The sequence below is a fragment of the uncultured Campylobacter sp. genome (assembly GCF_947255105.1).
Lineage (GTDB): Bacteria > Campylobacterota > Campylobacteria > Campylobacterales > Campylobacteraceae > Campylobacter_B.
Genome location: NZ_CAMYFP010000003.1, coordinates 115,343 through 161,290, shown reverse-complemented (window position 1 = coordinate 161,290; position 45,948 = coordinate 115,343). Strand labels below are relative to the sequence as shown.

At 36.3% G+C, this 45,948-nt stretch carries 45 protein-coding genes and 1 tRNA gene (1 of these 46 running past the window's edge); 27 read left to right on the top strand and 19 right to left on the bottom strand.

Annotated features, from left to right (window positions below; all coding sequences use genetic code 11):
• Window positions 1-577: 577 nt before the first annotated feature.
• On the top strand, window positions 578-1,276 hold the full coding sequence (locus tag Q0X52_RS03195; protein ID WP_297574778.1) for a hypothetical protein: 699 nt from the start codon (window positions 578-580) through the stop codon (window positions 1,274-1,276).
• 3 nt (window positions 1,277-1,279) lie between these two features.
• Here Q0X52_RS03195 and Q0X52_RS03190 read toward each other — a convergent pair whose 3' ends face one another.
• From Q0X52_RS03190 to rpsL, 6 genes are all read right to left on the bottom strand, one after another.
• A complete protein-coding gene (locus Q0X52_RS03190) occupies window positions 1,280-1,450 on the bottom strand; it encodes a hypothetical protein (RefSeq protein ID WP_297574776.1) in 171 nt (56 codons plus the stop codon).
• A 122-nt stretch (window positions 1,451-1,572) separates the two neighbouring features.
• Window positions 1,573-1,649, bottom strand: a tRNA-Arg gene (locus tag Q0X52_RS03185).
• Window positions 1,650-1,653: 4 nt separating this feature from the next.
• Window positions 1,654-2,088, bottom strand: coding sequence for an effector binding domain-containing protein (locus Q0X52_RS03180; RefSeq protein ID WP_297574775.1), 435 nt, complete (start codon window positions 2,086-2,088; stop codon window positions 1,654-1,656).
• A 49-nt stretch (window positions 2,089-2,137) separates the two neighbouring features.
• Complete coding sequence (gene fusA / locus Q0X52_RS03175) at window positions 2,138-4,213, bottom strand: elongation factor G (RefSeq protein ID WP_297574773.1); 2,076 nt, start codon at window positions 4,211-4,213, stop codon at window positions 2,138-2,140.
• 12 nt (window positions 4,214-4,225) lie between these two features.
• Window positions 4,226-4,693, bottom strand: coding sequence for a 30S ribosomal protein S7 (gene rpsG / locus Q0X52_RS03170; protein WP_297574771.1), 468 nt, complete (start codon window positions 4,691-4,693; stop codon window positions 4,226-4,228).
• A 70-nt stretch (window positions 4,694-4,763) separates the two neighbouring features.
• On the bottom strand, window positions 4,764-5,138 hold the full coding sequence (gene rpsL / locus Q0X52_RS03165; RefSeq protein ID WP_297574769.1) for a 30S ribosomal protein S12: 375 nt from the start codon (window positions 5,136-5,138) through the stop codon (window positions 4,764-4,766).
• A gap of 160 nt (window positions 5,139-5,298) precedes the next feature.
• Here rpsL and Q0X52_RS03160 point away from each other — a divergent pair, with 160 nt between their 5' ends.
• Entirely contained in the window at window positions 5,299-5,685 is a 387-nt protein-coding gene (locus Q0X52_RS03160; RefSeq protein ID WP_297574767.1) for a DoxX family protein, read from the top strand.
• A 30-nt stretch (window positions 5,686-5,715) separates the two neighbouring features.
• Here the strand turns inward: Q0X52_RS03160 and uvrB are convergent, their stop codons facing one another.
• Entirely contained in the window at window positions 5,716-7,692 is a 1,977-nt protein-coding gene (gene uvrB / locus Q0X52_RS03155; protein ID WP_297574765.1) for an excinuclease ABC subunit UvrB, read from the bottom strand.
• Between the two features lie 82 nt (window positions 7,693-7,774).
• Here uvrB and Q0X52_RS03150 point away from each other — a divergent pair, with 82 nt between their 5' ends.
• Window positions 7,775-8,011 carry a hypothetical protein gene (locus tag Q0X52_RS03150; RefSeq protein ID WP_297574763.1) on the top strand — a complete coding sequence of 79 codons (237 nt, stop codon included), beginning with the start codon at window positions 7,775-7,777 and terminating at the stop codon, window positions 8,009-8,011.
• Window positions 8,008-8,247 (top strand): hypothetical protein, encoded by a 240-nt coding sequence (locus tag Q0X52_RS03145; protein ID WP_297574761.1) that lies wholly within the window; start codon window positions 8,008-8,010, stop codon window positions 8,245-8,247. The genes Q0X52_RS03150 and Q0X52_RS03145 overlap by 4 nt, the downstream gene beginning before the upstream one ends.
• Here Q0X52_RS03145 and Q0X52_RS03140 read toward each other — a convergent pair.
• From Q0X52_RS03140 to Q0X52_RS03125, 4 genes are read right to left on the bottom strand one after another with little or no spacing between them, the layout of a single operon-like run.
• The gene (locus Q0X52_RS03140; RefSeq protein WP_297574759.1) at window positions 8,244-8,726 is read right to left on the bottom strand and encodes a phosphatidylglycerophosphatase A; all 483 of its coding nucleotides are present in this window, start codon (window positions 8,724-8,726) and stop codon (window positions 8,244-8,246) included. The genes Q0X52_RS03145 and Q0X52_RS03140 overlap by 4 nt on opposite strands.
• A gap of 8 nt (window positions 8,727-8,734) precedes the next feature.
• Window positions 8,735-9,874, bottom strand: a complete 1,140-nt coding sequence (locus Q0X52_RS03135; RefSeq protein WP_297574757.1) for a sulfate adenylyltransferase — start codon at window positions 9,872-9,874, stop codon at window positions 8,735-8,737.
• Window positions 9,852-10,745, bottom strand: a complete 894-nt coding sequence (locus Q0X52_RS03130; protein WP_297574755.1) for a response regulator — start codon at window positions 10,743-10,745, stop codon at window positions 9,852-9,854. The genes Q0X52_RS03135 and Q0X52_RS03130 overlap by 23 nt, the downstream gene beginning before the upstream one ends.
• Window positions 10,742-11,872: a bifunctional 2-C-methyl-D-erythritol 4-phosphate cytidylyltransferase/2-C-methyl-D-erythritol 2,4-cyclodiphosphate synthase gene (locus tag Q0X52_RS03125; protein ID WP_297574753.1), complete on the bottom strand. Its 1,131-nt coding sequence runs from the start codon at window positions 11,870-11,872 to the stop codon at window positions 10,742-10,744. The genes Q0X52_RS03130 and Q0X52_RS03125 overlap by 4 nt, the downstream gene beginning before the upstream one ends.
• A gap of 142 nt (window positions 11,873-12,014) precedes the next feature.
• On the opposite strand from Q0X52_RS03125, the gene Q0X52_RS03120 reads away from it, so the two are divergent.
• The 4 genes from Q0X52_RS03120 to Q0X52_RS03105 all read left to right on the top strand — a co-directional run bounded on the left by Q0X52_RS03120 (window position 12,015) and on the right by Q0X52_RS03105 (window position 18,194).
• Window positions 12,015-13,088, top strand: a complete 1,074-nt coding sequence (locus Q0X52_RS03120; RefSeq protein ID WP_297574751.1) for an Mrp/NBP35 family ATP-binding protein — start codon at window positions 12,015-12,017, stop codon at window positions 13,086-13,088.
• Window positions 13,089-13,105: 17 nt separating this feature from the next.
• Window positions 13,106-13,861, top strand: coding sequence for an NYN domain-containing protein (locus tag Q0X52_RS03115; RefSeq protein ID WP_297574749.1), 756 nt, complete (start codon window positions 13,106-13,108; stop codon window positions 13,859-13,861).
• A 9-nt stretch (window positions 13,862-13,870) separates the two neighbouring features.
• A complete protein-coding gene (locus Q0X52_RS03110) occupies window positions 13,871-15,463 on the top strand; it encodes an ABC-F family ATP-binding cassette domain-containing protein (RefSeq protein WP_297574747.1) in 1,593 nt (530 codons plus the stop codon).
• Window positions 15,464-15,572: 109 nt separating this feature from the next.
• Window positions 15,573-18,194: an autotransporter domain-containing protein gene (locus tag Q0X52_RS03105; protein WP_297574745.1), complete on the top strand. Its 2,622-nt coding sequence runs from the start codon at window positions 15,573-15,575 to the stop codon at window positions 18,192-18,194.
• A 99-nt stretch (window positions 18,195-18,293) separates the two neighbouring features.
• On the opposite strand, the gene Q0X52_RS03100 is transcribed toward Q0X52_RS03105, so the two are convergent.
• From Q0X52_RS03100 to Q0X52_RS03085, 4 genes are all read right to left on the bottom strand, one after another.
• On the bottom strand, window positions 18,294-19,286 hold the full coding sequence (locus Q0X52_RS03100; RefSeq protein WP_297574743.1) for an isocitrate/isopropylmalate dehydrogenase family protein: 993 nt from the start codon (window positions 19,284-19,286) through the stop codon (window positions 18,294-18,296).
• Complete coding sequence (locus Q0X52_RS03095; RefSeq protein ID WP_297574741.1) at window positions 19,279-20,595, bottom strand: citrate synthase; 1,317 nt, start codon at window positions 20,593-20,595, stop codon at window positions 19,279-19,281. The genes Q0X52_RS03100 and Q0X52_RS03095 overlap by 8 nt, the downstream gene beginning before the upstream one ends.
• A 9-nt stretch (window positions 20,596-20,604) precedes the next feature.
• Entirely contained in the window at window positions 20,605-22,470 is a 1,866-nt protein-coding gene (locus Q0X52_RS03090; protein WP_297574739.1) for an aconitate hydratase, read from the bottom strand.
• Window positions 22,471-22,669: 199 nt separating this feature from the next.
• Window positions 22,670-23,932, bottom strand: coding sequence for a saccharopine dehydrogenase family protein (locus Q0X52_RS03085; protein WP_269490925.1), 1,263 nt, complete (start codon window positions 23,930-23,932; stop codon window positions 22,670-22,672).
• 151 nt (window positions 23,933-24,083) lie between these two features.
• Between Q0X52_RS03085 and Q0X52_RS03080 the strand changes: the two genes are divergently transcribed.
• The 19 genes from Q0X52_RS03080 to Q0X52_RS02990 all read left to right on the top strand — a co-directional run bounded on the left by Q0X52_RS03080 (window position 24,084) and on the right by Q0X52_RS02990 (window position 40,556).
• Window positions 24,084-26,234 (top strand): cation-translocating P-type ATPase, encoded by a 2,151-nt coding sequence (locus Q0X52_RS03080; protein WP_297574726.1) that lies wholly within the window; start codon window positions 24,084-24,086, stop codon window positions 26,232-26,234.
• A 66-nt stretch (window positions 26,235-26,300) separates the two neighbouring features.
• The gene (locus tag Q0X52_RS03075) at window positions 26,301-26,618 is read left to right on the top strand and encodes an HMA2 domain-containing protein (protein WP_297574725.1); all 318 of its coding nucleotides are present in this window, start codon (window positions 26,301-26,303) and stop codon (window positions 26,616-26,618) included.
• A complete protein-coding gene (locus Q0X52_RS03070) occupies window positions 26,608-27,243 on the top strand; it encodes a hypothetical protein (protein WP_297574723.1) in 636 nt (211 codons plus the stop codon). The genes Q0X52_RS03075 and Q0X52_RS03070 overlap by 11 nt, the downstream gene beginning before the upstream one ends.
• Window positions 27,244-27,246: 3 nt before the next feature.
• A complete protein-coding gene (locus Q0X52_RS03065; RefSeq protein ID WP_297574721.1) occupies window positions 27,247-27,498 on the top strand; it encodes a hypothetical protein in 252 nt (83 codons plus the stop codon).
• Between the two features lie 8 nt (window positions 27,499-27,506).
• A complete protein-coding gene (locus Q0X52_RS03060) occupies window positions 27,507-27,848 on the top strand; it encodes a Cys/Met metabolism pyridoxal-phosphate-dependent enzyme (protein ID WP_297574719.1) in 342 nt (113 codons plus the stop codon).
• Window position 27,849: 1 nt separating this feature from the next.
• A complete protein-coding gene (locus Q0X52_RS03055; RefSeq protein ID WP_297574717.1) occupies window positions 27,850-28,194 on the top strand; it encodes a YtxH domain-containing protein in 345 nt (114 codons plus the stop codon).
• Window positions 28,181-30,250, top strand: a complete 2,070-nt coding sequence (locus Q0X52_RS03050) for a heavy metal translocating P-type ATPase (protein ID WP_297574715.1) — start codon at window positions 28,181-28,183, stop codon at window positions 30,248-30,250. The genes Q0X52_RS03055 and Q0X52_RS03050 overlap by 14 nt, the downstream gene beginning before the upstream one ends.
• Window positions 30,237-30,527: a helicase gene (locus Q0X52_RS03045; RefSeq protein ID WP_297574714.1), complete on the top strand. Its 291-nt coding sequence runs from the start codon at window positions 30,237-30,239 to the stop codon at window positions 30,525-30,527. The genes Q0X52_RS03050 and Q0X52_RS03045 overlap by 14 nt, the downstream gene beginning before the upstream one ends.
• Window positions 30,524-31,018 carry a GNAT family N-acetyltransferase gene (locus tag Q0X52_RS03040; protein ID WP_297574711.1) on the top strand — a complete coding sequence of 165 codons (495 nt, stop codon included), beginning with the start codon at window positions 30,524-30,526 and terminating at the stop codon, window positions 31,016-31,018. The genes Q0X52_RS03045 and Q0X52_RS03040 overlap by 4 nt, the downstream gene beginning before the upstream one ends.
• The gene (locus Q0X52_RS03035) at window positions 31,011-31,661 is read left to right on the top strand and encodes a uroporphyrinogen-III synthase (RefSeq protein WP_297574709.1); all 651 of its coding nucleotides are present in this window, start codon (window positions 31,011-31,013) and stop codon (window positions 31,659-31,661) included. Before Q0X52_RS03040 ends, Q0X52_RS03035 begins: the two co-directional genes overlap by 8 nt.
• Before the next feature lie 257 nt (window positions 31,662-31,918).
• On the top strand, window positions 31,919-33,175 hold the full coding sequence (gene purD / locus Q0X52_RS03030; RefSeq protein ID WP_297574707.1) for a phosphoribosylamine--glycine ligase: 1,257 nt from the start codon (window positions 31,919-31,921) through the stop codon (window positions 33,173-33,175).
• Complete coding sequence (locus Q0X52_RS03025; RefSeq protein WP_297574705.1) at window positions 33,168-33,596, top strand: RDD family protein; 429 nt, start codon at window positions 33,168-33,170, stop codon at window positions 33,594-33,596. The genes purD and Q0X52_RS03025 overlap by 8 nt, the downstream gene beginning before the upstream one ends.
• Window positions 33,586-35,811 (top strand): LPS-assembly protein LptD, encoded by a 2,226-nt coding sequence (locus Q0X52_RS03020; RefSeq protein WP_297574703.1) that lies wholly within the window; start codon window positions 33,586-33,588, stop codon window positions 35,809-35,811. The genes Q0X52_RS03025 and Q0X52_RS03020 overlap by 11 nt, the downstream gene beginning before the upstream one ends.
• Window positions 35,811-36,512: a phosphoribosyltransferase family protein gene (locus tag Q0X52_RS03015; RefSeq protein ID WP_297574701.1), complete on the top strand. Its 702-nt coding sequence runs from the start codon at window positions 35,811-35,813 to the stop codon at window positions 36,510-36,512. The genes Q0X52_RS03020 and Q0X52_RS03015 overlap by 1 nt, the downstream gene beginning before the upstream one ends.
• Window positions 36,502-38,697: a polyribonucleotide nucleotidyltransferase gene (locus tag Q0X52_RS03010; protein WP_297574698.1), complete on the top strand. Its 2,196-nt coding sequence runs from the start codon at window positions 36,502-36,504 to the stop codon at window positions 38,695-38,697. The genes Q0X52_RS03015 and Q0X52_RS03010 overlap by 11 nt, the downstream gene beginning before the upstream one ends.
• Window positions 38,698-38,756: 59 nt before the next feature.
• On the top strand, window positions 38,757-39,611 hold the full coding sequence (locus Q0X52_RS03005; protein ID WP_297574696.1) for a universal stress protein: 855 nt from the start codon (window positions 38,757-38,759) through the stop codon (window positions 39,609-39,611).
• Between the two features lie 383 nt (window positions 39,612-39,994).
• The gene (locus tag Q0X52_RS03000) at window positions 39,995-40,231 is read left to right on the top strand and encodes an ATP-binding cassette domain-containing protein (protein WP_297574694.1); all 237 of its coding nucleotides are present in this window, start codon (window positions 39,995-39,997) and stop codon (window positions 40,229-40,231) included.
• Between the two features lie 8 nt (window positions 40,232-40,239).
• Complete coding sequence (locus tag Q0X52_RS02995) at window positions 40,240-40,413, top strand: hypothetical protein (protein WP_297574692.1); 174 nt, start codon at window positions 40,240-40,242, stop codon at window positions 40,411-40,413.
• The gene (locus Q0X52_RS02990) at window positions 40,410-40,556 is read left to right on the top strand and encodes a hypothetical protein (protein WP_297574690.1); all 147 of its coding nucleotides are present in this window, start codon (window positions 40,410-40,412) and stop codon (window positions 40,554-40,556) included. The genes Q0X52_RS02995 and Q0X52_RS02990 overlap by 4 nt, the downstream gene beginning before the upstream one ends.
• 61 nt (window positions 40,557-40,617) lie before the next feature.
• Here the strand turns inward: Q0X52_RS02990 and argH are convergent, their stop codons facing one another.
• The 4 genes from argH to Q0X52_RS02970 form a co-directional block, all read right to left on the bottom strand.
• A complete protein-coding gene (gene argH, locus Q0X52_RS02985) occupies window positions 40,618-42,009 on the bottom strand; it encodes an argininosuccinate lyase (RefSeq protein WP_297574688.1) in 1,392 nt (463 codons plus the stop codon).
• Window positions 42,010-42,018: 9 nt separating this feature from the next.
• Window positions 42,019-43,374, bottom strand: coding sequence for a CAP domain-containing protein (locus Q0X52_RS02980; RefSeq protein WP_297574686.1), 1,356 nt, complete (start codon window positions 43,372-43,374; stop codon window positions 42,019-42,021).
• The gene (pckA, locus tag Q0X52_RS02975; protein ID WP_297574684.1) at window positions 43,349-44,926 is read right to left on the bottom strand and encodes a phosphoenolpyruvate carboxykinase (ATP); all 1,578 of its coding nucleotides are present in this window, start codon (window positions 44,924-44,926) and stop codon (window positions 43,349-43,351) included. The genes Q0X52_RS02980 and pckA overlap by 26 nt, the downstream gene beginning before the upstream one ends.
• Before the next feature lie 68 nt (window positions 44,927-44,994).
• Window positions 44,995-45,948: the 3' portion of a biotin/lipoyl-containing protein gene (locus tag Q0X52_RS02970; RefSeq protein ID WP_297574682.1), read on the bottom strand. Its footprint extends 879 nt past the window's final position; only the last 954 of its 1,833 coding nucleotides appear in the window; its start codon lies off the right edge, out of view — the gene reads right to left on this strand; the stop codon is at window positions 44,995-44,997.

The window sequence follows — 45,948 nt, the reverse complement described above, 5'->3', positions numbered from 1 at the left end:
CGTATTTTATATCTTCTTGTCCGCAAAATGGGCAAACTAAAAATTCTTTTTCATTGTTTTCATTGTTGCTCATAAAATTTTCCTTCTAAAATATTTTGGACATTTTACCCCTCTTCGCTTAAATTTTTTTGAATTTGTGTTATTTTAATTTTTCACTGAATTCAAAAATTCTTTTCAAAATTAGCTTTACTTTTAAATTTGTTTTGTAAAATCTCAGAAGAGTTTAAAAAATAAATTTTTGTGATAAAATTAAAATCTTCAATAAAAGTAACAAAATTTTACAAAATTAAAAATACAATAGTGTTTTTTATGCTAAAACGGCGAAGTGTTTAAAATTTCATATGCGATTTTTACTCTGTAAATTTTACTGAAATCCGTTTTTATCATAAGTAAGCACGATTTTTGCGATGTCTACTTAGAAGAGATTGGATATTGTAAATAAAATTGATGAGTTTGTTGTGAAATAGTTAGATTTGGAAGTAAAATTTCGCTTTGGTTTTTTGGGCTAATGTATTGATTTAGAAAATTTATAATAGAATAGTTTTGTAAATTTAGCTCATAGTAAAAGGAGTTTAAGATGAGAGTGGCAGCTGTTTTGCTTCTATTAAATAGCTCTATTTTGTTGGCAAACAATAGCTATATTGAACCAATTAGTAAAAATCCACCTAAAAATTTAAGCTATCTTATATCTTGGATAAAAAATATGGATATCAAAACTGATGATGTTTATAGCTCTGAGATAGCGCCATCTTTGCGCTCTTACGCAAGTTTTGAAAATCTGTTAGAAGGCAAAAAAGTCTACCTGGACAATAACAAAACTTGGCAAAGAAAAAAGAGAGCACTTGGCATAGAGTTTGACTATTTTTGCGATAAATTTTATGATGATTTGCTAAATTTAGAAAATATTTTAGTTCATAAACCGGTTGTTAGCCATACTTCATACGACAATGAAATATTTCAAAAATATATGGGTAATTGCCTTTCAATGCTTCATTATGCACAACAAAATCAATTAATTGAAGATAGCCCCGATTCATATAGTTTATATGACAATATAAATATTGGATATGGCAGTCAAATCTTTATAATTGAGCATAAAAATAGCGATACTGTCGTTACCTACGAAAAAGATTATTGTGATAATTTTAAAGACAAAGCTAATTTATACTATGTTCCAACTAGATATAATGATGAATACTATGCTAACACTGATAATAGCTTGCAAAATTTATATTTTGGGATTATAAAGTATAAAAATGAGGACTATATTTTATAAATATCAAAGCCTGATATTGCTATGAAAAATTACGATGTGATATATGTAGAGATAAAAAACGATATTCCTGTTGGTTGGCGTTGGAATATGGGTGATGTTTGCAGTAGGACATATTTTAAGAAGAGATGAGATTTTAAAGTAGGGCGGCTCAAATTTAGAGAGCTTAAATTTCATTTAAAAAGCTTAAATTTATGTTGATTTAGTCTAAATTTATGCAGCTATCAAGCTTAAATTTCAATAATTGGAGTCTAAATTAATGGAGCTTAAAAATAAAGATTTACAAGTTAAATTTCAACTGGTGTCCCCGGCGAGGTTTGAACTCACGACCTCAAAATTAGGAATTTTGCGCTCTATCCAGCTGAGCTACGAGGACAAATTTATAAAATGGAAATATAAATTTCTACTTTATTGTCTATATATTTTTCAAAATCGCTCAAATAAGAGCGTTTTATATCGCATGTCTTAAAATAGTTCCAAATTTTCATCCAAAGACTACTTACATCTGTGGCTATTTGTTTAATATCAGTTTCAAAAACCAAAAATTTACCACTTTGTATTTCTATTGAATCACAATCTTTGCAAACTCCACTTAAAGACTTTGTGGAACCAACTAACAAATCATAATCATCAAAATGTTTATTTCTATAATTAAAATAGACACCATAATTCACATCATTGAATAAATCACTATTGCTAAACTTTTTCCATAAATTTGGAATTGCAGCTGTATTTTGATTTAATTCAAGCCTATTATTTGTGGTAACCTTATATCCAGTAATCTTCAGTGGTTTATCTAAATAAAATTCACGCATACTTAACTTTTTTAAAGGGTAGGAATCTCTTTCCCACCCTTAAATTTGATTAGCCATTTTTGGCATTGATGATCTCTTCAGCAACATTCTTTGGAACCTCTTCATAGTGATCAAATTCCATTGAGTAGCTTGCTCTTCCTTGTGTTTGAGATCTTAGGTCAGTTGAGTAGCCAAACATCTGAGCTAGTGGGCAGAAGGCATCGATTATTTTATTGCCGCCTCTATCGCCCATATTATTGACTTGACCGCGACGTTTGTTGATATCGCCTATAACATCACCCATATAATCTTCAGGTGTCTCTATCTCAACCTTCATAATAGGCTCAAGTATGACAGGATCGGCTTTTCTAGCGCCCTCCTTAAATCCAATAGAGCCTGCAAGTTTAAATGCCATCTCAGAGCTATCAACTTCGTGATAACTTCCATCATATAGAGTTACTTTGATATCTTCTACAGGATAGCCTGCCAAAACTCCGCCTTGCATTGCCTCTTGACAACCTTTATCAACAGCTGGAATATACTCTTTTGGAATAGCACCGCCCTTTATATCATTGACAAACTCATATCCACTTCCTGGCTCAAGTGGCTCAAGACGTAAAAAGACATGTCCATATTGACCTCTACCACCAGATTGTCTTGCATATTTATACTCTTGCTCAACACTTCTTTTGATTGTCTCTCTATAAGCAACTTGTGGTTTTCCAACCTCAGCCTCAACTTTAAACTCTCTAAGCATTCTATCAACAATTACTTCAAGGTGTAGCTCGCCCATACCGCTAATGATTGTTTGGCCGCTCTCCTCATCAGTTGCAACTCTAAAGCTTGGATCTTCTTGTGCTAGTTTTTGAAGTGCTATACTCATTTTTTCTTGGTCAGCCTTTGTTTTTGGCTCAACAGCAACACTAATAACTGGATCTGGAAAATCCATCTTTTCAAGGATAACTTTATCTTTTTCACTAGCCAAAGTATCGCCTGTAAGAGTGTCTTTTAGTCCAACTACAGCTCCGATTTCGCCTGCATATAGGATCTTGATCTCCTCTCTTTTGTTTGAGTGCATTCTAAGAATTCTACCAACTCTCTCTTTTTTGTTTTTAACTGTATTATAGACATAAGAGCCACTCTCTAGCTGTCCTCTATAGACTCTAACAAAAGTTAATTGTCCAACAAATGGATCAGTCATAATCTTAAATCCAAGTCCTGCAAACTCACCATCATCAGTTGAAGTTACAAAAACTTCAGTGCCATCTTCATACTCGCCTCTAATTGCAGGAACTTCATCAGGTGCCGGTAGATAATCAACTACAGCGTCCAAAAGTGGTTGAATTCCTTTGTTTTTAAAGGCAGTTCCACACATCATCGGAACAATTGAGAGGTTAAGACAACCTTTTTTGATGCCCGCTTTTATCTCATCTTCACTAATTTCTTCGCCACCAAAGTATTTTTCCATAAGCTCATCGCTAGTTTCACAAGCTGCTTCAATGAGCTTCTCTCTATACTCTTTTGCTTGATCAACTAAATTTGCAGGAATCTCTTCTACTTTGTAGTTGGTTGGTTGTTTATCATCATCCCAAACATAGGCTTTCATGGCAATTAAATCTACAACGCCTCTAAAGTTATCTTCAGCGCCTATTGGAATTTGGATAGGAACTGGGTTGGCTTTGAGTCTATCTACTATCTGATCTCTTACGCTAAAAAAGTTAGCACCAACTCTATCCATCTTATTCACAAAAACAATTCTTGGAACGTGATATTTATTTGCTTGTCTCCAAACAGTTTCACTTTGAGGTTGAACTCCTCCAACTGAGCAAAATACAGCAACAGCACCATCCAAAACTCTCATAGATCTCTCAACTTCTATAGTAAAATCAACGTGGCCTGGGGTGTCTATAAGGTTTATTTGGTGTTCTCTCCAAAAGCATGTAGTGGCTGCTGATGTGATGGTAATGCCTCTCTCTTTCTCTTGCTCCATCCAGTCCATTGTAGCTGTTCCTTCGTGAGTCTCTCCTATCTTATGGCTAATACCTGTAAAAAATAGAATTCTCTCACTTGTTGTTGTCTTTCCAGCGTCAATATGGGCGGCAATTCCTATATTTCTAACCTTGTGTAATGGTGTTTTTCTTGACACTTTATACTCCTTTTACCATCTGTAGTGAGCAAAGGCTTTGTTTGCTTCAGCCATCTTGTAAGTATCTTCCTTCTTCCTAAATGATGCACCTTTGCTGGCAGCTGCGTCTATTAGCTCATAAGCAAGTCTTTCTACCATAGTTCTCTCACTTCTTTTTCTAGCAAAAGAGATGATCCATCTAATAGCTAGAGCTTGTTGTCTTACTGGGCGAACTTCTACTGGCACTTGATATGTAGCACCACCGACTCTTCTTGACTTGACCTCTAAAATAGGTTTAATGTTCTCTATGGCATCGTTAAATACATCGATACCTTTTGCCTCGCCTTTTTGCTCAATCAACTCAAGTGCACCATATAAAATATCAGATGCTAAACTTTTTTTTCCATCATACATAAGGGAGTTAATAAATTTAGTGATTACTTTGTTGCCATAAATTGGATCTGGCAAAACCTCTCTAACAGGGGCTTTTCTTCTTCTCATTTTATTTCCTTCAAATTTTAAATTTTACTCAAACAATACTAAATCTAGTGAGCATTGTCTGTTTTAAGCACTACGCTTTAGGGCGTTTTGCACCGTATTTACTTCTAGAGACTGTTCTTTTTGCAACACCTGCAGTATCCAACGCACCACGAACAATGTGATACTTAACACCTGGCAAGTCTTTTACTCTTCCGCCTCTTACTAGCACTATGCTGTGCTCTTGTAGGTTGTGACCTTCACCGCCGATATAGCTGATGACCTCAATACCTGTTGTTAGCCTTACTTTGGCAACTTTTCTAAGAGCTGAGTTTGGTTTTTTAGGAGTTGTTGTATAAACTCTGGTGCAAACTCCTCTTCTTTGTGGGCAGTTCTTCAACGCAGGTGACTTTGACTTATCAATAGCCTTTTTGCGTCCTATTCTAACCAATTGATTTATGGTTGGCACATTAATTCCTTTCATCATTAAATTTATTAAAAGAGCAAATTATACTAAAGAGTTGCTTAAAGATTATTAAAAGTTCTTAATGCTACAATAGTAGAAATTTAGCCATTTTAAAATTTAAATTTGATATAGTTTTGATATTATTTTTAAAGGAGCTGTTTTTATGAAAGATTTTCAACTTTCTTTGCTTATATTGCGAATTACACTTGGTGCCAACTTATTGTTGCACGGAATAGCCAAAATAACAGGCGGAATAGAGCCTGTAAAAGCCTTGGTTGCAGCTAAAGGCATGTTTGATTTTGTTGCATATGGAGTTTATATAGGTGAAGTTTTGGCGCCTATTATGCTAATACTTGGTATTTTTACAAGACTTTCAGCATTGACTATTTTGCTAACTTGCATTGCAATGATCTACTTTGGTCACGGTCTTTCTGTCTTTGAAATAACTGCATTTGGCGGATTGAGTGGGGAGATTATCTTTTTATACTTGGGTATTGCACTTACTTTGATAATATGTGGTGGTGGAAAATACTCACTTATGAGAGATTAGTTTAGATTTTGAGAGTTTAGAGCTTGAAATTTAAAGAGTTCTAAGCTTTCTAATCTCATCTCTAATAGCAGCCGCCTTTTCAAACTCAAGCTCTTTTGCAGCAGCTAACATCTCTTTTTTAAGCTCTTTTACCAAAATTTGACGCTCTCTTGCTGGTATCTTGGCACTATTTTTTAGCTCATCTAACTTCTCATCTATATCATCAAGTTTTAAGGTCTCTTCTATGTTTCTAGTGGCCGATGTTGGGGTTATGTTGTGCTGTTTGTTGTACTCTTGCTGCTCTTTTCTTCTTTTTTTGGTTATCTCAATTGCCTCTAGCATAGAATTTGTTACTGTTTTGTAAAACATAACCACCTTGCCATCGGCATTCCTTGCCGCTCTTCCCATCGTCTGTATAAGGCTAGTTTTAGATCTTAAAAAGCCCTCTTTATCAGCATCAAAAATAGCCACCAAGCTAACTTCAGGCAGATCTAGCCCCTCGCGCAATAAATTTATCCCTATCAACATATCATAACTTCCCATTCTAAGACCTCTAATAAGCTCATTTCGCTCGATAGCATCTATGTCTGAGTGCATATATTTTGCCTTTATTCCCATCTCAAGATAGTATTTGCTAAGCTCTTGCGCCATCTTTTTGGTAAGAACTGTGACTAAAATTCTTTGATTTTTGGCGATAACATCTTTTGCCATATCGTAGAGTATCTCAACTTGGTTGTCGCTATCTTTTAGCAAAATTTCAGGATCTAAAAGTCCTGTTGGACGCATGATTTGGTAATATACATGCTGTTTTGATAGGTTTAGCTCAAGCTCATTTGGAGTTGCAGAGACAAAGAGAAATTTAGCCTTTTTGTTTATAAACTCATCAAACATCAAAGGGCGGTTATCAAGTGCAGATGGCAACCTAAATCCATACTCCACAAGTGTCTCTTTGCGGCTTCTATCGCCCGCATACATCCCTCTAAATTGAGGCAGGCTAACATGGCTTTCATCAACTATCACCAAATATTCATCATGGCGAATTTCATAGTAGTCAAACATAGAGTAGGGCGTCTCTCCTGGCTTTTTGCCTGTAAGATATCTTGCGTAGTTTTCTATCCCTTTGCACATGCCTGTAGCTTGCAACATCTCAAGGTCAAACTCAACTCTTTGTTTTAGTCTTGCATACTCTACGGCTCTATCGTTGTGTCTATAAAACTCAAGTCTGCTAGCAAGCTCTTCTTCTATCCCTTTTATGGCGCTTTTTAGAGTATTTTGTCCCACTATAAATTGACTTGTTGCATAGAGTATAAATTTATTTAGAGAGAGTGTTTTTTTGTTGTCTATGGCGTCGATAAAGTAAATTTGCTCTATCTCATCGCCAAAAAACTCAATTCTTAAAGCTTCATCGCTAAAATAGGCGGGAAAGACATCTATCACATCGGCATTTACTCTAAAATCGCCTCTATCAAAGTAGTTATCATTTCTTTTATAGCCCATATCAACTAGCTTTAGTAAAAAATCTCTTTGATTGTAACTATCGCCAACTTCTAGCACCAAAACCATATCTTTGTATTCTGCTGGATTACCAAGTCCGTAGTTGGCAGAAACTGAAGCTATAGTTATAACATCATCAAAGCTAAGCAAACTTGCCGTTGCGCTAAGTCTAAGCCGCTCTAACTCATCATTTATCGAGCTATCTTTTTCTATAAAGAGATCTTGCCTTGGAATGTAGGCTTCTGGTTGATAGTAGTCATAATAGCTTATAAAATACTCAACTCTATTTGTTGGAAAAAATCCTTTAAATTCGCTATAAAGTTGCGCTGCTAAGCTTTTGTTGTGAGTCATTATGAGAGTTGGAATGTTTAAATTTTTAATGATATTTGCCATTGTAAAAGTTTTGCCACTACCTGTTACGCCTAGTAAAGTTTGATATTTGTTGCCACTTTTAATAGAATTTACAATGCCATCTATAGCTTGTCGTTGGTCAGCACTTGGGCTAAATTTACTCTCAATTTTAAAGTTGTTCAACACACTCCTTTTTATAGCTTATATATTTATGGTATAATCTTATCTTATTTAAAAAGCAAAATTATATCAAAAAAGGTTAAAGATGTTTAATGAAGAGAAAGCCGCCGTTACAACACTTACTGACAAGGTAAAAGAGCTTATCAAAAAATATGAGGACTCTTTGATTGAAAATGAGAGATTAAGAACGGAAATCACTGCTATAAAGGCTCAAAATGAAGCTTTGAGTGTCGAGCTAGCAAAGATGGAAGAGGATATTGTGATGAAAAATTTAACCGAAGAGGATCTTTTTAAAGAGATAGAGAGTGTTCTTGCTAAATGAAAACTCTTGAAGTTACCATCACTAGCAAATCACTTTCAAAGTCATACAAAATAAGACTTGATGATAACTTTGCAGAGTATTTCAAAGAAGAGCTTGCCATTATAGTCGATAGAAACAACTTCTTAGACGCAAAAGATCTTCTTAATGCCTATGTAAAAAAAAGCTATGAAAGTTTTATGCAGGCAAAAGAGCTTGAAAAACTTATAGCGCAGATTAAAGAGCTTGAAAAACTCTAAAACCACAAGCTCTCAAAACCAATTTGATATACAATTTTTTGCACAATAAGAGTTAAAATCCCAGCAAAAACGCCAGCAACAACATCATCTAACATCACTCCAAGACCGCCCTTTACCTCTTTGTCGATTCTTCCTATTATGGATGGTTTGTAGATGTCAAATAGTCTAAAAAAGACAAAAGCAAGGACCATATTTATAAAATAGCCTCCACCAAAAGCCATCGCTATCCAAACGCCAACTACTTCATCTATAACTATAAAACTACTATCATGCTCGCCCGTTTTTTTCTCATAGCTATTTATGACGCCTATTGAGATAAAAAATAGCAAAACAGAGAGCAAAACCAAGGTATTTTGCGCTGCCTCTCCATAAATTCTAAGAAGTATCGCAGCTATCAAAGCGCCAGCTAAGCTCCCCCATGTCCCAGGTGCAGGGCGTAGATAGCCAACATAAAAAAAAGTTAAAAAAATTCTCTCCATATCTTTCCTTATGTAAGTGATGTTGTTTGATAGAGAAGTATTAGCTCTTCATAAAATTTTCTCTCACTATGATACTCCAAAAGCCCTTTATTTGGGAAGAGGTTGTTGCAGATGTTTTGAAGATTGGCAAATCTATTTGGGAAAAGTGTCGCCAAAATCATAGCAGAGATCTCTTTTCTCATCAAAATTGGAGGCGGTATAATGCCACTATTTAAAAGCTCTCTTAGCGTATTTGAGTTGTATTTTATCTGATGATGTGAGCCATGAGGGCAAGTTTTTGAACTAACTATAGTCCTACACTCATTGCAATATAAAAACTCAGGCATAATCAAAATCTCAATTCCTAGCTTATTTTTGTAGCCATCAAGTAGCGTATATGGCTGATTGTGTTGATAATAAAGTCCAATATGAGCGTGATTTTGTCCAACTACTAGCTTATTTGCACCAAAGTTTTTAGCCACAATGCACTCAAGTTCTGGATTTTTATGGTCGGTAAAAAGATAGGTATTTGGCAAAGGGACGACAACTATTTTGTTTCTAGGTAGAAACTTTTTTATAAAAAACTCCAACGTCTCTCTTTTTAGATCAAAATTTAGTGCATTTTCATAGGAGTTTTCAACCAAAAAGATAATGATAAGATCGGCTTTGTCGATAGTTAGGCGAATGAGTCTTTCATGAATGCGATTTAGCGGATCGGCACTTAGAAAAAGAGCTGTTATTTTTTGGATATTTAGCTCATTTTTTAGCTGCTCAATCTTTTTTTTGGCTATGCAAATTTGAGAATCAATTATCTTTATATCGCCACTTATTGCAAGTTTGGCTAGCTTTTTGCTTTTGCTATCCAAGGCAAAGATTGAGTTTTTTTCTAACTCTTTTGTGTTTTTAAAAACTTCATCTGTCTTAATCTCCCCAACTACTCTGTTTTTTACTGCTAGCTCTATAACATCGCCTTTTTTAGCCCCTTTTAAAAGCTCTTGAGAGCTCTCATCTTGAGGCGCAAAGGTGAAGTTATAGGGAAGGGCGCTATGTTTTTTGGCTTTGCTATCAGATAGTTTTTCATCTTTGCCAAAGGCACCATTAAACATCAGCTCCAAAGTAAGCGCAGTTTGCGGAGTAATATCTATCCTACCTTTTTTTTGAGATTCCATATTTTCGCCTCTTTTCCCAAAGTGATTTTCTTGAAATTCCAAGTCTTTTTGCTATCTCAGTGTCTGATAGCGTCTCTTCGTTGCTAAGAATTATCTGCTTTATATACTCATCAATCTGCAAAATTTCCCTATTTTTAAAGAGCACCTCTTGGTCAGGTTCTAGCAAAATAGAGCTAAATTTAACCTCTTCGTCGATGTTTGTTGAGCCAAGAACTATTTTTTTATCCTTTACAAACTCCAAAACTCTCTTTTTATCGCTACTTTTAAGGTCATTAATATCTGATATGTAGATGAGTGCATTTTCCTTTATAAGCTCTTTAAATTTCAAAAAGTTAAACTCTTTTGTAACATCAACACACTCAAATGTAAAGTTAAATTTGTTAGAAAGAAAACAAACATATGAGTCAATATCCTTTAGATTTAGTGACTTTATAAGAAGTGGATAGCTAAATTTCACCTCTGTATCCCTCTCTTCTTGCCACTTTATATGGCGATTTAGCAAAAACTCATAGGAGGCGGTTTTACTTTTGTATCTTCTAAACTCGCCAAAATGCTTTATCTTTCTAACTAGTTCTTCAATCATAAATGGCTTTTGTATAAAGTCATTTGCACCAGCTTTTAGTGGCTCTGAAACTGTATCGGTGCTAATGTAAGAGACCAAAAGTATAATAATGGCGTTACTAAAATGCTCTATAACCTTATAAATGCCACTTTCGTTTAAATTTGTAGAAAGAAGTATGATATCAAAATTGTTATGCAAAAGTGCCTCATCTGGGCTATGCGATATCTCACACTCATATCCATAGCCGCTAAGTTTGCTTGCTATACTTTGAGCAAGATAGCTCTCATTTTCTACTATAAGTATCTTCATCTCCTGCTCCAATCAAAAAAGCGAAGTGTTACCAAAGCAAGGGCCAAAATACCCTCTTGTCTACCTACAAAGCCAAGTTTTTCGGTAGTGCTAGCCTTGATATTTACACGATTTGGCTCTAAATTTAAAAGAGAAGCTACTTTTCGTGACATCTCTTCTTTATAATTCATAAGTTTTGGCTCTTGCGCTGCAATGGTAAGATCTACATTTACAACGACATATCCAACCTCGCTTATGCGTCTAAAGCTATCTTTGAGTAGTTTTGTTGAGTCAATGCCTTTAAATTTCTCATCACTATCTGGATAGAGCTTGCCTATATCGCCCATATTGGCAGCTCCAAGTAGAGCGTCTATTATGGCATGCAGGGCAACATCGCCATCACTATGAGCTATAAATTTAAACTCACAAGGTATCAAAACTCCACAAAGCGCAATGCCATTGCCACTTTCTAGCCTATGAACATCAAAGCCAATTCCAACTCTTTGCTCATTTGTAGGTGGCTCAAATTTAAAAGATTTTAAATCTTTAAATTTGGTTATTTTGGCTGATTTTTGGCTACCTTTTACAAAGCCAAGGCTTCCTCCAACGCTCTTTATTGCGCTACTATCATCACTAAAATGGGCTTCTTTTGAAAGTGCCTTTTTTAAGAGTGAGGTTTTGCTAAGCTGAGGTGTTTGGATAAGTTTTAAAAGCTCTCTATCTATCAAATTTAACTCTTCATAAGTGGTGTCAAAAACTGGCAAATAAGGGCTTATTGAGTCAAATTTGACTCTTTTTTTATAGAGTTTTTTTACTATCTTAAAGGGAGTTTTTGTTCTTGCAACATCGCTTACCAAAACATAGGGCGAAGTTACCACATCTAGGGCGTTTTTTAGTGATTTTGCTCTTTCATCTCCGCCACTTACAAACTCAATATCATTAGAAAAACTTCTCATATAAGATAATTCATCTTTGTTTCCAACAACTATGACTTTATTAAACTTAGCCTTCTTTAAAAAACGTTTAGCAACATAGAGCCAAAGGGGATCTTTGCCAACTCTTATCCACTGTTTTTTGCAAAAAAACTTGCCATCTCTAAATCTATTTGACTCGCCTGCTGCCAATAAAATAAGTGTCAAATCTTCCAAAATAACCCCTAAAAATCTTAATTTTCTGATTATACATAAATTTTATTAAATTTTTATTTAGTAAATGTTACAAAGAGTAACTAAAAAGCTGTTTAAATAGATTGAGTATAATTGGCGAAATTTAGCCATTAAGAGGAAAATTATGAATAAAGAAGAGATTTTAGAGAAGTTAAAAGAGGTTATCTACCCTGGCTTTAAAAGAAGTATTGTTGATTTTGGCTTTGTAAAAGAGGTCGAGATAAAAAAAGATGAGGTCTTTATAAATTTGGAGATTGTTTCATCTAAAAAAGATGTTGCAAAAAAGATAGAGAGCGACATTGTAAAGGTGCTTGGTTTTAGACCAACCATCTCCATAAAGCAGCCTGAAATTCCAAAAGAGCGCTCAAATACAATGAGTGGCAAAAATATAGCGCCAAATATCAAACATTTTGTCATGATAAGTAGTGGAAAAGGTGGTGTTGGAAAAAGCACTACAACTGTAAATTTAGCCATCTCTATGGCAAAGTTAGGCAAAAAAGTTGGAATTCTTGATGCAGATATCTATGGGCCAAATATCCCTAGAATGCTTGGCGAGGAAAATACTAAACCAACTGTTATTGGTCAAAAATTAAGACCGATACTAACTCACGGTGTGCTTATGATGAGTATGGGCGTGCTTATAGAGGCAGGTCAGGGGCTTATGTGGAGAGGCGCTATGATTATGAAGACTGTCGAGCAGCTTTTAAGAGATGTTGATTGGGGCGAGCTTGATGTGCTTTTTATTGATATGCCACCAGGAACTGGAGATGCACAGATAACTCTTGCACAAAGTGTGCCAGTAAGTGCGGGTATCTGTGTGACAACACCGCAAGTTGTAGCGCTTGATGATAGCTCAAGAGGGCTTGACATGTTTGAAAAGCTTCATATTCCAATAGCAGGAATTATAGAAAATATGAGTGGATTTATCTGCCCTTGCTGCAATAAAGAGTATGAGATATTTGGCAAAGGGACAACCAAAGAGCTTGCAGAGAGATACAAAACAGAGATACTAGCTCAAATTCCAATAGAGATAGCCATAAGAGAGGGCGGCGATAGTGGCAAACCAATAAGTTTTTATAACCCAACATCACAGAGTGCAAAAAGATATGAAAATGGCGCTGCTAGACTTTGGGAGATTCTTTTAGATGTTGACAAAAACTCACTTGCTTCCAATAGTGCAATCCAGCCAACTAGATAAGACAAATAGAAGTTGTAGTGGATAGCAAAAAATTAGCAGTATTGATAGATGTTGAAAATATCTCAGCCAAAAACTTCGATAAAATTTGGGGCAAAATAGCCTCTTTGGGTAAAGTTGTTCTTATGAGAGCCTATGGGGATTGGTCAAATTTATATCTAAAGAGTTGGCTTTCTGTCCTTGAAGAGTATGGGATAATGCCAGTTCATCACTTCTGTAGCATAAAGGGCAAAAATGCCTCTGATATCGTGCTTGTTATTGACGCGATGGATCTTTTGCATAGAGCTGATTTTGATAGCTTTGTTTTGGTGAGTAACGACTCTGATTTTACCCGCTTGGCAATAAGGATAAAAGAGAGTGGCAAAGAGGTTATAGGTATCGGAGATAGGCAGACTTCCAAAGCCTTTCTAAATGCCTGCACTAGTTACATAAGCTTAGAAAATCAAGAGCAAGACTCTATCAATCAAAAAAAAGTTCTTCAGATAGAGTATAAGACAGATGGGAGTGAAAAAAAGAGTGATGATGCAAAAAATATCGCCACAATGCTAAAGATGGCACGACAAAGATATGCCAAAGAAGATGGCTGGATAAATGTCTCTATTTTTGGAGCGCTGCTTAGACAAGAGCATCCAGAGCTTTTGAAAAAGTATAAATGTAGCAAAATTTCACTATTTTTAAAAAAGCTTGACAAGATAGTTGAGCTTAAAAAAGAGGGCAATATAATGGCTTTTAGGATCAAACAGACAAAAGAGCCTTTGCCAAATAATGATATTTAGGAGAGATAGATGGTCGATATTCAGGGACTTACTATGCGTTTTGCAAACCAACTTCTTTTTGAAGAGATAAATTTAAAGCTAGATAGAGGCAACAGATATGGACTCATTGGGGCAAATGGAGCAGGTAAATCTACATTTTTAAAGATTTTAAGTGGCGAGGTTGAGCCAAGCTCCGGTAATGTTGCGATAGATAGTGGTTTTAGAGTTGGTGTGCTTGGGCAAGATCAATTTGCTTTTGAAAACTTTAGTTTAAAAGACACTGTTCTTTATGGAAACAAAAGACTCTATGATGCTGTAAAAGAGAAAGAAAAACTCTATATGAGCGCCGAATTTACCGATGAGATAAATGATCGTTTAGCAGAGCTTGAGTTAATTAGCGCAGAAGAAGATCCAACTTACGAATATGAAACAAGGATAGAGCGAATTCTTTCAAGCCTTGGGCTTTTGGACTATGACGCACTTATGAGTGAGCTTGAGACGAGTGATAAATTTAAGGTACTTTTGGCGCAAGTTTTGTTTCCAAAACCAGATATTTTGTTTTTGGACGAGCCTACAAACAACCTTGATATTGACGCTATCGCATGGCTTGAAAATGAACTAAATCATCATGATGGAACTTTGGTAGTAATAAGCCATGATAGGCACTTTTTAAATAGAGTTTGCACTCATATTTTGGATGTTGATTTTAAAAAGATTAGAGAGTTTAGCGGGAACTATGATGAGTGGTATATAGCAGCCAATTTGATAGCAAAAAGAGAGCAGATGCAGCAAGAAAAAAAGCTCAAAGAAAAAGAGGAGCTTGAGCGCTTTATAGCAAGATTTAGCGCCAACGCAAGCAAGGCGAGACAGGCAACTAGCAGGCAAAAAAGAGTAGAAAAACTTGATATCGAAGAGATTAAAACCTCCTCAAGAAGAGAGCCAAGCATTGTTTTTAGGCTAAACAGAGAGATAGGAAACGAGCTTATTGAACTTAAAAATATAAACAAATCTTTTGGAGATAAAACTATCTACAAAAATCTCAATTTCAAGCTAGAAAAGGGCGATAAAGTAGCACTTATAGGACCAAATGGTGTCGGCAAAAGCACACTTTGCAAGATAATAACAGGCGAGTTAAAGCCAGATAGCGGAGAGGTATTTTTGGGTGCTACTATTGAGCTTGGCTATTTTCCGCAAGATAGCGCAAAGGTGGTAGATGGCGAGTTAAAGCTCTATGAGTTTTTGCAAGATAAGAAAAATAGAGATTTGGATGAGATAAGAAGATGTCTTGGCAGAATGCTTTTTAGCGGAGCTGAGCAAGAGAAGATGGCAAAAGATCTAAGCGGCGGTGAAAAACATAGAGTTATGCTTAGCAAACTTATGCTTTTAAAGCCAAATATTCTTGTTTTAGATGAGCCAAACAACCACCTAGATCTTGAGGCAATTATCGCTCTTGGAGAGGGACTTTATAACTACAGCGGCGGAGTGATTTGTGTAAGTCACGATAGAGAGCTTATAGACGCATTTGCCAACAGGATATTGTATATTGATAAAAGTGGCAATATTGTTGATTTTAAGGGTAGTTATGAAGAGTTTAGAGAGAAATTTAAAGAGAGTTTTGCATAAATTTCATTAAATTTGCTTTTAAAAAGAGTGTGATTGTTTAAATTTATATAATAAAAAGCTTAAAGATAGTAAAATACTAGCCTATTAAATTAAATTTTAAGGTCTTAAGATGATGAAAAGAGCTACTATTTTTACGATGTCTTTGCTGATATCATTTAGCTTAGCAAATGCAGAGTCAAACGCGACAGCAGATCCAAACGCTACTAAACCAAGCAGTTTTAAGAGAGTGGAGACTACCAATCTATTTGTTGGAGATGGAGAGAAGTCATTTGAGATGAGTGAAGCAACACTTAGTGATCTCAACACTACTGGTGTAACTGAGCCTACTATCAAAATATCTGCTGGTAAGGGCGACTCAGTGGATGGCTATAGTCTTGTTATACATGATTTTAAAAATGAAGGCAATGCAACAGTTAAAAATCTATCCGATGTTGTTGCAGCCGATGCAGAGAAAAGTGCAACTAACAACAAGTTAAATTTGCAAGATTCAAATATATCCAAAGCTATCAAAATATCAACAGCAGTTACAAACCAACCAAACGCTACTGCTAGTGGCAATGAGTTGGTTATTGAAAATACAAATATAACTGCAGCTAGCAATATAAATGTTGTAAAGCTTTCTGATGGAAGCAGTGCCAAAGATAGCACTTTAATGATAGATACTCTAACAGATGAAACAGCGTCAAATTATCACGCCGTCCTTGCAAATGAAGATGCAAAGATAGAGAACACAAAAATCGACTTAAGAGACTCTAGACTAACAAATATAATTGGAGTAGAGGCTACCAACAACGCTACTGTAAATGGAGTTAAATTTGATGTTTTAGACTCTAGCATTGATTCTTTTTCTGCTGTAAAAGTAGGAGATGGAAGTGTAGATGGTGTCTCTATAAATTTAAAAGGTAGCAAGATCAAAAAGATAGTTGGAGTAGATGCACAAAATGCCAATGTAAAAAATGTAAATATGGCGATAGAGGGAGATATGACAACTGATGAAGATGTTATTGTCACAAACTCTACAAAAGATGTAGAAAATAGCTCCATTACCATAGCAAATAGCAAAATTACTATAAATAACGGTAACTCGATACTTATAAATGGCGCAAACGCCAATGTTGCAAATAGCAAAATCTTTGTAAAAAACTCTGAGATAACCGGCAATATCAAAGGTCAAACTGTTGCTAAAAGTCTTGATAACTCTATAGTTATTGACTCATCTAAGATATATGGAAAAATTAGCGGCTGGGAGTCAGCAAATCCAGACTCAAGTAGCAATATCATGTTAAAGGCAGATAGTGGCGACTTAACTATAACCAAAGATGTTAGCCTACATACGCAAAATAACAAACTCTCGTTGATAAACCAAAACAACAAAGCATTTAAAGTAGATGGGGCGCTAAAGGGAAATGTAGGAGCTAAAAACACTTTAGATGTCAAGGGCAAAGGAATTGCGCTAAAAGGTATTGAAAATTTTGACACTATCAATATCTCTTTACCATCAAAGCTAAAAGCAGATGAAGCAGTGCTTACATTGACTGACAATACCAATCTTTCTACTTCAAAGCTAAATTTAGATGTAGATAAAGAGAGTATAGATCCAACTACAAATCAAGGTTATCTAGATATGGATTTGGACGATAAATTTGAAATTATCAAAGCAAATAGTGGCTTGACATTGCCAAATGAAGAGGATATAAAGCTAAAAAGAGAGCTTTTGGTTGATAAAAATATCTATCTTTACAGCACCAAGCTAAACAAAGAGGCGAGTTCGTTAAATTTAACAGTAAATAAAAATAGCAAAAAAATTCATCCAAGAGTAAAACATGCCTTTGTTCCAAACCTCTCATCTATCCATCTTATAGATAAGATGAGCGACAACTTAGCTGCAAATATCTCAGGTATCGACTATATGATAGGCAATGAGCTAGATGAGAAAGATGTTGCTACTTTTGGTTATCTAAATGGCTTTAAGTCCAAATATGCAAATGAAAACCTTGAGTTAAAAGGTGGGATATTGACCACTGGTGTTGCTGGAAAGAGCCAATCAACACTATTTGGTGGCTATTTTCAACTTGCAAGTGCCAAGTATGATAGTAAGATTTTGAGTGACGTAAATGACTTTGGCGCCAAGGGAGATATGATGGCTTATGGAATTGGCGCTTTTGCTAGAACCAAATTTAATACAAATTTGTTTATGGATATAGATGCCAAAATTGGACTTTTAAAGAGTGGATATGATTTTAAATTTGAAGATGGCAAGAAGTTTAACAACAAAAAGACAAGCAATTACTATGGCGCAGGTATCTATGTAGGATATGGCGACTTACTATCTGGTGGCTCTGTTGTATATAATGCAAGAGTTGGTTATACCTACTCCTATCTTGCAAAGAGCGATCTTACCATTGACTCACAAAAGGTAAATATCGATAGCATTAGTTCAAGTAGAATTAAATTTGACTCAGTTGTCTCACTAAACAGAGCAAACATCGCACCTTATGTCAATCTAAAGCTAGTTTATGATCTAGATAAGAGAAAAAATCCTACACCATATAACCAAAGGCTAAAAAGAGCTGTAACTGACCTTGATGGTAATGGCGGACTTAGTTATGGTTGTGACCTTGGTGTGAAGCTATACTTTAGTAAAAATAGCGAAGTTTCTGTTATAGCAGGAGCTATGGCTGGTAAGACAAAAGAGCTAGATGGTAAGATTAGAGCAATCTATCGCTTTTAGGTGATTGAAAGAAAAGAGTGTGGATAAGTTTAGAGTTTAAATTTATCCACTTTATTAAGCTTAAATTTGGCTAGCTCAAAAAGAGTTAGCCAATGAAATTTAAAGATTGGCAATGATTGCCTTTGTAAATGTAGAGCTATCTGCACTACCGCCCAAATCTCTAGTAAGAGTTTTTCCATCGATAAGAGTTTTGTTTATAGCAGCTCTGATTTTGGTTGCAATCTCTTCCATATTAAGGTCATCTAGCATCATGCAAGCTGCCTCAAGTAGCGCTATAGGGTTTGCTATGCCTTTGCCTGCGATATCTGGTGCTGAGCCATGAACTGCTTCATATATGCCAACTCCATCGCCTAAGTTTGCTCCCGCAACTAAACCTAGCCCTCCAACTAGTCCTGCAACTAAGTCGGATATAATATCGCCGTAGAGATTTGGCGCCACTAGCACATCGTAGCTTTGTGGATACATAACTAGTTGCATGCAGATATTATCAACTATCTTATCATCGCTTTTTATCGAGCTATACTCTTTGGCAATGTTATTAAAGGTCTCTAAAAAAAGCCCATCTGTTTGTTTTAGAATGTTTGCTTTATGTATGCAAGTTACTCTCTTTCGTTTGTTTTTCTTGGCATACTCAAAGGCAAATCTTATAATTTTCTCGCTCTTTTCTTTGGTTATACGCTTGATAGCCTCAAATCCACCATCTATCTCCCTTTCTTCGCCGATATAAAGACCCTCTGTATTTTCTCTAACGGTTACGATATCTACATCGCTAAATTTGGAGATATTAGGCACTGAGTGTGCTGGACGCAAGTTGGCATAGAGGTTAAATTTAAGTCTTAGCTCAACATTGACAGATCTAAATCCCTTGCCAATAGGAGTGGTAACTGGTCCTTTTAGGGCAAATTTATATCTATTTATTGCATCTAAGAGCTCTTGCGGTATGACTTTGCCACATTCATCATAAGCACCTTGCCCAACTTTAAATTTATGATAGTTAAGTTTGGCACCTGCTGCTTCAAGCACTGCACAAACAGCCGCTGTAATCTCTGGCCCAATGCCGTCTCCTGGCATTAAAACTATATCTTTACTCATCAAATTTCTCCATCTTTCCTAAGTATTTTGTCGCTGGTCTTACTATGCGGTTAGAGTAAATCATACTCTCTATGTTGTGAGATATCCAACCAACTGTTCTAGCGCAAGCAAACATCGGTATGAAAAGCTCTCTAGGTATATTCAACATCCTATAGATAAGTCCTGAATAAAAATCCACATTGGCACATATCGATATCTTTTTCTTCTCTTGAAGCTTTTCTATGGCTAGTTTTTCAAAGCGCTCATAAAATTTAAATCTCTCATCAAAGCCCTCTTTATCTTTTGATAGCACTCTTGCCTTTTGTCTTAGCAGCTCGCACCTTGGGTCTGAGGTTGTATAGACAGCGTGACCTATGCCATAGATAAGTCCTGCTTTGTTGAAATACTCTTTAGCCAAAAGCTTATCCAATGTTTTACTTATCTTATCGTCGTTTGCATTAACTCCGATATCGTTTATAATATAATCCATCATATCAAGAGCTGCCTCATTTGCACCACCATGTCTTGGCCCCTTTAGACTTGCCATAGAGGCGGCTAGCATTGAGTAGATATCTGTGTTGGTTGAGGCTACAACTGTTCCTGTAAAAGTTGAGTTGTTGCCGCCGCCATGATCTGCATGCACCATCAAAGCCATATCCAAAGTTTTTGCCTCAAGATCGCTAAACTCGCCATTGTTTCTTGACATATAAAGAATGTTTTGTGCTATTGAGTAGTCCTTTTTTGGAAACTGGATATGAAGTGAGTCACCATCTAAGTAGTGAGTCTTTGCCTGCAAAGAGTAGCTAATGAGTGCTGGCATTTTAGCCATTATTGAGATCCCCTTGTTTAGAAGGCTATATGGAGCGATATCATCAGGATTTTCATCAAAAGAGTAGAGCGAGAGTATGCTTCTCATGATATGATTCATAAGTGAGCGTGATGGATTTTTTAGGATGATGTTTTCCAAAAAATCTTTTGGCAAGGCATATTGGTCGCTAAGTATTTTATCAAACTCCTTTATCTCTTCTTTGTCTGGCATATGACCAAAAAGAAGCAAAAAAGCGGTCTTTTCAAAGCCAAACTCATTGCCATTTAGCTTTGCAATATCGGCTATATCATATCCTCTATAATAAAGTCTTCCCTTAACTGGCACCTTTACATCATCAACTACATCATAACCACACACATCAGAAACTTTAGTAAGACCTACCAAAACTCCCGTGCCATTGTCGTTTCTAAGCCCTCTTTTTACCTTATATTTGTCATAAAGTTCTGGAGCTATATAGCCATCTTTTAGCAATCTCTCATAATTTTTTCTTAAAAATTCCATCAAAACCTCCTAAAAACTATTTAATAGTCCGCCAATGCTTATTAGCTTAAACTCATCATCGCTAAGCTCATTTTTGATTGTAAAGGATGAGTTTTTTGTCAAATTTGAAACAGTAATGTTTTGTCTATCAAACTCAATTTCTATCTCATCAAAAATATCAGCTTCAAAATCAAGCTCAATAGGCAATATCCCAAAATTTATTAAATTTTTCTTGTGAATTCTTGCAAAAGAGCTAGCAATTACAGCCTTTATACCAAGATATCTTGGAGCGATTGCAGCGTGTTCTCTTGAAGAGCCTTGTCCGTAGTTGCTTTTTGCAACTATGACGCCACCGCCATTTTCTTTACATCTTTTTTCAAAATCTTCATCGATATTTGAAAAGACAAACTCAGAGATTTTTTCTATATTGCTTCTATAAGGTAGCACCTTTGCACCGGCTGGCATAATATGATCTGTTGTGATGTTGTCTTGCAGTGAGATCATAACTTTAGCTTGAAATTTAGAGCCAATTGGTTTAAAATTTGGAATAGGCTTTATGTTTGGACCCATAATAACCTCTTTGCTAAATGTTGGCTCTATAAGCAAACTACTATCAACAGGATAATCCACATCTGTTGAAAAACTATCCATCTTTAGTCCAAGTGGCGAAGAGATGTAGCCTTTAATTGCAGAATAGGCAGCAACTTCAGGTGAGACTAGATAGACTGACGCTGAGTTGGTGCCACTTCTTCCATAGAAATTTCTGTTAAATGTGCGAAGTGAGACTGCATTTGAAGATGGCGATTGCCCCATACCGATACAAGGACCGCAAGCTGACTCAAGTATCCTAGCACCAGCTTTTAAAAGTGTAGTTAAAATGCCACTTTGAGTTATCATCTGTAGGACTTGATTGCTACCAGGAGCAATTGCCAAAGAGACATCAGGGTGGATATGGTTGTCTTTTAGGATGGAGGCAACTTTTGCAAAATCAGCATATGATGAGTTGGTGCAACTTCCAATTAAAACTTGATCTACTTTGATATCTTTAAGCTCTCTAATAGCTTTTACATTATCAGGCGAGTTTGGACAGGAGGCAAGTGGCTCTAGCGCAGTTAAATTTATAGTGATATTTTCATCATAAGTTGCCCCTTCATCGGCCTTTAGCTCTTTAAAATCAGCCTCTCTTTTTTGAAGTTTCAAAAACTCCAATGTTCTTTCATCAGATGGAAAAACAGAGCTTGTTGCGCCAAGTTCAGCTCCCATATTGCAAATGGTTGCTCTTTGAAACACACTAAGAGTTTTTACGCCATCTCCGTGATACTCAATGATCTTATTTACGCCACCTTTTACTGTGAGTTTGCCTATGAGATGGATTATGATATCTTTTGCGCTAACTCCATCTTTAAGCTCTCCTTTTAACTCAACTCCAACTATAGTAGGTCTTGGCATAGTAAATGGAAGTCCTGCCATAGCGCAAGCCACATCAAGACCGCCAGCACCGATGGCCAAAGCGCCAAGAGCTGATGAAGTTGGTGTGTGCGAGTCTGAACCAAGTATTGTAACTCCTGGTTTTGAAAATCTCTCAACATGGACTTGATGACAAATTCCATTGCCAGCTTTTGAAAAGACTATGCCATATTTGTCTGCGACACTTTGCAAAAAGCGGTGATCGTCTGCATTCATAAAGCCATTTTGAAGAGTGTTGTGATCGACATAACTTACTGAAAGATCGGTTTTTACTCTATCCACTCCAAGGCTTAAAAACTCAAGATAGGCCATTGTTCCTGTTGCGTCTTGTGTTAAGGTTTGGTCTATTTTGATGCTAATGGTGTTGTTGTCTTTATCCTCTTTTATAAGATGAGAGCTTAGTATTTTAGTAGCTACATTTTTTTTCATAATCCCTCCTATTTTGTTTATTTGACTTTAGCAAAAAAGCCTTAAAAGTAAGGCAGTATATCGCAAAATAAAGCATTATGTTAAATTTATCTCCCCAGTGTGTAAAATCGTTATATTGCTTTTAAAGAGCTGTTTTTAAACTTTTTAATGAGCTCGAATTTAAAACGGGCAAATCAAATTTACCCGCCTAAATTTCAGTTTAAATTTCACCCACCTTATAGCTTTCACCTGGTTTCATCTCAATTATCTTCCAAGGAAGTCCTTGCTTGTTAAGTTCATCCATAAAAGGTTTTGCATCAAATTCCTCCATATTAAACACGCCCTTACCGTTCCATTTATTTTGGGCTATCATTTTTGCACCAATCATCGCTGGAACTCCTGTTGTATAGCTTACTCCTTGAGCTCCAGTTTCAGCATAACACTCTTCATGGTCGCAAACATTATAGATGTAAATTTGTCTTTCTTTGCCATCTTTTACTCCGCGAATCACACATCCGATATTGGTCTTGCCTTTTGTTCTTGCGCCTAAGCTTGCAGGATCTGGTAAAAGTGTCTTTAAAAACTGAATAGGAACTATTTTTACGCCATTATGTTCAACTTCATCTATGCGAAGCATTCCAACATTTTCAAGACATTTCATATGGGTTAAATAGCTTTGTCCAAATGTCATAAAAAATCTAATTTGTTTTAAACCTTTGATATTTTTGCTAAGGCTTTCAAGCTCTTCATGATATAAAAGGTAGCTATCTTTTACGCCAATTTCTGGATAATCCCATTTAAAGCCAATCTCCATAGGCTTTGTCTCTACCCATTCATCATTTTTCCAGTTTGTTTTTCGCTCATTTACGGAATCATTAGTTTTTTTCCAATATCGCCCATTTGCTGAAACTTCTCTTAAATTTATCTCTGGGTTAAAGTTAGTAGCAAATGCATATCCGTGGTCTCCAGCGTTGCAATCAAGTATGTCGATATAGTGAATTTCATCAAAGAGATATTGCTGCGCATAGGCACAAAATACATTTGTAACACCTGGGTCAAAGCCACTTCCTAAAAGTCCCAAAACTCCAGCTTTTTTAAACTCCCCATCTTTTGCCCATTGAAGTTTATACTCAAACTTAGCAGTATCTGGATGCTCGTAATTTGCAGTATCAATGTAGTTAATTTTAGCTTTTACGCAAGCGTCCATTAGTGTTAAATCTTGATATGGAAGTGCAACATTTAATAAAATTTCAGCACCTGTTTTTTTGATGAGACTAACAACTGCGTCTGTATCATCAGCATCAATTTGTGCGGTTTGAATCTCTACTCCAAGGCGCTCTTTTATAAATTTTGCTATTTTATCACATTTGCTTTTTGTTCTACTTGCAAGAGTTATTTTGCTAAATACATCATAATTTGCAGCAGCTTTGTAGGTTGCAACTTGGCTAACTCCACCAGCTCCTATTATAAGTAAATTTGCCATTTTTCCTCCTTAGTTTTTACTATTATATATTATTTTTTTAAGTTTAAAAAGTATTTTGTATGGCAGAGCTATTTGAAATTTAAGTAAATTAACAAAACTTATTGCTATAATAATAGTTATTAAAATCGCAAAATAAAGATAAGGGGTTGCTATGTCACAGATAAAAGTTGTCTCAAGGACAAAGGGCAGAGTGCGTCTAAAATCACCTTTGTTTAAAAAAATCTACGAAAAAGAGGTTGCAAAAATTCTAGATGATGAAAATTGTCAGTTGAGATTTAACTACTCTTGCAGCTCTTTAATACTGAGATTTAAAGAAGATAACATCAATCTTTATGATATTGCAATAAAACTCTACACTCTAATGGCAAAGTTATTGCCACCAACAACAAAAGAAAATGAGGCTTGCTGTGAGTTTTGCCCATGCGAATGTAGCGACGCTAAAAAGAAAAATTTTGGCTTAAGGATAGTTGAGTTTGGCTTTATGAGCGCTGTTTGGGTGGCTGTATTTATAAAAGAGCATATTTTACTTACCGCATTTAGCCCACTTTCTCTTGTAGCACTTAGTGCATTGTCGCTCTATTTTGGTAGAGAAATGTTTAAAAAAAGTATCAAAAATATACAAAATAAAAGATTCAATCTTGAAAACTTTGTCTCTATAAGTCTTTTGATAGCGCTTGTTGCAGGAGAGGTTGCAACTGCTTTTGAGATAGTCTATGTTTTGAAAGCAAGCACGCTTTTTGAAGAGATTGCAGCCGATAGATCAAAAAAAGAGATAGCTCATCTAATAAAACTAAACAATAAAAAAGCCTACATTTTAGATGGAGATTTGGAGGTTGAGGTCGATGTTTCAGATATTAAAAAAGATGATATTTTAGTTGTAAGAAGTTTGGAGCAAATCGTTGCAGATGGCACGATAGTAGATGGCAAGGCAGAGATAGATGAGTCCATCATCAACGGAAGAAGTAGCCCAACCTTAAAAAGCATTGGAGATATGGTCTATGCAAATAGCATTGTAGATCGTGGCAGAATATACATAAAAGTTGCTGCAACTGGCGATGAAACCTACATCTCAAGAGTGATGAGCGAAGTTGAAAAACATCTCAAACAAAAGAGCCCAAGCGAGCAAAATGCACAAAAACTTGCAAAAAGAGTTTTGAAAATCGGCTCAATTGCGACATTTTTAACCTATCTCTTTACCTTAAGTCCAGCAAGAGCTTTTGGCGTAATGGTTGTTATGAGTTGTCCTTGCTCAACCGTTCTTGCGGCAAGCTCGGCTGTTAGCAAAGGGATAGCAGAGGGAGCAAAAGAGGGCGTTTTGATAAAGGGTGGCGAGTATCTTGAAAATTTCAAAAGAGCTGAGGTTGTCTGCTTTGACAAAACAGGCACTTTGACAACTTCAACACCTCTTATAAAAGAGTATAAAACTACTTTGAAAGATGATCAGTTTTTTGCCATTTTAGCGGGACTTGAGACAAGAAACACTCATCCATTGGCAGTTAGTATCTTAAACTATGCCAAAAACAGAGACATAACTCCACTAAATATGGAGACAACTATCCATCCTGGCCTTGGAATAAGCTCTAAATTTAACAGAGCTACCTATCTGTTTGGAAACAGAGTTTTTATGGAGCAAAATGAGATAAATTTAAGAGATTTTGCGGCTAATGATTATCTTGACAGGGGCTACTCTGTCTCATATTTGGCAAAGGTTACAAAGAGCAAAAAAGAGGCTTTAGGAGTTGTTGGCTTTGAAAATGAAGAGAGAGCTGGAATTGAGCAGATGTTGAGCAAACTACGATCGCAAGGAGTTAAAAAGCTTGTTGTTTTGAGTGGAGATGAAGAGGTTGTGGCAAATAATTTTGCCAAAAAGTTTGGTTTTGATGAGTATTATGCAAATTTATTGCCCGATCAAAAAGCTAAGATAATTGACAATTTAAAAAAGAATTACTCTGTAGTTGCCATGATAGGTGATGGTGTAAATGATACTTTGGCAATGAGTAGAGCAGATATCTCAGTAAGCTTTGCGAGTGGCGGAAGTACCGCAGCTATCAAAGTTTCTAACATAGCCATAACTGACTCCGATCCTAGAAAGATAACAACTCTTTATGAGCTTAGCAAAAAAGTAAATAGCACAGTTGAGCAAAATTACAAAATAGGAATAGCAACCAACATTTTAGGTGCCGCACTCTCAGCAGTTGGCATAATAGGACCAGCAGGAGCGGGACTTGTTCATATAGGACACACAGTTGCAATACTTGGCAACTCAAGCAGAATTAAATTTATCAATAAAGATGAAATTTAATAATTATTAAGCATGTATTAATCAAAATTATTAGATAATGATAATGTCAAAAGGAGTTGATAATAGATGAAAAGTAGCAGAGTTATTGAAGAGCTTCTTCCATATTTAACTTTGGTTCATAGTAGCCCTGGAAGGCTTAGAGTAAGAGTTTCAAGAGAGCTTAAAAACAGAGCTGGCGAACTCTCCGTTGAAAAAGCTGATGATATCATAGCCAAAATAGATGGCATAAAAGAGGTGAAATTTAACTCGCTAATTGGCTCTATTACCATTCTTTATGATAACGATATCTTTCCAAAAGAGCTTTGGGATGATCTGCTAGCTGGTAGAAATTTAGAAAAGATCTATCAAATTATCGATAGAGAAAGGGGCAAATTTGAAAAATAGTGAGTTAGAACAAATTTACAATCTTGCACTTCAAATCGAAAATAGAGGAATTTCTCTCTATTCGCAGCTAGAAAATGACCCTTTATTTAGTCAAATTGCAACCATTAGAAAAGCTGGTATAAAGCTTTTGGAAAATAGTGCGGCAAATTTCAAATTTAACATCAACAAAGATGAGCAAAATAGCCAAGCTACCGAACTTCCAGAGCCATATTACCAAAAACTTATAGTAGCATTAAATTATGAGATTGAGTTAAATCGTTTCTATGAAAATGCAACCAACAAAGAGTTTGACGAAAAAAGCAAAGATCTTTTCTTTAGACTTTGGGCGACCTCTTATAATGAATATATGAAAGCTCTAGAGGATAGATTAAAAAGTGAATTAAACAATAAGGCAACAACTACTAATAATAACGAGAGCGGCTCTATCAACAAAGAGCCATATCAAAATGCAGCTGATTTTCTTCAAAAAGCTAGCAGAGTTGCAACTGCAAAGGCTAGCAAAGAGGAGATTGAAGCGCTGCTTTTAGATCCAAACTTCTCTTTTTTTAGTGGTCTTGCTGCTGGTGGGCTTGTAGGTGTAGCTATCAAAGAGCTACTTGATGAAGAGAAAAACAATAAGGAGTAAATTATGCCAATTCCATTTTTATTAGGTGTTGCTGTTGGTGGTCTAGCAGTTTATGGATTGAGTAACAGAGGTAAGTTAAAAAGCAAGCTATCTACTGGTGTAGAAAAGGGCAAAGAGGTTGCAGGCGAGATGAAAGAAAAGGCAATCGATACATTTGAAGCTGCCAAAGACGCAACTGCAACTACTCTTAGAAAAACTGCCGATAAGCTTGAGTCTAGCGAAGTTAGTAACAAAAAGAGCACCAAAGCTAAATAGGGCTAGATATGATAAATAATTCTTCTGTAGATGGTGGTTTGATTGCACAACAAAGGCCACTTTTTTCTACTACAAGACTTCCATTTGACAACTTCTTAAGTGGAGGTCTTATTGGTGCGATGGGTGGCTTTGCTTTTAATTATAAAGAGTATGAAGAGAAAAAGATAGATGCCAAAGAGCTTTCAAAAAGAACTTTAAAAGTGACATTAGATGGTGCGATAGTTACTGGATTTGGTATCTATGTGTCCAACATGCTAGTTGAGGGCAAGTTTTTAAATGCAACATTAGGTGCTGCAAGTGGAGTTGCTCTTATGATATTAAATGAAAAATTAATTACAACAAAGGATTAAAATGAACCCATATATAAACACAGATAGAGAACAAAATATCGATACTAAGGGCGACAATCAAGGAATGAGCCAAGCACAAGGTGATTTGAAATATAGCCAAAATCGCTATGCACAAAACAACTCACTCTTTTCAAATTTCTCCCTTTTGCCAAACAACTTTAATACTTCCAACTTTATAACAGGAGTTCTTGTTGGAGCTGGTTTTGCCTATATAATGACAAATGAAAAGGCACAGCAAGCTCTTTTTAAAGCTATTGTTAAGGCTGGAAATTTACTTCAAGCAGGCACTGAAGAGCTGAAAGAGAGATTTGAAGATGCCAAAGCAGAAGTTGATGCAAACAAATAGGCTAAAAGTAGTAAGTCTTGTAGGCAATAGAGTTCGCTTTATTGATGAAGATTTAAATGAGTTTAGCAATAGCAGCCATTTAGAAAAAGAGCTTTTAAATAGCGAAGAGATTATAAATACGAGAGTAAATAAAAAGGCCAAAAGTATCATCATCGAGTTTAACTCTAGTCTTGATAGCGTAAAAAAGATAGTAGAGAACATAAAGATAAGGCAAGAAGAGAGCGAGGAAGTTGCTGTTGATAAGTCAGGAATTTGGCGTTCTTTGTTTGCTCTTGGTGCTAACTACTTTTTAAGAAATCAAAATTTAATGATGTTTACAACTCTTTATGCCTCTTATCCTATCTTAAGAGAGGGAGCTGGGGATTTTATCAAAAATGGACTAACTTCAAAGATGCTTGAGGCTTTGGCTGTTGGAGTAAGTATCGCAAGAAATGATTATAGAGCGGCAAATGCCACTAGCTTGCTTTTAAATATCGGCGAGTATATTGAAGAGAGTACCGTTATAAAGAGTGACAATCTCATAAAAGAGCTAGCCAAGCCAAATGTTAGCAAGGTCTGGATAGAGGTAGAAAAAGAGGGCAAACATCAAGAGCTCTTAATAGACTTTGAAGATCTAAAAGTTGGCGATGTGGTAGTTGTCAATGCTGGCGATAAGATTGCGGTTGATGGGTATGTGCTAGATGGAGTTGCTGATGTCAATCAAGTTAGCATGACAGGAGAGGCGGAGCCCGTAAAAAAGAGTAGAGGCGATAAGGTTATGAGCGGAACTGTCCTAGAGGAGGGCCGCTTAAAGATATGGGCTGAAAGTATCGGCGATGAGACATCTACTTCAAGGATAAAGCAATATATTCAAGCAAGTCTTGATGAGAAGTCAAAGATAGGGCTAAAGGCAACAAAACTTGCCGATAGTTTGGTGCCAGTAACTCTTAGTTTAGCAGCACTTAGCTACCTTATCAACAAAGACACAATGTCTATGGCTGCAGTACTTCAAGCTGATTATTCTTGCGCGCTAAAGCTTGCAACACCAGTTGCTTTTAAGACAAACATTGCAAATGCCGGCAAGGATGGAATTCTCATAAAAGGAGCCAGCGCTATCGAGGCACTTGCCAAGGCAGATACATTTGTTTTTGATAAAACAGGTACTCTAACAAGTGGCAAACTAAAGGTTGCCGAGGTAAACTCTTTTGTGGATAAATTTAGCGATAAGGATCTTTTAAATTTGGCCGCAAGTGCAGAAGAACACTATTTTCATCCTGTTGCTAAAGCTGTTGTAAGAGCTGCCAAAGAGCAAGGCTTTCACCATTTTCACCACGATGAGGTTGAGTTTATCGTAGCACATGGAGTTAAAACTATCATAGATGACAAAGAGGTTCTTATAGGAAGTAGGCATTTTTTGGAAGATGATGAGAATATCTCTTTTAAAGGGCATGAAGATAAGATAAAAGAGTCCCTAAAGAGTGGTTTAGCGCTTCTTTATATAAGTTATGGTGGCAAGCTTGTTGGAACTATTGGAATGGTTGATAGGATAAGAGAGAGCTCCAAAGCGACCATATCTAGACTAAGAGAGTTGGGTGCTAAAGAGATAGTTATGATAACTGGCGATATAGAAGAGAAGGCTAACGAAGTAGCAAAAGAGCTAGGGATTGATAGGGTCTATGCCAACTGTTTGCCAACAGGCAAAGCACAAATCATCGAAGAGCTAAAAAATAGCGGCCGAAATGTAGCCTTTGTAGGCGATGGGATAAATGACGCACCAAGTCTTGTAAAGGCTGATGTTGGAATAAGTATGAAAAAAGGTGCAGATATTGCAGTTGCAAGTGCTGATATAAGTCTTTTAAAAGATGATATAAGTAGCGTTGCAATAGCCAAAGAGATAGCAAATAAAACTATTGTTAAGATTCACAACAACTTTAATGCAACAGTTATCATAAATACAGCTATACTTCTTGGTGCAACCTTTGCAATGCTAGATCCGATAAAAACAGCATTTTTGCACAATGGCACAACTGTTGGGTTGTTGTTAAACTCACTTAAAGGAGTAGATGTTGATAGATGAGATTCAAGGAAAGCTTTTAGATATTGACTTTCAAAGAAAGGTGGCAAAGGTGGGTATGGTTGCCTCTATGGGGCTACTTTGTGCGACCTCTTTTAACTTGCAAGGTAGAGGTTCAAAAAATATTCACACCATTTCTGGTATCGCGCTTGTTGGTTTTAGTCTTTGGCATGCGATGCTCTATGAGACTCCATATGCGAGATATCTAAGCAATAAGACAAAAAGTCACAAAAGAGAGAAGAGAGAGAAGAGCCACAAAGAAAAAGAAGCCGAGATATGAAAGAGCAGATCTCTTTAAAAAAGGCTACGCCAAAAGATGTTGATATTATTTTGTATTTTATAAGGGCAATTGCCAAGTATGAAAAGCTCTTAGATAGGGTAAAAGCTACAAAAGAGGGACTATATGAGAGCATTTTCATAAAAAAAGCCTGTGAAGTTTTGCTTGCTTATAGCGGTCAAAAGGCAGTTGGCTTTGCTCTTTATTTTTTTAACTTCTCTACATTTGAGGGAAAAAGAGGTCTTTATTTAGAAGATATTTTTGTAGAAGAGGAGTATAGAGGAGAGGGAATTGGCAAGATGTTTTTTAAGGAGCTTGCAAAGATTGCCCTAAAGGAAGATTGCGCTAGGATGGAGTGGGTCTGCCTTGACTGGAATAAAAGCTCAATTGACTTCTATCTAAGTCTTGGTGCCAAGGCGATGAGTGGCTGGAGTGTTTATAGAGTTGAAAAAGAGGGTATAAAAGCACTAGAAGCAAGGCTTTGCTGTGAGTGAAATTTATCTTATTTCCAACACTCAAAGTAGCGATCCAAGCATAAACAATCTTGCAGTTTGTGCAATACATTTCAATAAATTTACTCTTGATATCTCTAAATTTCAATCACTTATTGTAACTTCCAAAAATGCCATAAATGCACTCATCTACAACAACATTAAGATAGATCCAAGTTTAAAAACCTACTCAATAGGCGAGGGCAGCCTTAAGGCCTGCAAAGAAGCTGGACTAAAGAGAGTTTATCTTGCCAAAAATTCTCACGGAAGAGAGTTTGCCTATGAGATAGAGCCACTTTTAGGAGATGAAAAAATTCTATATATAAGTGCCAAAGTGACGCTTTCAGGGCTACTTGATATCTTAAAAGAGAAAAACATAACTCACATTGTAGGCTATGAAAATAGATGTTTAAATTTGGAGCCATCTAAAAAGCCACCAAAAAACTCTATTCTCATCTTTACATCGCCCAGAAATTTAGAGTGTTTTGTAGAAAACTTTGGCTGGGACGAGAGCTATAGGGTAGTTAGCATAGGAGAGACAACAAGTAGATATCTAAAAAAATATTGCAAAGATATCTCTCAAAGCGCCACTCAGACATTGGATGAGTGCATAAAGCTAGCCAATAGCCTAAATTTAACTAAATGAGAATTATAAAAACAGCCATTTAAACGTGAATTTAAGAATATTACATTATAATTAACGTTGCCTGGATGATACGATAGTGTTTCTATGAGGGTCCAACATTTAGTATAGAGCGACGATGTGGCTGCTTGGTGAGATGTGGTCTTGCTTTTGGGCTGATTGCAACCTAAAAAGTGGCTCTACTCGCAAGATTGGCTTTAACGGGCCGAATCTTTTTACACACCGGTCATCTGGGTTATCTTCTTATTTGGAGCTTAAATTTGAATGTTTTAATTGTTGGAAGTGGCGCAAGAGAGTATGCGATAGCTAGAAGATTGAAGCAAGATAGCGGCGCAGTTAAACTTTATTTTAGTCCTGGCAATGGCGCTAGTGCCAAACTTGGTCAGAATTTAAAGATAGATAGTTATGAAGAGCTTGCAAACTATGCAAAACAAAACAATATAGAGCTAACAATAGTAGGTCCTGAAGCACCATTGGAGGCGGGGATTGTTGATATCTTCAAAAAGCACAATCTTTTGATTTTTGGTCCTACCAAAAAAGCGGCGATGTTAGAGAGTAGCAAAGCCTATATGAAGGACTTTTTGACAAAATACGGTATAAAAACTTCCAAATACCTAAATAGCACAAATTTAGATGAGATAGATGAGTTTATAGATAAATTTAGAGATGATGAAAAAATTGTCGTAAAGGCAGATGGGCTTTGTGCAGGCAAGGGCGTCATAATTGCACAAAACAAAAAAGAGGCAAAAGAGGCAGCTAAAGAGATGCTTGAGGGAAGTTTTGGCGACGCTGGCAAAAAAGTTGTAGTTGAGGAGTTCTTAGATGGGTTTGAGCTTAGCTTTTTTGCAATATGCGATGGTAAAAACTTTGTCTCTCTTCCAGCAGCGCAGGATCACAAGAGATTAAAAGATGGCGACAAAGGGCCCAATACAGGCGGTATGGGAGCTTATGCGCCAGCACCACTAGCAACTAAAGGGCTTATTAAAACAATAGAAAAAGAGATTGTTGCAAAAACTCTTGATGGTATGCAAAAAGAGGGTGAGCCTTTTTGCGGAGTTTTGTTTGTAGGAGTTATGGTTGTTGATGGGGCGCCTTATGTGCTAGAGTTTAATGTAAGATTTGGCGATCCTGAGTGCGAAGTTTTAATGCCACTTATTAAAGGCAACTTTACAAATATCTTAAAAGACGCAGCAAAAGGGGAGCTAGAAAAGATAGAGATTAGTGATGAGTATGCAGCTGGAGTTGTAATGGCTAGTCAAAATTATCCATACAAAAGCTCACCAAAAGAGCCAATTTTCATAGAAGAAAACGACATAAAAGGTCACATTTGTTTTGGCGGAGTTAGCTTAGAAGATGGCAAACTTTTAGCAAGTGGCGGAAGAGTTTTGGTCTGTGTTGGGATTGGAAAGAGCATAAAAGAGGCTGTTAGCAACGCCTATCAGCTTTGCAATAAGGTGAAATTTAAAGGTGCCATTTATAGAAAAGATATCGCTTACCAGGCATTAAAAGATGAGTGAAGAGCCAAAAAAAATAGCAAGTTTTACTAAAAGAGGCATCTCTTTTTTGATAGATGAGGTTGTTGTAACTACCCTTTTTTTGATGGCTTTTTGGGGAGAGATCTCTTCTAACGTCTATAACGAAGAGATTTTGACCAAGTGGATGGCAGCTCACATGTCCTATCTTATCTTTTTAAGAGTTATCTACCAAACATTTTTTATCTGGTATTATGGAGCAAGTGTTGGAAAGCTAGCTTGCAAGATTGTCTGCCTAAACTTAAATGGAGAAAAGCCTACATTTACGGAGTCTTTGATAAGAGCTAGTGTTAGGACTTTGGACTATTTTATCTTTTATACAAATTTTATCGTAGCTTTTTTCAATCCAATGCGACAAACTCTACATGATATGCTTGCAAGAACCGTGGTTGTAGATGCTAATTAGGACGATAGTTATATTTTTTTTCTCAATAACATTTAGTTTTGCCTACCTGCAAGATGCAGAGCTTATGGCAAGAAAGATTACTAAAAATGGTGATATAGTGCAGATGAGCGGCGATGTTGTGCTCTATTCTACTGGATATTTTTTAAGAGCAAATAGTGCAATTTACGATGAAAAAAATGAGATTTTAGAGCTTTTTGGCGATATTAGTATCATCAAAGATAGTAATGAAATTTTACAAGCCAACTACCTAAAACTAGATCTCAAAAACAAAAAAGAGCAGATAAAAGACTCTTTTTTGCTAGATCAAGCAGCTGAGCTTTGGATACGCTCTAATGTGCTTTGTAGTGACGATAAATTTTACAATCTCAAAAACTCAACCGTTTCAAGTTGCAACATCACAGATCCTGACTGGAAGATCAAATTTAGCAGCGGCAAGTTAAACAAAGAGAGCAAATTTGTCCATCTTTTTAACAATTTTTTCTTTGTAAAAAGTATCCCTGTTTTGTATCTTCCATATTTTGGCTTTCCAACTGACAAAACTAGAAGAAGTGGGCTTTTGATACCAGAGTTTTCCTACTCTAAGGGAGATGGTCTTTACTACAAACAGCCGATTTATTTTGCACCACAAAAAAGTTGGGATCTACAAATCGATCCGCAAGTTCGCACTAGACGTGGCGCTGGAGTTTTTGGGACATTTAGATTTGTGGGTTCGCCCTACTCATATGGCGAGATTAGAGGTGGGATTTTAGAAAATAGCTCTAACTATATCAAAGAGAATTCCTACAAAAACAGAAAGAACTATGGATATGAGTTTTATTACAATCAAAGCAAACTTTTTGGCTATCTAAACGAAGATATAACAAATGAAAATTTACTGATAGATTTCAAGTATCTAAACGATTTGGGTTATTTTAGCCTCAAAGAGAAAAATAGTGAAAACAAAGATCCACTTATCAAATCAAAACTAAACTACTATATGGCTAGCGATGAGGACTATCTTGGCCTCTATGCAAGATACTATCTTGATACTAGAAAGCTAAATGGCGACTATCCCTACAAAAACAGAGATACCACTTTGGAGTTGCCGACATTACACTATCATAAATTTAAAACGCCACTCTTTTTACCAAATCTCATCTACTCTACTGATCTAAAGATACACAACTACACAAGAGAACTTGGGGTCAATGTAAGGCAGTATGAGTTTGATTTTCCGCTCTCTTACAATTTTTTACTCTTTAAAGACTATCTAAATTTGGAGCTAAAAAACACTCTTTATACAACTGGAGTTGAGTATATTGACAACTACGAATACAAAGATAAGTTGTATAGAAAAAGAGCGCAAAGTTATGCACATCAACATTTTAGTATCTCTCTTAGCAGCGATCTTGCAAAGCCATATAGGAGCTTTTATCACACACTTTCGTTAAAAACTACTCTAAATTTGCCAGGTCTTGATGAGGGCGATATTGATGAGAGGATTTTTAAACCTCATGTCTATGAAAGAGATAGAAAAAATGGTAATATATCACTACCGGCTCTAAAAAACAGAGCAGATGATCTCTATTATGAAGATAACTTTATCATAAAAGCTGGCAAAGAGTTTAACGATAAGATAGCTGATGTTGAGCTTGGTGAGTATTTTTTTGATAAAGAGGGCAAAAAAAGAGTAAGACATGGTATGAAGCAGGGCTATAATTTGGATGAAAAAGAGCTAAAAAACTTTAAGCATATTTTGGATTTTTATCTTGAAGATGGCATAACTGTAGGCAATTGGTTTGAGTATAACTACAAATTTAAAGAGCTTAGCAAGTCGCAAACCTACTTTAAATTTCACAATCCAAAGCTAACCACTTGGCTATCTCACAGCTACTCCAAAGAGAGAAAAAGCTATGATGATAAGGTTATTAATAGGTCAAATTTTCTTATTTTTGATGGTAGCACAAAGGTTACAAATGCTAACACTCTTTTTACTAGAGTAGAGTATGATTTGGAAGAGGAGTATCTAAAGATGTATAGAGTTGGGCTAACTCATAGTAGAAAATGTTGGAACTTTACACTCTTTTTTCAAGAGAATATAGAGCCAAAGACTACAAACAAGCCACGTTATAGAGTTGCCAAAAAAGATCAAGGGGTCTATCTTTTTGTAAATTTCTATCCATTTGGCGGAGTCAATTATGACTATCTTAAAAGCAGGGATAATTGGAGTTATTGATGGTAGAGAGAAAAAAACTTATGTTTAAAGATCAACTTGATGCAGCTGCTAAACTTTATGATATTTTGCCTACTCAAGAGCTTATAGCAAAAAAACCGATATTGCTCTGCTCATCTCTTGACTCTATAATAATTGCCGATTTTATAGCAAAGAGATTGAAGTTAAGCTATGAGATACTTTTTAGTGAGAAAATTTTTGCACCACAAAACAGTGAGTGTATCATAGCCATGGTTAGTGAAACTGAAGAGATAGTTATGATAGAAGAGCTTGTAGAGGCTTTTGATATAAGTTATGACTATATTTTTGGCGAGAGCTTTAGAAAATATGAAGAAAAAATTTTAAAAAATATATACAAATACAGAAAAGGAAGGTCGATAGAGTCTCTCAAAAATAGACATATATTGTTGATTGATGATGGTTGTGAAACTGGAATTACCGCATTGGTTTGTATCAAAACAACTCTTGGGCTTGATGTAAAGTCCATCTCATATGCAACTCCTATGATTGCTAGTGATGTTCTAAAAAGCCTAAAGTCAGTTTTTGATCAAATTTATGCGGTTAATAATATCTTAAATTTCGTAGCTGTTGATTTTTACTACGAAAATAAGATTCCTTTCAATCCCGAAGAGTCTATAGCTTTGCTTGAAGAGAGCCCATATTACCTACCTTTACAAAAAGAAGGAGAGACACATGCAGTGTAGTATAGAAGTAAATAACAATGTTGAGATATTTGATCTTGACAAGGTAGCAAAACAAGCAGCTGGCGCTGTTTGGATGAGAGTAAAAAACAGTGTTGTTTTGGCAACTGTTGCAAGAGATGAGGAGATGGTAGAGGAGGATTTTTTGCCTCTAACTGTCCAATATGTAGAAAAAGCTTATGCAGCGGGCAGAATTCCTGGTGGATATATCAAAAGAGAGACTAAGCCGGGAGATTTTGAGACCTTAACTTCAAGAATAATTGATAGAAGCTTAAGACCGCTCTTTCCAAAAGGCTATGCCTATCCAACTCAGATTGTAGTCTATGTTTTATCAGCAGATCCAGAGGTAGATCTTCAAGTAATGGCGCTAAATGCAGCAAGTGTAGCACTTTATCTTAGTGATATTCCTGTAAATGCGCCTGTTTGTGGAGTTAGAGTTGGATGTATCGATGATAAATTTGTTTTAAATCCTACAAACTCAGAGTTAAAAGAGAGCTCGCTTGATCTCTATGTTGCGGGTGTGAAAGATGAGCTTTTGATGATTGAGATGAGATCAATTCCTCAAGTCCAAAACGACATCATTCCTGTTGTAACTATGATGACACCGATGATTGATCCAACCATCTCAGGCGGCATTGACAATCTCCAACATATGAATGAGTTTAATGAAGATCTTGTTTTAGAGGCAATTGAGTTTGCAAGCAAGGCGATACTTAATGGAAGCAATGCTTATAAAGAGGCATTTTCAGAGTGCAGAAAAACTCCTGCAGAGCTTGAGCTAAAAGCCGAAGTTGCAAACGAAGATATAGCTTTGTATATTGATAAATTTTATAAAGATGAGGTTAAGTTTGCTATCAACCAAATGGCAAAGAGCGAAAGAGCAGGAGAGCTTAAAAAGATAGTTCATGAGATCTTAAGTGACGATATTGCAAAAGAGCAAGAGTGGGACGAAAAGACAATCTCATCAGTGCTTGACAACTATAAACGAGGCGTTGTTAGAACTCAGATTATAAATGAACAGATAAGAGCCGATAGCAGAGGCCTAAAAGAGGTAAGACCAATTACAATAGAGACAAATTTATTGCCAAATGCACATGGAAGTTGTCTTTTTACTAGAGGTCAAACTCAAGCTTTAGTAGTTGCAACTCTTGGAACAGATAGCGATGCGCAACTAAGCGATAGTCTAACTCAAAAAGAGAGTGTTGTAGAAAACTTTATGTTTAACTACAACTTTCCTGGCTTTTGTGTTGGTGAGGCAAGCCCTTTAAGAGCTCCTGGACGAAGAGAGTTAGGACATGGAAATCTAGCTAAAAGAGCTTTACTTCCTAGCTTTCCACAAAACTCACCATATGTAATAAGACTTGTAAGCGAGATATTGGAGTCAAATGGCTCAAGCTCAATGGCTAGTGTATGCGGCGGCTCTTTGGCGCTAAAAGCTGCTGGAGTTGAGAGTTTGAAGCTTGTTGCAGGTATTGCGATGGGACTTATTTTTGAGGGAGATAAACACGCCATATTAACAGACATTATGGGACTTGAAGATCATGATGGAGATATGGACTTTAAGGTAGCTGGAAGCCTAGATGGCATAACAGCACTTCAGATGGATATCAAGCTTGGCGGAATTAGCAAAGAGATCTTAAAAGAGGCTCTATATCAGGCAAAAGAGGGAAGAGAGCATATCTTAAAAATTATGGAAGACGCAGCAGAGCAGATCAAAATCAATGAAGAGGTTCTTCCAAAGTTGGAGCTATTTAGCGTAGATCCTAGCAAAATTGTAGATATCATCGGTCAAGCTGGAAAAACTATAAAAGAGATTATTGATAAATTTGATGTTTCGATAGATCTTGATAGAGATAAGGGCGAAGTTAAGATTTCTGGTGGCAATCAAAAAAATGTGAAGGCTGCAAAAGAGTATATCATCGAGATAACTCAAAAAGAGCCACGAGGCGGTAGCTTTAAAAAAGGCAGACGTGAAGTTAGAAAAGAGCCTAAATTTGAGATTGGAGAGGAATTTAACGGAGAGGTTAAAAAGGTAGTTGATTTTGGTGCATTTATTAGCCTAAGAGATGGTGTAGATGGACTGCTTCACATCTCACAGATAAAAGAGCCACTAACTGAAGGTCAGTTTGTAAAGGTTAAAGTTAGAGAGCAAAAAGGCAATAAGATTTCACTAGAGTTGGCAGAGTAATGTTGAATATTTTTTCATAAATAGTTAAAATAGCATTATAATTTAAGTAAAGGATGGTCATGGAGATTAAAAAGATATTTTTCCCAATAGGTGGAGGAGATGAGCTAAGAGAGAGAATTTATGGTGCTTTGCTTGTAAATAAGTGGTTTGGTTCGCATATGAGCATTGTTGCTTGCCAACTAGATCCAGCTACCATTTACAACGTTCGTATGACTCTTCGTGGTGGAGTTCTTTTTGATGAATTTTTAAGATCAGCCAATGAAGAGCTTAAAGAGGAGCAGGAAAATAATGTCAGGATATTTAAGGAGGAGTGTGCAAAGGTTGGCATAGAGGTTAGTGAAAATCAACTTGTCCCAAATAGCGCCTATCTAAGAAACATCACAGGTATTAGAAGTGAGATAGTTGAAAAACACTCAAAGTATTGTGACTTGGTAGTTGCAGCAGTTCCGCCAACAGGCAAAATAACCGGCACATTTGAGGCCGCTGTTTTAAAAAGTGGCAAATCTTGCATAGTAATCCCACGTGAGATGAAGAAATTTAATCCTGAAAACATCTTAGTGAGCGTTACAGGAAGTGCTGTTAATTCAAGAGCACTTACCAACTCTATTCCGATACTAAAAAGAGCCAAAAGAATTCACTGCATAACTGCAAGACACTATCTTCAAGAGAGCGTTGAAGAGACTATTGGAAGAGTTAGAAACTATCTTGCGATACACGGCATTACAGCGGCTACTTATGAGCTTGTAGAGACAGATGGAAAGATACCTGGACAAGTTTTGCTTGAGACTGCTCAAGATGGAAAGTTTGACTTAATAGTTACAGGTATGGAGGAAGATAGCGGATTTAGAGAGGTATTTTTGGGCGGAACTTCTACATATTTTCTTAAAAATACAGATATTCCTGTCTTTATGTAGTGATATAAAAAGAGGTTTAGCGACCTCTTTTTTCAAATTTAACCTTCTTAGATTTTGAAATTTAAAAGCTGAAATTTAACTTTTTGTTTGTTGAATTTAAACTTTCAAATTTAGACTTTTTAGCTTTAAAAATTTTAGCTTCTAAGTAACCTTTCCAGACTTTCCAAATTAACATTTTTTATCTATTGAATTGCTTTTTAAATTTGAGTTTGAAATTTAACTTTTTGTCTATCACAGCACTTTTTGGATATGAGTTTCTTTATAACTTAAAAGAGGAGTGATATAGGTGGGTTTTTAGAGAGTAAAGCTTTAAATTTGAGTGATTTTATTTTATTCTTTTTAGTAATTGCCATTGCGGTTTGCAAAATAATGGAGTTTGCAAAATGTTTTTAAAGATAAGAGAGCTCGCTTTTAGTTTTGGCAACAAAGAGCTTTTAAATGGGCTAAATTTAGAATTAAAAAAAGGAAGCAAAATTGCCATAGCTAGAGAAAATGGAAGTGGCAAAAGCACTTTTTTGGATATTTTAGCAGGAGTTAAAGAACCAACTAGCGGAGAAATTGAGAAGAGTTTAAATTTAAAGATTGGTTATTTTTTGCAAAATTCAAATGATTGGTTTTAGCGCCAACTGTGCTTGGTGATGTTGTTTTTACGCCACTTATAGAGGGAGTTTGCAAAGAAGAGGCTAAAGAAAGGACACATTTATTGCTAGCTAAATTTCAAGTTAGTCATCTTGAGAGTTGGCTCTATCAGGCAACTATCTGGCGGAGAAAAAAGGCTGTAGCACTTGCTGGATTTTTATGAGTAGTTATGATATTTGTCTACTTGATGAGCCATTTAATGGACTAGATAGAGAGAAAATAGCTGTTTTAAATGAGCTTTTAGAAGGGAAAACTTGCACACAATCACAAAAGAGCTTTTTGCTAAATTATAGCTTTTTAGAGTAGAAAGAGAGTTTAAATTTGGCAAGTTTTAGAAACTATGTCCCAAAACTTGCATTTTTTATTATTAAATTTGACTAAATTTAAGAAACTCATCAATTAGTTCAAGCTGTTTTTCGACACTCTCATTTGCCGTTCCACCATAACTTTTCCTAGCCTCTTTTGAGTTAAAGAGATCAAGCGCCAAAATAGCCTCGGTATCTGCCTCTTTATAGACATTTTTTAGCTCTTCAAGAGTTAGCGCACTTAGATCTTTGCCAAGCTCTTCAGCCAAAGCAACACACCTTCCAGTTATAAAATGCGCCTCTCTAAAAGGAACGCCCTTTTGTCTAACCAAATAATCAGCCAAGTCAGTAGCGCTTAAATGCCCCTTTTTGCAGGCATTTAGCATAATATCTTTGTTAAATTTGATATTTTTTAACATCTCTGTTAGGATAATCAAGCTCTTTTTTGCCTCAAAAACACTATCAAAAACTCCCTCTTTGTCCTCTTGCATATCTTTGTTGTATGCTAGTGGCAAGCTTTTCATAGTTGTAAAAAGTGCCATTAAGTTTCCATAAGCTCGTCCTGTTTTGCCTCTGATGAGCTCGGCAACATCGGGATTTTTCTTCTGTGGCATTATGGAACTTCCTGTAGAAAACTCATCGCCAATAGTTATATATCCAAACTCAGCGCTAGACCAAAGGATAAGCTCTTCGCAAAGTCTTGAAGTGTGCATAAAAACTACAGCTATATTAAAAAGTATCTCAAGCGCAAAATCTCTATCACTTACAGAGTCCATTGCATTGGGAGTGGGCGCGTCAAAGCCTAGCTCTTTGGCGCAAAAAAAGCGATCTATTGGGTGAGGGGTTCCTGCAAGTGCTGCACTTCCAAGTGGAGAGAGATTGTTTCTTTTGTAGCTTGAGTTAAATCTCTCAAAATCTCTTTTAAACATAAAAGCATAGGCAAGTAGATAGAAAGCTAGACTAACTGGCTGGGCATGTTGAAGGTGAGTAAAGCCTGGCATTAGACTATCTTTATGGTTAGATGAGATGGTTTTTAGAGTTTTGATAAGCTCCAATAAGAGCTTTGCTATATTTAGGTTTTCTTTCATTACAAAGCTTCTAAAATCCAACGCAACTTGGTCATTCCTACTTCTTGCAGTGTGAAGCTTGCCGCCTATCTCTTTGCCAACTATCTGACTAAGCCGCCTCTCAACTGCCATATGGATATCTTCATCTTCTATATTCCATCTGAATTTATCCTCTTTTATCTCTTGCAAGATAGTATCTAGCCCATCAATGATAGCTTTTGCCTCATCTTTGGTTATGATCTTTTGGTTAGCCAACATCTGCGCGTGAGCCTTTGAGCCGGCTATATCTTCGTTAAATAGAGCCTTGTCAAAGAGTATCGAAGCGTTGAACTCTTCAAGGAGCTTGCTGCTTTCTTTGTGAAATCTTCCCTGCCACATTTTTTCCATTGTTTTTCCTTATCTGATTTTTTTGTAATAAAAAATAATTATAGATAAAATTATTAAAAATAGCCCAACATATCTATTGAAGCCAAAATAATTTATAAAATCTTTTGAATTTTTATCAAAGAGTATTGTTATTGGAGCTCTGCCATCTACCCTTAACTTAAGTTTGCCGCCCTTATATGCATCTGTTTGGAGCTGAATTAAATTTAAATTTACGCTTTTTATCTCTGTGTTTTTTAAGAAATTTGTGCTGTAGCTGTAATTTTTGACTATATCGTTGCAGTTTTTTGGCATAAAAAAGATTTGATAGCTCTTTTTTGGCTCGATAAGTAGTTTCTCGCCACCACTTACTACAAAATATGGAAGATGCGGAGTTTTTGTCTTAAAATCCCACTCGATAGTTTTTTTTATGCCATCTTGCAGGTAGTTAAATTTGGCTCTATATGTTTTGCCAAACTCAAGCACATCTTCGTGAAAAAGGGCAAATTGTCTGCTATTAAAGAGAGAATTTGGATCATTTTTTTTACTCATCAAAAAAGAGTTTGGAAGCTTTCCTTTATCGCTAAATAGCTCAAAACTAACCACTTCTACGCTACTTTGGCTTGGATGAAACTCGATACTAACTGGATTGGCGCTGATTTTGCAAAGTGGGAATGGATCTGGCATCTCATTGCCAAAAAAAGCTTGAGCCTTTTTGTTTGGAAAGAGTATGGCATTTGTAGCACTTAATCTTTCAAAGAGAATAAATCTTTCGTGATCTAGCCTTAAATTTCTGTTTTTGCAAAAGCCCAAATTTACCTTTTTGTGCCTGCCATCATCTACTCCTTTTTTGCAAAAATCCTCGATAAAAGAGTTTCCCATATTATAGACATAGGTTATCTCATCGCCCTTTCTAGCACTTCCAAAGCCAATTGTGTTGGTGTTGTAGTTTAAAAATGCAAATCTATGATAGATAGCACTAAGAAGCGCATCTATGGAGCTGTTGTAATTTGGCTCATTAAAGGAGATGTTTTCTTTGACATATCTTGACTGATATCCGGCACCTATCGCTCTATCTTGCGGTGTTTTGCCACTAAAACCATCAAAAGAGCTCTCTTCGTCGTGGGCTAAAGAGTTATTTAGAGAGCCTTTGTTTAAAATGAGATAGTTTGCATGAGCAGCAGCACTTTGACTGAGCCTGTTTTCTAAACTAAAAGATGACAGGCCGCTTTGGTTTCTTACTCTATTTAGATAGATAAGTGGCTCATCATACTCTCCATAATCAACATCTGGAGCGGTTGGCAACTGGTAGTTTTCATCGTCGCAACCGCATAAAAAAAGTAGCAAAAAAATTAATAATATCCTAGAGTTTAGGACCTGCTTTGGCAAACATTACCCCCTCTTTGACATCTTCATATCGGTTAAAGTTCTCTACAAACATCTTTGCAAGTCTCTCTTTGGTCTTTGTAAAGAGCTCTTTGTCTTGCCATGTGTTTATTGGATTTAGAAGCTTTGTTTCAACGCCATTTAGGGATTTTGGTATCGCTATGTTAAATTTATCGAAGTTTTCAAACTCGCACTTTAATATACTTCCATTAAGTATGGCATCTATGCAAGCTCTAGTTGCTTTTATACTCATTCTTTTGCCAACGCCGTAAGCTCCGCCGCTCCAGCCGGTATTTACAAGATAGACATTTACATTGTGTTTTTCTATCTTTTCGCCAAGTAGCTTTGCATAGACTGTTGGGTGAAGTGGCATAAAAGGCTCTCCAAAGCAAGCGCTAAAGGTAGCAACAGGCTCTGTTATGCCTCGCTCTGTTCCTGCAACTTTGGCAGTATAGCCACTTAGGAAATAATACATCGCCTGCTCTTTTGTTAGTTTTGATACAGGTGGTAGGACGCCAAAGGCATCGGCGGTTAAAAAGATGATGTTTTTTGGATGTGGCGCCATGAGATCTTTTTTGTGATTTTTGATATGTTCTATAGGATAGCTAACGCGCGTATTTTCAGTCTTTGAGCCGTCACTAAAATCAACATTGCCATTTTTATCCATAGCTACATTTTCCAAAAGCGCATCTTTGGTTATGGCAGCATAAATTTCAGGCTCACTTTTTGGATCTAAGTTTATACATTTGGCATAGCAGCCACCCTCAAAGTTAAATATCCCATCATCGTCCCAACCATGCTCATCATCTCCTATTAAAGCTCTAGCTGAGTCTGTAGAAAGAGTTGTCTTTCCAGTGCCGCTAAGTCCAAAAAATAGCGCTGTATCGCCATCTTTGCCAACATTTGCTGAGCAGTGCATTGAGAGTTTTCCCTCAAGCGGCAACCAGTAGTTCATCATAGAAAAAATTCCCTTTTTCATCTCGCCGCCATACCACGTGCCACCTATCACAGCTACATTCTCCTCTACATTAAAGACAACAAAAACTTCTGAGTGCAAGCCATCTTTTTTCCACTCTTCATTTACGCATTTGCATGCATTATAGACTACAAAATCTGGGCTAAATTTCTCTAACTCCTCTTTTGTTGGGCGGATAAACATATTTTTTACAAAATGTGCCTGCCACGCTACTTCTGTTACAAATCTAACATTTTTTCTGCTTTTTAGACTTGCACCGCAATATGCATCTTGGATATAAATTTCTTTATTGGATAGCTGTTTTTTTGCTTTGTTTAGAAGCTTTTCAAAGAGCTCTTTGGTTATTGGTTGATTTATCTTTCCCCATGAGATAAATTTTTTGCTTGGATCTTGCTTTACAAAGTATTTGTCTTTGGGACTTCTTCCTGTAAAGATACCAGTATCTACAGCAAATGTTCCATTGGCGCTAACTCTTCCCTCTTTGTTTTTGACCTCATGTTCAAAAAGCTCATCATAGCTTAAGTTGTGATAAACTTTTTTAATGTTTTTAAGATCTAGTTTATCGAATTCATTTGGCATAACTTATCCTTTTTTATAGTATTTTAAATGCTAAATTATATCAGATTGGACTTATCAACTCTATAAATTTACTTTATTGTTGCGATGTTATCGCCAGCCTCAACTGTCTGTCCAACCTCTACAAAAATCTCTTTAATAGTGCCTGACTTTGGTGCAACTATCTCTATCTCCATCTTCATAGCCTCAAGCACGATAATTGGGCTATCTTTTTTGACCTTATCGCCTGCTTTATATAGTATCTTAAAGACATTGCCAGGAAGCTCAGATATGACAGAGATCTCATCGTTTTCATGCTCGCCGCCACTTACTATCGGAGCTGCTTCTGATGGTCTTGAAAAGGCGCTTTGTGTGCTTTGCTTCTCTTTTGCTTCACATTTTTTAACCTCAAAGTCATCTTTTGAGATCTTAACTTCATATTTTTTGTTATTTACCATCACAACGTAGTTTTCTATAGATAGAGTTTGTGCTTTTTTGGACTCTGCTTTTGTAGAAGTCTCGCCCTTTCTAACCATTACTTTGCCATTGCCCTTTAAATACTCCAGTCCCTTTTCTTTGCAAGCAAGTAGGATAAAGATATTTTCATCATTGACATTGAGATTGTTTTCTTGAAGTATTTTTGTAGCATAAGAGATGCTTTTTGTCTCATCTTCGTTGGCTATCTCCATTGCATTTCTAGTTGTAGGCTCTAGTTTTAGCTGTTTTTGTGCAAGCTCGATAATCTTTTTATTAGCTTTTGTAGGAGTTTTGCCAAAGTATCCAAGCACCATTTTGCCATAGCCTTCAGAGATCTTATTCCATTTGCCAAACATCACATTGTTAAATGCTTGTTGGAAGTAAAACTGACTAACAGGTGTTACGCTCGTGCCATAACCTCCCTTTTCTACAACCTCTCTCATCGCCTCTATTACAGCTGGAAATTTATCTAAGATATTGTTATCTCTCATCATCTGAGTGTTGGCAGTCAAAGCACCGCCTGGCATCGGAGAGAATGGGATAATTGGGTTTACCTGTATTGCTTCAGG

Bases quoted from the DNA above. Each gene is read 5' to 3' on its own strand.
- Q0X52_RS03110 (WP_297574747.1), top strand. From the start codon at position 13,871: ATGGTCGATATTCAGGGACTTACTATGCGTTTTGCAAACCAACTTCTT.
- Q0X52_RS03105 (WP_297574745.1), top strand. From the start codon at position 15,573: ATGATGAAAAGAGCTACTATTTTTACGATGTCTTTGCTGATATCATTT.
- Q0X52_RS03040 (WP_297574711.1), top strand. From the start codon at position 30,524: ATGAAAGAGCAGATCTCTTTAAAAAAGGCTACGCCAAAAGATGTTGAT.
- Q0X52_RS03020 (WP_297574703.1), top strand. From the start codon at position 33,586: ATGCTAATTAGGACGATAGTTATATTTTTTTTCTCAATAACATTTAGT.
- Q0X52_RS03195 (WP_297574778.1), top strand. From the start codon at position 578: ATGAGAGTGGCAGCTGTTTTGCTTCTATTAAATAGCTCTATTTTGTTG.
- Q0X52_RS03135 (WP_297574757.1), bottom strand. From the start codon at position 9,874: ATGGAATCTCAAAAAAAAGGTAGGATAGATATTACTCCGCAAACTGCG.
- Q0X52_RS03120 (WP_297574751.1), top strand. From the start codon at position 12,015: ATGAATAAAGAAGAGATTTTAGAGAAGTTAAAAGAGGTTATCTACCCT.
- Q0X52_RS03140 (WP_297574759.1), bottom strand. From the start codon at position 8,726: ATGGAGAGAATTTTTTTAACTTTTTTTTATGTTGGCTATCTACGCCCT.
- Q0X52_RS03100 (WP_297574743.1), bottom strand. From the start codon at position 19,286: ATGAGTAAAGATATAGTTTTAATGCCAGGAGACGGCATTGGGCCAGAG.
- Q0X52_RS03090 (WP_297574739.1), bottom strand. From the start codon at position 22,470: ATGAAAAAAAATGTAGCTACTAAAATACTAAGCTCTCATCTTATAAAA.
- Q0X52_RS03025 (WP_297574705.1), top strand. From the start codon at position 33,168: ATGAGTGAAGAGCCAAAAAAAATAGCAAGTTTTACTAAAAGAGGCATC.
- pckA (WP_297574684.1), bottom strand. From the start codon at position 44,926: ATGCCAAATGAATTCGATAAACTAGATCTTAAAAACATTAAAAAAGTT.
- Q0X52_RS03180 (WP_297574775.1), bottom strand. From the start codon at position 2,088: ATGCGTGAATTTTATTTAGATAAACCACTGAAGATTACTGGATATAAG.
- Q0X52_RS03160 (WP_297574767.1), top strand. From the start codon at position 5,299: ATGAAAGATTTTCAACTTTCTTTGCTTATATTGCGAATTACACTTGGT.
- argH (WP_297574688.1), bottom strand. From the start codon at position 42,009: ATGGAAAAAATGTGGCAGGGAAGATTTCACAAAGAAAGCAGCAAGCTC.
- Q0X52_RS03015 (WP_297574701.1), top strand. From the start codon at position 35,811: ATGGTAGAGAGAAAAAAACTTATGTTTAAAGATCAACTTGATGCAGCT.
- Q0X52_RS03150 (WP_297574763.1), top strand. From the start codon at position 7,775: ATGTTTAATGAAGAGAAAGCCGCCGTTACAACACTTACTGACAAGGTA.
- Q0X52_RS03095 (WP_297574741.1), bottom strand. From the start codon at position 20,595: ATGGAATTTTTAAGAAAAAATTATGAGAGATTGCTAAAAGATGGCTAT.
- Q0X52_RS03065 (WP_297574721.1), top strand. From the start codon at position 27,247: ATGCCAATTCCATTTTTATTAGGTGTTGCTGTTGGTGGTCTAGCAGTT.
- Q0X52_RS03130 (WP_297574755.1), bottom strand. From the start codon at position 10,745: ATGAAGATACTTATAGTAGAAAATGAGAGCTATCTTGCTCAAAGTATA.
- Q0X52_RS03080 (WP_297574726.1), top strand. From the start codon at position 24,084: ATGTCACAGATAAAAGTTGTCTCAAGGACAAAGGGCAGAGTGCGTCTA.
- Q0X52_RS03050 (WP_297574715.1), top strand. From the start codon at position 28,181: ATGCAAACAAATAGGCTAAAAGTAGTAAGTCTTGTAGGCAATAGAGTT.
- Q0X52_RS03055 (WP_297574717.1), top strand. From the start codon at position 27,850: ATGAACCCATATATAAACACAGATAGAGAACAAAATATCGATACTAAG.
- Q0X52_RS03010 (WP_297574698.1), top strand. From the start codon at position 36,502: ATGCAGTGTAGTATAGAAGTAAATAACAATGTTGAGATATTTGATCTT.
- Q0X52_RS03075 (WP_297574725.1), top strand. From the start codon at position 26,301: ATGAAAAGTAGCAGAGTTATTGAAGAGCTTCTTCCATATTTAACTTTG.
- Q0X52_RS03005 (WP_297574696.1), top strand. From the start codon at position 38,757: ATGGAGATTAAAAAGATATTTTTCCCAATAGGTGGAGGAGATGAGCTA.
- rpsG (WP_297574771.1), bottom strand. From the start codon at position 4,693: ATGAGAAGAAGAAAAGCCCCTGTTAGAGAGGTTTTGCCAGATCCAATT.
- Q0X52_RS03045 (WP_297574714.1), top strand. From the start codon at position 30,237: ATGTTGATAGATGAGATTCAAGGAAAGCTTTTAGATATTGACTTTCAA.
- Q0X52_RS03085 (WP_269490925.1), bottom strand. From the start codon at position 23,932: ATGGCAAATTTACTTATAATAGGAGCTGGTGGAGTTAGCCAAGTTGCA.
- Q0X52_RS03000 (WP_297574694.1), top strand. From the start codon at position 39,995: ATGTTTTTAAAGATAAGAGAGCTCGCTTTTAGTTTTGGCAACAAAGAG.
- Q0X52_RS02990 (WP_297574690.1), top strand. From the start codon at position 40,410: ATGAGTAGTTATGATATTTGTCTACTTGATGAGCCATTTAATGGACTA.
- Q0X52_RS03145 (WP_297574761.1), top strand. From the start codon at position 8,008: ATGAAAACTCTTGAAGTTACCATCACTAGCAAATCACTTTCAAAGTCA.
- Q0X52_RS03060 (WP_297574719.1), top strand. From the start codon at position 27,507: ATGATAAATAATTCTTCTGTAGATGGTGGTTTGATTGCACAACAAAGG.
- Q0X52_RS03190 (WP_297574776.1), bottom strand. From the start codon at position 1,450: ATGAAATTTAAGCTCTCTAAATTTGAGCCGCCCTACTTTAAAATCTCA.